This is a genomic window from Arcicella lustrica (assembly GCF_034930985.1).
Lineage (GTDB): Bacteria > Bacteroidota > Bacteroidia > Cytophagales > Spirosomataceae > Arcicella > Arcicella lustrica.
This window is the reverse complement of record NZ_JAYGIM010000012.1, coordinates 1-57,671: the sequence shown is the minus strand read 5'-3', so window position 1 is coordinate 57,671 and position 57,671 is coordinate 1. Positions and strand designations below refer to the sequence as shown.

41 protein-coding genes (1 of these 41 running past the window's edge) are annotated in these 57,671 nt (G+C 34.3%); 16 read left to right on the top strand and 25 right to left on the bottom strand.

What is annotated here, in order from left to right:
• The 3 genes from VB798_RS15735 to VB798_RS15725 form a co-directional block, all read left to right on the top strand.
• Nucleotides 1-106: the final stretch of a hypothetical protein gene (locus tag VB798_RS15735; RefSeq protein WP_323259999.1), read on the top strand. It extends 350 nt beyond the left edge of the window; only the last 106 of its 456 coding nucleotides appear in the window; its start codon lies off the left edge, out of view; its stop codon occupies nt 104-106.
• Nucleotides 107-347: 241 nt separating this feature from the next.
• Nucleotides 348-1,553 carry an ATP-binding protein gene (locus VB798_RS15730; protein ID WP_323259997.1) on the top strand — a complete coding sequence of 402 codons (1,206 nt, stop codon included), beginning with the start codon at nt 348-350 and terminating at the stop codon, nt 1,551-1,553.
• Nucleotides 1,554-1,646: 93 nt separating this feature from the next.
• Nucleotides 1,647-2,600 carry a two-component regulator propeller domain-containing protein gene (locus tag VB798_RS15725; protein ID WP_323259996.1) on the top strand — a complete coding sequence of 318 codons (954 nt, stop codon included), beginning with the start codon at nt 1,647-1,649 and terminating at the stop codon, nt 2,598-2,600.
• A gap of 912 nt (nt 2,601-3,512) precedes the next feature.
• On the opposite strand, the gene VB798_RS15720 is transcribed toward VB798_RS15725, so the two are convergent.
• The 3 genes from VB798_RS15720 to ahcY all read right to left on the bottom strand — a co-directional run bounded on the left by VB798_RS15720 (nt 3,513) and on the right by ahcY (nt 9,226).
• Entirely contained in the window at nt 3,513-6,338 is a 2,826-nt protein-coding gene (locus VB798_RS15720) for a PQQ-dependent sugar dehydrogenase (protein WP_323259994.1), read from the bottom strand.
• A gap of 171 nt (nt 6,339-6,509) precedes the next feature.
• A complete protein-coding gene (locus VB798_RS15715) occupies nt 6,510-7,460 on the bottom strand; it encodes a polysaccharide deacetylase family protein (RefSeq protein ID WP_323259992.1) in 951 nt (316 codons plus the stop codon).
• A gap of 449 nt (nt 7,461-7,909) precedes the next feature.
• Nucleotides 7,910-9,226: an adenosylhomocysteinase gene (gene ahcY, locus VB798_RS15710; RefSeq protein WP_323259990.1), complete on the bottom strand. Its 1,317-nt coding sequence runs from the start codon at nt 9,224-9,226 to the stop codon at nt 7,910-7,912.
• Nucleotides 9,227-9,547: 321 nt separating this feature from the next.
• On the opposite strand from ahcY, the gene VB798_RS15705 reads away from it, so the two are divergent.
• A complete protein-coding gene (locus tag VB798_RS15705) occupies nt 9,548-10,387 on the top strand; it encodes a hypothetical protein (RefSeq protein WP_323259988.1) in 840 nt (279 codons plus the stop codon).
• Nucleotides 10,388-10,422: 35 nt separating this feature from the next.
• Here the strand turns inward: VB798_RS15705 and VB798_RS15700 are convergent, their stop codons facing one another.
• Together VB798_RS15700 and VB798_RS15695 are read right to left on the bottom strand one after the other, a co-directional pair.
• A complete protein-coding gene (locus VB798_RS15700) occupies nt 10,423-11,382 on the bottom strand; it encodes a hypothetical protein (RefSeq protein WP_323259986.1) in 960 nt (319 codons plus the stop codon).
• A gap of 126 nt (nt 11,383-11,508) precedes the next feature.
• Nucleotides 11,509-12,822, bottom strand: coding sequence for a UDP-N-acetylmuramoyl-tripeptide--D-alanyl-D-alanine ligase (locus VB798_RS15695; protein WP_323259984.1), 1,314 nt, complete (start codon nt 12,820-12,822; stop codon nt 11,509-11,511).
• A gap of 58 nt (nt 12,823-12,880) precedes the next feature.
• Between VB798_RS15695 and VB798_RS15690 the strand changes: the two genes are divergently transcribed.
• Together VB798_RS15690 and VB798_RS15685 are read left to right on the top strand one after the other, a co-directional pair.
• Nucleotides 12,881-15,103 carry an FG-GAP-like repeat-containing protein gene (locus VB798_RS15690; RefSeq protein WP_323259982.1) on the top strand — a complete coding sequence of 741 codons (2,223 nt, stop codon included), beginning with the start codon at nt 12,881-12,883 and terminating at the stop codon, nt 15,101-15,103.
• A 217-nt stretch (nt 15,104-15,320) separates the two neighbouring features.
• A complete protein-coding gene (locus VB798_RS15685) occupies nt 15,321-17,825 on the top strand; it encodes an FtsK/SpoIIIE family DNA translocase (protein WP_323259980.1) in 2,505 nt (834 codons plus the stop codon).
• A 317-nt stretch (nt 17,826-18,142) separates the two neighbouring features.
• Here the strand turns inward: VB798_RS15685 and VB798_RS15680 are convergent, their stop codons facing one another.
• The 4 genes from VB798_RS15680 to VB798_RS15665 form a co-directional block, all read right to left on the bottom strand.
• Nucleotides 18,143-21,112, bottom strand: coding sequence for a glycosyltransferase family 117 protein (locus tag VB798_RS15680; RefSeq protein ID WP_323259978.1), 2,970 nt, complete (start codon nt 21,110-21,112; stop codon nt 18,143-18,145).
• Between the two features lie 240 nt (nt 21,113-21,352).
• A complete protein-coding gene (gene pheS, locus VB798_RS15675) occupies nt 21,353-22,390 on the bottom strand; it encodes a phenylalanine--tRNA ligase subunit alpha (protein WP_323260335.1) in 1,038 nt (345 codons plus the stop codon).
• 418 nt (nt 22,391-22,808) lie between these two features.
• A complete protein-coding gene (locus VB798_RS15670) occupies nt 22,809-23,204 on the bottom strand; it encodes a hypothetical protein (protein WP_323259976.1) in 396 nt (131 codons plus the stop codon).
• Between the two features lie 93 nt (nt 23,205-23,297).
• Nucleotides 23,298-24,293: a zinc metalloprotease gene (locus tag VB798_RS15665; protein WP_323259974.1), complete on the bottom strand. Its 996-nt coding sequence runs from the start codon at nt 24,291-24,293 to the stop codon at nt 23,298-23,300.
• 576 nt (nt 24,294-24,869) lie between these two features.
• Here VB798_RS15665 and VB798_RS15660 point away from each other — a divergent pair.
• Entirely contained in the window at nt 24,870-25,079 is a 210-nt protein-coding gene (locus VB798_RS15660; RefSeq protein WP_323259972.1) for a hypothetical protein, read from the top strand.
• A 344-nt stretch (nt 25,080-25,423) separates the two neighbouring features.
• Here VB798_RS15660 and VB798_RS15655 read toward each other — a convergent pair whose 3' ends face one another.
• From VB798_RS15655 to VB798_RS15630, 6 genes are all read right to left on the bottom strand, one after another.
• Nucleotides 25,424-27,037 (bottom strand): family 16 glycosylhydrolase, encoded by a 1,614-nt coding sequence (locus VB798_RS15655; RefSeq protein WP_323259970.1) that lies wholly within the window; start codon nt 27,035-27,037, stop codon nt 25,424-25,426.
• A gap of 18 nt (nt 27,038-27,055) precedes the next feature.
• The gene (locus VB798_RS15650; protein ID WP_323259968.1) at nt 27,056-29,137 is read right to left on the bottom strand and encodes a hypothetical protein; all 2,082 of its coding nucleotides are present in this window, start codon (nt 29,135-29,137) and stop codon (nt 27,056-27,058) included.
• A gap of 30 nt (nt 29,138-29,167) precedes the next feature.
• Nucleotides 29,168-30,667, bottom strand: a complete 1,500-nt coding sequence (locus VB798_RS15645; RefSeq protein WP_323259966.1) for a RagB/SusD family nutrient uptake outer membrane protein — start codon at nt 30,665-30,667, stop codon at nt 29,168-29,170.
• A 132-nt stretch (nt 30,668-30,799) separates the two neighbouring features.
• Nucleotides 30,800-34,231, bottom strand: a complete 3,432-nt coding sequence (locus VB798_RS15640) for a TonB-dependent receptor (RefSeq protein ID WP_323259964.1) — start codon at nt 34,229-34,231, stop codon at nt 30,800-30,802.
• Between the two features lie 325 nt (nt 34,232-34,556).
• Nucleotides 34,557-35,666 (bottom strand): FecR family protein, encoded by a 1,110-nt coding sequence (locus VB798_RS15635; protein WP_323259962.1) that lies wholly within the window; start codon nt 35,664-35,666, stop codon nt 34,557-34,559.
• Between the two features lie 128 nt (nt 35,667-35,794).
• Nucleotides 35,795-36,382 carry an RNA polymerase sigma factor gene (locus VB798_RS15630; protein WP_323259960.1) on the bottom strand — a complete coding sequence of 196 codons (588 nt, stop codon included), beginning with the start codon at nt 36,380-36,382 and terminating at the stop codon, nt 35,795-35,797.
• A gap of 218 nt (nt 36,383-36,600) precedes the next feature.
• Here VB798_RS15630 and VB798_RS15625 point away from each other — a divergent pair, with 218 nt between their 5' ends.
• From VB798_RS15625 to VB798_RS15600, 6 genes are read left to right on the top strand one after another with little or no spacing between them, the layout of a single operon-like run.
• Nucleotides 36,601-37,173, top strand: a complete 573-nt coding sequence (locus VB798_RS15625; RefSeq protein ID WP_323259958.1) for an RNA polymerase sigma factor — start codon at nt 36,601-36,603, stop codon at nt 37,171-37,173.
• Between the two features lie 7 nt (nt 37,174-37,180).
• Nucleotides 37,181-37,474 (top strand): hypothetical protein, encoded by a 294-nt coding sequence (locus tag VB798_RS15620; RefSeq protein WP_323259956.1) that lies wholly within the window; start codon nt 37,181-37,183, stop codon nt 37,472-37,474.
• Nucleotides 37,471-37,935: a periplasmic heavy metal sensor gene (locus tag VB798_RS15615; RefSeq protein ID WP_323259954.1), complete on the top strand. Its 465-nt coding sequence runs from the start codon at nt 37,471-37,473 to the stop codon at nt 37,933-37,935. The genes VB798_RS15620 and VB798_RS15615 overlap by 4 nt, the downstream gene beginning before the upstream one ends.
• 25 nt (nt 37,936-37,960) lie before the next feature.
• Nucleotides 37,961-38,707, top strand: a complete 747-nt coding sequence (locus tag VB798_RS15610) for a YHYH protein (protein ID WP_323259952.1) — start codon at nt 37,961-37,963, stop codon at nt 38,705-38,707.
• Nucleotides 38,708-38,745: 38 nt separating this feature from the next.
• Entirely contained in the window at nt 38,746-39,303 is a 558-nt protein-coding gene (locus VB798_RS15605; protein WP_323259950.1) for a toxin-antitoxin system YwqK family antitoxin, read from the top strand.
• On the top strand, nt 39,293-39,919 hold the full coding sequence (locus VB798_RS15600; RefSeq protein WP_323259949.1) for an SCO family protein: 627 nt from the start codon (nt 39,293-39,295) through the stop codon (nt 39,917-39,919). Before VB798_RS15605 ends, VB798_RS15600 begins: the two co-directional genes overlap by 11 nt.
• Nucleotides 39,920-39,955: 36 nt before the next feature.
• Here the strand turns inward: VB798_RS15600 and VB798_RS15595 are convergent, their stop codons facing one another.
• Together VB798_RS15595 and VB798_RS15590 are read right to left on the bottom strand one after the other, a co-directional pair.
• Entirely contained in the window at nt 39,956-40,627 is a 672-nt protein-coding gene (locus VB798_RS15595; protein ID WP_323259947.1) for a hypothetical protein, read from the bottom strand.
• 12 nt (nt 40,628-40,639) lie between these two features.
• Nucleotides 40,640-41,269: a hypothetical protein gene (locus VB798_RS15590; protein WP_323259945.1), complete on the bottom strand. Its 630-nt coding sequence runs from the start codon at nt 41,267-41,269 to the stop codon at nt 40,640-40,642.
• Nucleotides 41,270-41,528: 259 nt separating this feature from the next.
• On the opposite strand from VB798_RS15590, the gene VB798_RS15585 reads away from it, so the two are divergent.
• Nucleotides 41,529-42,557: a quinone-dependent dihydroorotate dehydrogenase gene (locus VB798_RS15585; RefSeq protein ID WP_323259943.1), complete on the top strand. Its 1,029-nt coding sequence runs from the start codon at nt 41,529-41,531 to the stop codon at nt 42,555-42,557.
• A 205-nt stretch (nt 42,558-42,762) separates the two neighbouring features.
• Here the strand turns inward: VB798_RS15585 and dnaJ are convergent, their stop codons facing one another.
• From dnaJ to VB798_RS15570, 3 genes are all read right to left on the bottom strand, one after another.
• On the bottom strand, nt 42,763-43,923 hold the full coding sequence (gene dnaJ, locus VB798_RS15580; RefSeq protein WP_323259941.1) for a molecular chaperone DnaJ: 1,161 nt from the start codon (nt 43,921-43,923) through the stop codon (nt 42,763-42,765).
• A 63-nt stretch (nt 43,924-43,986) separates the two neighbouring features.
• The gene (locus VB798_RS15575; RefSeq protein WP_323259939.1) at nt 43,987-44,529 is read right to left on the bottom strand and encodes a nucleotide exchange factor GrpE; all 543 of its coding nucleotides are present in this window, start codon (nt 44,527-44,529) and stop codon (nt 43,987-43,989) included.
• A gap of 123 nt (nt 44,530-44,652) precedes the next feature.
• A complete protein-coding gene (locus tag VB798_RS15570) occupies nt 44,653-45,549 on the bottom strand; it encodes a DNA-3-methyladenine glycosylase family protein (RefSeq protein WP_323259937.1) in 897 nt (298 codons plus the stop codon).
• Nucleotides 45,550-45,616: 67 nt separating this feature from the next.
• Here VB798_RS15570 and VB798_RS15565 point away from each other — a divergent pair, with 67 nt between their 5' ends.
• Nucleotides 45,617-46,129: a methylated-DNA--[protein]-cysteine S-methyltransferase gene (locus VB798_RS15565; protein ID WP_323259935.1), complete on the top strand. Its 513-nt coding sequence runs from the start codon at nt 45,617-45,619 to the stop codon at nt 46,127-46,129.
• Nucleotides 46,130-46,550: 421 nt separating this feature from the next.
• Here the strand turns inward: VB798_RS15565 and VB798_RS15560 are convergent, their stop codons facing one another.
• From VB798_RS15560 to VB798_RS15540, 5 genes are all read right to left on the bottom strand, one after another.
• Complete coding sequence (locus tag VB798_RS15560; protein WP_323259933.1) at nt 46,551-47,549, bottom strand: THUMP-like domain-containing protein; 999 nt, start codon at nt 47,547-47,549, stop codon at nt 46,551-46,553.
• Between the two features lie 455 nt (nt 47,550-48,004).
• Nucleotides 48,005-49,234, bottom strand: a complete 1,230-nt coding sequence (locus VB798_RS15555; protein WP_323259931.1) for a DEAD/DEAH box helicase — start codon at nt 49,232-49,234, stop codon at nt 48,005-48,007.
• A gap of 171 nt (nt 49,235-49,405) precedes the next feature.
• Nucleotides 49,406-50,869, bottom strand: a complete 1,464-nt coding sequence (locus VB798_RS15550) for a TolC family protein (RefSeq protein WP_323259929.1) — start codon at nt 50,867-50,869, stop codon at nt 49,406-49,408.
• A gap of 1 nt (nt 50,870) precedes the next feature.
• Entirely contained in the window at nt 50,871-52,238 is a 1,368-nt protein-coding gene (locus VB798_RS15545; RefSeq protein WP_323259927.1) for an HlyD family secretion protein, read from the bottom strand.
• Between the two features lie 3 nt (nt 52,239-52,241).
• Nucleotides 52,242-54,428: an ATP-binding cassette domain-containing protein gene (locus VB798_RS15540; RefSeq protein WP_323259925.1), complete on the bottom strand. Its 2,187-nt coding sequence runs from the start codon at nt 54,426-54,428 to the stop codon at nt 52,242-52,244.
• A gap of 325 nt (nt 54,429-54,753) precedes the next feature.
• Between VB798_RS15540 and VB798_RS15535 the strand changes: the two genes are divergently transcribed.
• Complete coding sequence (locus tag VB798_RS15535) at nt 54,754-57,174, top strand: DUF5686 family protein (protein WP_323259923.1); 2,421 nt, start codon at nt 54,754-54,756, stop codon at nt 57,172-57,174.
• Nucleotides 57,175-57,671 lie beyond the last annotated feature (497 nt).

Sequence of the window (57,671 nt, the reverse complement as noted above, 5' to 3'; positions counted from 1 at the left end):
AAGTTCTGTGATAAATGCACTATATGCCTCTCCAGAATGGTTTCCTGCTTCACAAGATGGAAAAAAACTAAGGTTTAAAAGAATATTAGCATTTAGATTTCCTTAGTTTGCTTTTACAAGATGAGCAAATGAAGGGTTGATGAGTTTGGATTGATAGCTCATTACCTTTAGATAAAAATTCATCAGCAAGGACGGTAAAAGCGAAAATTATTTGATAAATCAAGATTTAGACAAAGGATAAGTTTAAACTTTATTTTTAAAAAAAAAATATCTTAACTGTTAGTTTAGTCCTCTAGATAATAAAATATAGAAATGAATTGATATGTAAACCATATATATTATAAAATATGAAAGAGAAAGATTTTGACTACATTATAGAATTTGAAAATGAAAGTTCAGTTTTGGATTTTAAAGCTACGCAATATCGAAAAGAAAAACATGTCGATTTGATTAAAGACATAATTGCAATGGCAAATGTTAATAACAAAGAAGATAAATTTATTATTGTTGGAGTAAATTTAAAATCAAATGGAGAAAGAGATATTTTAGGTATTAGCGATGAGTTTGTTGATGATGCAATTTATCAACAATTAGTTAATAAGAATGTTGAACCTGAGATAAATTTCAGCTATTATCCTTATAAATATCAATCTGTAATGGTAGGGATATTTCATATTCATAATAATATTAATCCTCCTTACATGCTTAAAAAAAATCATAAAACATTAAATGAAGGTGATTCTTTTATTCGCAAAGGTTCTTCCCAAGAAAGAATAACAAGAAAAGATATAGATTTATTTTATTCGCAAAAATTTGCTCAAAAAGATTTTAGTAAAAATGTAAATTTAGTATTTAAAGATTCTGAAGATAAGAAAATATTTATACCTGTATTATCTGATTTAGAATACCCTTCGGATAATGCCAGAAATCAAATCCTTAAAATTATAAAAGAAAAAGAAGAAGTGTTAAAAAAAACAAAAGACGAAAACTTTCCTTCACTAGCTTTTTTATATTCAAATAGTTACAAACCCATATTAGGACTAGATTCTTATAAAAATAGAAGTATTTCTACATTAAATGAAAATTTACTCAATCTGAAAAAGGATTACAAGAACAGTGATTTATATTATCAATTTGAGACAAAGGCAAATCAAATCAATTTGACTATTATAAATAGCAGTAATGAATATATTGAGGATGCTTCTATAGAAGTATATATAAAAAAATCTGATGGTTTAATCGTAGCAAATACCATTTATTCAGCCCCGTCTGCGAGTAGTAGTTGGGGACAACTCCCTTATGATATGGATGTTGAACCATTATGGGACAAATTCAATTATCCCTCAGTTAAGGAAACAAATGAAAACTATATAATAGTTGAAGATTTAGATGTCATCAAACATCATGTACCAAAAGATGCCTTTAAAGTCCCTATTCGTCTTTTTGTAAGTGATGAATATACAAACGACAAGATTACATTAAAAGCTAAAATCTTTGGAAAAAATTTATATCAACCATTAGAATATGAATTAGATATAATTATAAGCAAATAAATTAGTTATCTAGTTCTTTGTAATTTTCTAAAAGACGTTACCAGTCAATCGTAAAAGAATTCTTTCCAAAGGTTCAAATAGTTGTAACACATAATGAAAATAATTTCAATAAATATAGTAACAATTATTCTTTTTAATATCTCTGCTTTTAGTCAAACTGCTGAACTTTTTGACACTTCTAACACGACTATTATTGATAATGATATTTGGGAAGTTTCAGTTGATAAAAACGGAACCAAATATTTGGGAACCATAAAGTTTGGTTTAGTTAAGTTTAAGAATGGTAAATTTACTAATCTAAATAAAAACAATTCAGTCATCAAAGGAGAAGCGGTAACACCAATATTTACAGATTCTAAGGGAAATATTTGGCTAAAATATTCAAATCCAGTTTCTGAAATTGCCAAATTTGATGGAAAGAAGTGGACAGTCTTCACAACAAAAGAAATCCCCACATCTAATATATCAGCAATAGCCTTTGCTGAAGATAAAAATGGTAATATTTATTTTGGGGGAGAAAATGGAGTCTTTTGTTACAATAAAGTTCTCTGGTCAAAAGTTCAAATTCCAGAAAAAGGAATTACAGTAAGGGCAATGGACATAAATAAAAATGGTGAAATTGCAATAGGACATAATTCAGGACTTATAATTTATTCAAATGGGAATTGGAAATCTTATTATGTTGAAAACTCTGAACTACAACTTTCTGTAGTAAGAGCCGTAAAATATAATAATAATAAATTATTTATTGGCTATGGGGGTGGAATTGGAAATGGGGGGTTCTCCATCTTAGAAAATGATAAATGGACTCATTTCAATAAATTGAATTCAAAAGTGCCTGATCATATGGTTAGAGATATTGAAGTTGATAAAAATGGTACTATATGGATGGCAACAAATAATGGATTGATTAAAATGTCCAATAATTTAATTGAACCTCTATTTTTTAGAGAAGGAATACATAATAACAATATTTGGGATATTGCAACCGAAGGAAATACTATTTGGATTGCAACAAATTTTGGACTAATTAAAATGACACAATAAGTTCTTAATTTGTAGTCGCTTTCTCGCTCTTTGTTATGTTCTGAAACACATATAGAACCAATGATAAAAAACCTAAATATTTTGCAAAACACAATCAAAAAAGTATTAATACAAAATCCCGAAGGGATGACAGGATTATAGAAAATACATTTATACAAAACAATAACTCCAAAGGAGTGATACAACTGAGATTTGTAGATTGTTTAATCTATTTGTTTACGTTCAAAATATTTTTTTATGTTATAGAATACATCATATCACGCTTTCAGGGTTCTGTTAAAGACGTTTCTATTATTGCTATAATAATGACATCCCTTCGGGATTTATGTTTTTAAAGTACATACTAATAGACATTCTTTTGAAGTACTCTTATTACTATTTCTATATAAACAAGAGTATAATAAAGACTTATACCAAAGAAAATAACGTTTATTTAAGTTCTAAATCCATTTAACGAATTCTATAATATATGATACACATTTTTATTACAACTCTTGTTGTACTCATCTGCTGGACTTTCTCATATTATAATTGGAAAAGCATCCAAAAGAGTAATCACTTCTGGATTTCATTTAGCTTCTATGTAGTTTTTGCTATTTGTTTTTTTTACACTATGTGGGGCATGTATTTTTATTTACAAAATGAAAATGGAAAATCTTTCACTGTAGGAGTTTTTGCTTTAGAACTTGCTCTATTAGAGCGGTCTATTGGCTTTGCATTATTTAGTTGGATACTTAAAAAAATAGCTTCAAAAAAGTTTAATTGAATTTCCCTTTCGTTTATGTTTTTGACAAGTTTTGCTTAGACCAACAAGGGCGAAAAAACAGTAAAACCCAAGCTTTATGATTTGTCATGCTGAACAAATCACAAAACTTGGGTTTATTTTTATGGGTTGGGAATTATAAAATAGTTCTACTCAGTACTTTTAAATTCAATCGCCGACACTGACATTACAATTTGTGAATCTTTTGCTTTATCATTTTTAAATACAAAATACACATCATGTTGTCCTGAGTTTGCTGGAACTGCAATTTTTAATGAATTAGGAGCTGGTCTCGCTGGTGGAGTTGTTGCTGCAACTTGTCCATTTGTAGAAGCTGTCGTTGTTGGAGGAGGTCCCATTCTCACTTCACGAGGTTCAATCGTTTCACTTTTACCGATTAAAGCACCTGTTGGTGAATCTAATCTCAATTCCACAAAACCACCTGATGCTCCTACTCTTGTTTGTGCTTGTGCGGTTAATTCTACCTGAGCAATTTCGTTTAAATCAATGTTTTTGTAGCCTAAGTAAGCATTATTTCCAACTAATGAAAATGAACGCATTGGTGTAATGGTCAATTGAGTTCCTTTAGCTTTATCTGCCAATTCAGGATTCAATTTGGCATTTCTCAATACAATAAGGTCTTCAGATGCCAAAGATTTCATTACTTTCGTGCCTTTATCTTTATAAGCTGCACGCAAGATATATGAACCATTTTCTTTTTTACCTTCTGGAATTTTAGTCATATATGAACCATTGGTAGGCAATGAAGTAGCCGTTTTAGGTTCGTTAATATTCAGAATGTATTCAACAATAATATTTGCTTCTGCCTGTGAAATCTGAGGGTGAGCCGCCATCATGTGGTCGCCCCAAACTCCGCCACCACCTGCAATTACTTTTTTAGAAAGATAATCTAATGCTTTTGTATCACCTTTATATTTCTTTGCTACATCTTGATAACTTGGACCAACAGATTTTTTATCAATCATGTGGCAAGATTTACAGTCGCTTTTATTCATCATTCTTTCGCCCATTGAAGCAAAAGCTGAGGCATCAACGCCACGATGATTTTGAGAAGCTTCGATTTTATCATAACCAATTGCTAAATAATCAATACTTACTGCTACTTGGTCGGGTTTGATTTTTCCATTTTTCAAATCTCCGTCTTCTTTGTCCGCTACTTTTACTTCGTACTCAATCGCTTTGTTCGGGAAGTAAAAAGTTTTGTTTCCTTTTTTAATATCAAAAGCCACCGCAGGCGATTCATTCCCTACTTTTACTTCTAAAGATTCACTGTTTTCTTCACCTTTAGTATCTTTTACCGTAAGTGTTACATTGTAAGTACCTGCTTTATCAAAAGTTACACTTGGGTTTTCTGTTCTTAGAACTCTTTTGCCAGCTTTGCTTTTAATTTCCCATAAATAAGTCAATTTATCACCGTCATAGTCGATTGTTCCTTTTGAAGAGAAATTTACTTTTAATGGAGCTGCTCCCGTCAAATTATTAGCCGAAGCTACAACTTTCGGCATACGATTTCCGCCATTGTATTCTACTTTTACTAAACGAGCATTATCGTTTCCTCTGAACCAAGCCGAACCATATTCTAAAACATACAAATCACCATCTGGAGCAAAATCCATATCAATCGCACTACCGAAATCAGTACTCGGCATAAAACGCTCCATAGATTTAAAATCTCCCTTTTCATCCATTGTCACAGACATAATCCAGCCACGCATGAAATCAGTAATCAACCATTTTCCTTCATAATAACTTGGAAAAACTCTTTGTCCATTCGGGAAATCAGCTTTACGAAATACTGGGCCACCAGTAGCACTTCTTCCTGAACTTCCAACCAAAGGAAAATCTTCAGAAATACCATAAGGATACCAAATAAAGGCTTTTTGTGCAGGAGGTAATTGTTTTAAACCTGTGTTGTTCGGAGAATCGTTGATTGGATTGGCAGGGTCATATTTTGAATTTGGACGAGCTTTTTTCGTTTCAAAATCCCAGTCTGTATAAACTTTATTATCCCCAATGAAGTATGGCCAACCAAAGTTGCTTGCTTTTTTAGCTTGGTTAAATTCATCATAACCTCTTGGGCCTTGCTCGCCATCGTTAGAAGCATCAGGACCTACTTCTCCCCAATATAAATAACCTGTTTTGCTATCAATGGTTGGTCTCCACGGATTACGATGTCCCATCGTATAAATTTCTTTTTTCACCAAACCATCACCATTGTTGGGCAAAGTTTCATATAAATTTCCTTTGGGAATCGTGTAAGAAGCATCAGGCTGTGGCGTAATTCTTAGGATTTTACCTGTTAAACTATTGGTATTTCCTGCACCACGTTGGTCATCCCAATACTCCCAGCCTTTACGTTCGTCAAGGTTGGCATAACCATCCGAACCACTGTTTGAAGTATTGTTTCCTACTGTCAAGAACAAGTTTCCTGATTTATCAAAAACCATTCCTCCACCTGTATGGCAACATTCTTCTCTTTGTGTTGGTACTTCTAAAATAACTTTTTTAGAACTTTCTACCAATTCTTCGCCTTTCAATTCCCAACGAGCTAATACATGTTGCGTTTTGTTTGGGTCGGCATAGTACATATAAATCCAATGATTTTTCTCAAAATTTGGGTCGTGAACTAAACCCATTAAGCCTTCTTCGGCTTCACGTTTTTGTCCTTTAGCATTGGTGTACTTGGTATTCACAGGAATCGTCGCTAAAGTTTTGATAGCTCCAGTATTGGGGTCAAATTGTTTTAAAGCACCTTTTCGCTCAACAAACAATACTCTTCCGTCTTTCAAGAGTGTCATTTCCATCGGTTCGTCAAGCTTATCTGCTAAAACGACTTTAGTAAATCTGTTTTCTTCTGGAGCATTTTGGGCGAAAGAAAGATGAGAGAAAAGCGAGCTAAAAAGCAAAGCCGATACGGTTATTTTTATGCTTTTGGATAATAAAGATATATTCATTATGCAATTTTTAAATAGTTAAATATGTCGGCAAATTGCAAAATAAACTTAGAATAATATTAGAAATTCGACAGATGGGGGTATTTGTTCGATTGCTTGCTTTATCTGTGGGATATATAGTAGGGGTAGTTTTGGCGACAGATGAAAAACACCTACAAGGGTTGGATTTTATCAAAGTCCTAATTTATCCATAAGAGGTTTTTCGTAATCTCCATCTTCTGCAGGATACCTTAGAACATTATTGAATTTCCCAGACTTTTTTGCTAAAGCCCAAATTAAGCTTTCACCTGCTGGAATATTGTCAATCTCTGTTTGAAAAATTGTGTCTTGATAAGCCTTATCTGCATCAATTACTTCCCAACCATTATCCTTAAAATGTTGAATTAGGTCATCCAGAAATAATGCACCTGCTAAATTATGGTGTAAGAGCATCACATGATTGATATGTCTATTAGTCATTTGATATGAAAGCGAATCATAAAAAATGGCTCTATTGAAGAGATGTTGTTTGTAAAACTCTCTAAAGCCTGTAATATCTGCCTTAGGATTTTCTTTAAGTCTTTTAACTAATCGGCTGTCAACATACCAATCAGAAGCATCAATTGTTACGTGTCCATTTTTATAGCCTTTTTCTTGTAAGAACTGCCTAAAGCCATTAACCTTTTCGGGTGTATTACCTTCTTTCAAGTAAGGGAATCTAAAATAAGGCAAGTAGTTTGAATACTTACTTATGATAGCATCATTTTGGGTAAGTTCTAGCTTAAAACTTGCGAGGCTAATGCTTTTACTGTTGAAATTTGGATGAGAAATGGTATGGTTAGCAATGAAATGCCCAGCATTGTTCCACGATGATAATACATATTTACCTTTAGTAGTAGATTTATTACCTCCTGCCGAAAACAGAATTGCTTTCAGCTTATGCTTTTTCAAATTATCAAGCAATTGTTGATTCCACACTTCTAATTTATATGAGCCGATATCATCGATAGAACCATCATCAAAAGTAAATGATATAGTTGGCTTAGCGTTAACTTGTCCAACAGCGTTCTTAGGGGAACATATTATTAATCCCAAAATCGTTAATACGCCAAAAGTTAGTTTTGTATAAATGTGTTTGTTCATGGATATTGGTAAAGTCTCATTCGCTTTTGATAATATTTTGAAAGACATCTCAAGGATGTCAAGTCAAAGTAAAGATAAAAAGTATTTGCAATTCTATGACAAATTTTCGACATGCTTAGCTGAACATAAACAAAAAGTATTAATATACAATTCCGAAGGAATGATAGGATTATAGAAAACACATTTGCACAAAACAACAAATCCAAAGGAGTGATACAACTGAGATTTGCAAATTGTTGAATCTATTTGTTTACGTTCAAAATAGTAATGTCACCCTTTCAGAGTTCTTTAAAAAACGTTTCTATGATTGCTATAATAATGACATCCCTTCGGGATTTATGCTTTTAAGAATGTCTTAGGAACATCTCAAAAAGCCCTTAAATCAAAAAAAAACTCCCCACCAGAGTAAACCTGATGGGGAGTTTTTATATTGACAAGAATCCAAAATCTTAATAACGATAATGTTCCGCTTTGTATGGTCCATCAACAGTTACGCCGATATATTCTGCTTGTTCTGTTTCTAAAGTTTCTAATCTTACACCGATATGTGATAAGTGTAAACGAGCTACTTTTTCATCCAAATGTTTAGGAAGAATGTATAATTTCTTCTCGTATTTATCTGTGTTAGTCCATAATTCTAACTGTGCCAATGTTTGGTTACAGAAAGAGTTAGACATTACAAATGATGGATGACCCATTGCACAACCTAAGTTTACTAAACGACCTTCAGCCAAAACGATTACGTCTTTACCGTCGATGTTGTATAAATCTACTTGTGGTTTGATTTGCTCTTTTGTATGTCCATAAGCTCCGTTCAACCAAGCCATATCGATTTCGTTATCGAAGTGACCGATGTTACAAACGATAGCTTTATCTTTCATTGCTTTGAAGTGACGTTCACGAATGATGCGTAAGTTACCAGTTGCTGTAACAAAAATGTTAGCACGAGTAGCAGCTTCGTCCATTGGAACAACTTCAAAGCCGTCCATTGCAGCTTGTAAAGCACAAATTGGGTCGATTTCAGTTACTAATACTCTACAACCTGCACCACGTAAAGATTCAGCAGAACCTTTTCCTACATCACCATAACCTGCTACAACCGCTACTTTACCAGCCAACATTAAGTCAGTAGCACGACGGATTGCATCAACCAATGATTCTTTACAACCGTATTTGTTATCAAATTTAGATTTAGTAACAGAATCGTTCACGTTGATAGCTGGTAAATATAAAGTACCATTTTTCAAACGCTCGTACAAACGGTGAACACCTGTAGTAGTTTCTTCTGATAAACCTTTGATGCCTTCAATCAATTCAGGATATTCATCGAATACCATGTTTGTTAAATCACCACCATCATCCAAAATCATGTTCAAAGGCTGACGGTCTTCTCCGAAGAAAAGTGTTTGTTCAATACACCAGTTGAATTCCTCTTCGTTCATACCTTTCCAAGCATAAACAGGAACTCCCGCAGCAGCAATAGCAGCAGCAGCGTGATCTTGTGTAGAGAAAATATTACAAGATGACCAAGTAACGTCTGCTCCTAAAGCCGTTAATGTTTCAATCAATACAGCCGTTTGGATAGTCATGTGCAAACATCCTGCGATTCTAGCACCTTTCAAAGGTTGAGATTCACCATATTCTGCACGAAGTGCCATCAAACCTGGCATTTCTGCTTCGGCCAAACGTATTTCTTTACGACCCCATTCTGCCAAAGCGATGTCTTTTACTTTGTAAGGCACGTACTGTTGTGTTCCAGTTGACATTTATTTTTTATGTTTTAAATTTCAATTTTCTTAGAATAACACAAAATTAACATCTTTCTCCTTGAATCTAAAAATGATTCAGAATAAGTTTTGCGATTTATCTGCTTATTCTGAAAAATCAGAGAATATATCTTTTAAAATTCAATATCAAGAAATATTATCTAGTAATTTAAACAGTTCTAGTGGATTACCGATTCTGAAAGCCTTCGTTAAAACAGATAAATTCTGCTTATTATTAATGGTTGAACAGATAATTCTTTGAAATAAACAGGGTAAAAAGCCTTTTGTTTGTCATTATTCCGAATCATCAAAATAAAGCTTATGTTCAAGAAAATATTAAATCTCTCTCTCCTCTCTTTAGTCGCCAATATGGGTTTGGCACAACAAATACCTGTAGATTCTATTTTTTCAAATGAAGGGCTAATTTTAGCAGAAGTAAAGGAAATTGCTCCTGATGTAATTAAATTCACTTATCCATCAGAGACTGTTCTTAATTCTATTTACAAAAATGCTGTTCAGAAAATCTCTTTCAAATCTGGTAGAGTTCAGTTCTTCAAAGAATCTTTGGCATTAGGTGAAATCAGAAATGTTTTTGATTTTGAAAGAGTAACACTTACGCACGTAGCATCAGAAACGAAAGGATTGTACAAATTGGATGAAGTGTTTTCAAAAGCAGTTGGTACAACCACTATTTCCAACATTACCACTGTAAAAGAAAGAGCTTTTAAAAAACTAAAAATTCAAGCTGCATTGTTGGGGGGCAATGTGATTTATATGCTAGATCAAAATACAGTAGGGAATCAGTTTGGTGGAGAATATCAATCTGGAAAAGCTACAGAGACAATCCTGACAGGAATTGTTTATTCAAACAGTATTCCAAAAGTTGAAGACATTACTGCTACACTTAATAACAAAAAGACCTTCACCGTAAACGCTAATTATTATGCAGGAAGAAATAGTACAGATGTAGAAGGAAATCCATATTTACCTGAAACATTTACCATCGAAGACTTCTATCAAGAAAATGGTTTTGTTTACGCAAGAGGCAAAGCCAAAGGCATTAAAAACACATTATTCAAAGTAATATCATTTAAAAATAACCAAATGACATTCTACTGGAAAGATAAAAAGAAAGCCTATAACTTATCTGTTGACCTCTAAAGCAAAAAGGCTGGAAGTGATTCCAGCCTTTAATTTTACTTTACTTCAAAACCACCTGTTCCGATTTTAAAGCCTTCGGCAAAAAGTTCTACCGTATATTTTCCTGCTCTGTAAGGAGCACCACGATCAAAGTAAAAATCAGCATGAGGATTTTCATTATCGAAAGTAAAATCTCTTTTAATGGTAAAAGCTAAGTCTTGCCCATTATGTTCAAAATTACCAGAACCTAAATCTGTATCGAAAAGCGTATAACCATCTGGGTCAAGTATTCTGACTAATACGGTTTTCTTGCCTTTTTCTGTAAGATCGTTTTTAGATAGTTGGATAGAAATCTTAATTTTCCCTAATTTCTTCGATCTGTAACGACTATCTTCAAACTCTTTTCCTTTATCAGTAACACCCAAAATCTTGATAGATTCTGCTTTTAGGGCTGCTGCACGAGTAACCTTTTCAGTCAGAATTCTATTGATAGAAGATACTTCACGGTTTTGAGCTCTTGCTTCTTCGATACTTTTTACCAAACCACTTTTCTCTGTTTTAAGCGTAGAGTTTTCATTGGTCAAATGAGAATTCTCTTCTCTTAATTGTACCAATTCAGCTTCTTTAGCAATAAGAATTAATTCGTAGTTTTTAATTCTTTCAGCATAATTATCCTTGATATTTTCCAAAGAAGCATAACGACTGTTTAACTCTTTTTTATCTTTTTCTAAAGCTAATTTTGCTTTTTCCAATTCAGCAACATCTCCGCCTAGTTTTGTAACTTCAGCAATTTGAGACTCCAATTGCGTCGTGATAGAATCTAACTTTACACGGGTATCAGCCAATTCTATGACTTTCGTCTCTATTACTTCTTGCTGATTTGCCGATGTTTGTTTTGATTCAAAAAGCATATAAGCCAAACAACCCGCAATCAAAGCCACTAATGCCAACACAGCTTTTAAAACATTATTTGAATTGGGCTTAGGATTTGATTCTTCGCTTGATAAATTATTCATGATGAAATGGATAAGTTTTAAAAATAACGTTTTGGTTTTTTAAAATCCCTCAAAGATAATACAACATTTTCACTCTATCTTGAATATTGATTAAACGGTAATGTTATCCTACAAAATGAGATTCTATTAACCCAAAAATTGCAACACACTTTCTAATCCCATACCTCTTGAACCTTTTACAAGAATGTGAGTATCATTAACGGGATAATCTTGTAGCCAATTGTGTAAACCAAATTTATCTGGGAAATAATGTACTTTCATTAAAGGCAAAACTCGCACAGCGCTTTCCATCAAATGACCAGCTAAAAGGATATAATCAAAATGACAGTTCAGCAATAATTTCCCGATGGCTTCATGTTCTGAGCTAGCTTCTTCACCAAGTTCAAACATATCACCCAGAATCACCATTTTCTTGCCTACTTTCAAATCGTTGAAATAAGTGATAGCGGCTGACATTGAAGAAGGATTAGCATTATAAGCATCCATCAAAACCATATTTGTTCCTTTTTGAATAAACTGTGAACGGTTATTATTGGGAACATAATCAGCAACAGCCTGACAAGCAATTGACGTTTCAATGCCAAAAAATTGACCAATTCTAATGGCTGCGCAAATATTCTGGAAATTGTAAATACCCGTTAAATGAGAAGTATATTGTTTTTCAGAAGCATCTTTAAAAACAACAAAAGGACTTTCTTCAACAATATTTACGACATTTTCAAAAGCTTGGTTTTCCAAAGAAGTGTAAACAACAGTTTCTTTGAAATTGTATGGCTGAATCATTTCGTAAGTTGGTTCAGAAGCTACATTGACAAAAACAGTTCCGTTGTGAGCTCCCAACCAATCATATAATTCGCCTTTGCCTTTTTTTACTCCTTCCATTCCACCGAAACCTTCTAAATGCGCTTTTCCGATATTGGTGATAAATCCATGTGTTGGTTCTGCAATTTCTACTAATTCTTTAATATCACCTTGTTTGTTCGCTCCCATTTCAATAATGGCTACTTCAATCGTTTCATCAATTGCCAAAATCGTTAAAGGAACACCAATGTGATTATTCAAATTTCCTAGTGTTGCGTAAGTACAATATTTTTTTGATAAAACACAATTGATTAGTTCTTTAGTAGTGGTTTTACCGTTAGAACCCGTCAAACCAATAAAGGGAATATTTAACTGTTTTCGATGAAAATTAGCTAATTGTTGTAAGGCTTTCAGTCCATCTTCTACCAAAAGGTATTGCTCGTTTTTTACATAAAGGGCATCATCAACAACAGCATACTTTGCTCCTTTTTCGATGGCTTGTTCGGCAAAAGCATTCGCATTAAAGTTGGGACCTTTCAAGGCAAAAAACATAGAAGCTTCTTCAATTTTACGGGTATCCGTAGAAACACCAGAACATTCTTTATACTTTTGATATAATTCAGTAAGCGAAATCATCATTTTATTCGTTATGTGTGTACCTCAAATGTGAGATTCAGGATTTTTCGACAAATATTACATGAAAAAATTAATTTTACTTTTATTACTGTCAAATCTTGGTAAAAGCTTTGCTCAAAACTTTACCTTTCAATACAATAATACTTTCAAAATTATCCAAAATGGACAAATTTTACCAAATGCTTTTGCAGGAGGTGTTAATGCTCCGCAATTTTCAAGATGCCATTTAGATAATGATAACGTTGAAGATTTAGTCGTTTTCGACAGAACCAATTCCAAACTTTCTACTTTTTTAGCCAAAAAAGATAATGCTGGAAAGTACTTTTGGCAATATGCCCCAGAATTTGAAAGTGCATTTCCAAGTATTCAACATTGGATTTTGATGGTTGATTATGATTCAGATGGCAAAAAAGACATTTTCACTTATACGCCAGCAGGAATCAAGGTTTATAGAAATATTTCTACTGATAAAATCGCTTGGCAACTCATTACTGACCCACTTTACAGTACTGGTTATTCAGGAAAAATCAATTTATACACGGCTTCAACTGATATTCCTGCCATTGTTGACATTGATAATGATGGAGATTTAGACATCATCGCTTTTGATTCTTCTGGAAATTTTTTACTCTTTCATAAAAACTTCAGCCAAGAAAATTATAAAGACAATACGCATTTAGAATTTAAAAGAGTTGGCGATTGTTGGGGAAATTTCTTCAAAGAACATTTTGAAGATGCACGTTTTAATCAAGATTGCGGAAGTAATACGCCAGTCGGTGGAAATGGAAATGCAAGTAGCCAAAAAGTAGAACATTCTGGGAATGCTTTATTGGTTATAGATTTAGATGGCGACGGTTTGAAAGATGCTCTTTACGGACATGTTACAGCCAACAGAGTGGCGGCTTTGAGCAATAATGGAAATTTGAATCAAACCATTTTCACCAAAGCAGATTATTATTTTCCAAATCAAAAACCCATAGATTTCTCTGTTTTCCCTGCGATTTATTATGAAGATTTAGATTTTGATGGAATTAAAGACGTTATCGCCGCACCAAATGGTTATGATAATGCGCTTCAAACAGTTGATTATCAAAATTCAGCTTGGTTTTTCAAAAATTCAGGTCAAAACAATAAACCAATACTAACCTACCAACAAAGCAATTTCTTACAAAACACAATGGTAGATTTGGGAGAAAATACTTCTCCAGTTTTAGTAGATATTGATGGTGATGGCGATAAAGATTTATTAGTTGGCAATGCAGGAAATCGTGGTGAGACAGGTTATAGAGCCAATATTACTCTTTATGAAAATAAAGGAAATAATACTTTTGAGTTAAAAACGGCTGATTTCTTAGACCTTTCAAAAGCACAGCAATTATTTGAAATCAAACCATTTGTGACTGATATGAATGGCGACGGCACTGAAGATTTTGGTTTTACTGCCAATACTTTTAATGGCATGACGATTCAGTACATTCCAAATCGTGCGCCTAGAAATCAGGCTTTTTCGCTGAAACTTTCTGAAATTGTCACTTTACCTAAAATCAATAATTTATCAAATGGAGATTCCCCTTTGTTTTTCGATTTAGATAATGATGGCAAAAAAGATTTACTCATCGGAAAAGGAAGTGGAAGAATTGAATTTCATAAAAATAACGGAAGTAACGAAAATCCAAATTATGTTTTAACGAAAGAAGAACTAGGCGGACTTACTTCTGATTATCTTTCAGGCAATGTTTCCTTGACCGTTGCCGATTTGAATGGCGATGGAAAAGTAGAACTTATCACAGGAAATCGTGATGGTACGTTTAAGATTTACAAAAATATTATTGAACAAAGCCAAGACCTTTTCAAAGAAGACACTTCTGGTATTTTAAATGATTTTACAGGGAAACATGAACATCTGAAACTAGGCGGAATGCTTTCAATTACTGTTGGAGATTTAGATGGCGATGTAATTCCAGACTTTGTTGTTGGTACAAATTCTGGAGGTTTAAGATTTTTGAAAGGAACAACAAAATTTACGGTTACAGGCAATGAAGAAAGTAAATCGGCGGTGATTTACCCAAATCCAGCCAACCATTATATTTATATTAAAAATACTTATCCCGCAACATTTCATTTAATAGATTTTACAGGAAAAGACCTTGGTAGAAAGTCAAGCACCAATCTCAACGAAGAAGTCTATTTTGATTTAAGTACTTATTCAAATGGCACTTATTTTATCAGAATAATGGCAGAAGGGAAAGCGCCAATTACAGAAAAAGTATTATTAAACAAGTAAAATACAAAATTTGGCTTCGCTGTTAAAAAGCCTTTATTGTGATTTTAAATAACATTTTTAATTTTTTTCGCAAAAAATACCTCAAAATTGCGAACTTTGGAATAATACAGTTGCTTGGCACAAGGCTAATGGTTAGAAAAAAATTGAGCTTCATCAACAAAAAGATTAATCCTCAAATCTTTAACCAATTGTAACTCGCCAAGAACCAATTTTTTATATGGCTAGAAATATTCCAAAAAATACAGAAAAAACCAAAGAACGAAATCCTTCCCAACCCATTTCGTTTGATTTCAATATAAAAAAAATACTTCAAAGCGAACAATTACACTTCGTTTTGGGCATCCTGTTTATACTCTTAGGTATATTCATGTTTTTTTCATTTTCGTCGCATCTTTTTACAGGTGATGCAGACCAAAGTGAGGTGGAAGATGATTTACAATCGTCTATTGAACCTTTGAAAAAACAGCCAAAAAATCCATTCGGTTTGTATGGAGCGAAGTTAGCGCATTTGTTACTTTTTAGGCTTTTCGGTTGGTCAGCCTTTTTACTTGTTCCCATTTTATTGATTGCGGGTTACAAACTATCTTTTAAGAAGGAAATTTTACCCCTTGAAAAACTTACTTGGCAATCATTATTTTACATGATTTGGCTAAGTACTTTCCTTGGCTTTTTCGTTTTCATGCTTGAAGCGGAGGAAAAATGGAGTAACCTTTGTGGAGGTATCGGCTATTTTATCAATGAGTATTTATATGGTTTTATCGGTTGGGCTTCTTTCTTTGTCATCTCTTTTGTACTGATTGTTTTTATCGTTTATTATTACAAAGTTGATACTTCAAGTTTTGCCACAAATGAAGGTGAGAATGACAATATTGCTGTAACTACACCTGAAAATGAAGCAACAGAAGACAATATTGCCGAAGCTAAAAATATCAAACGAGTACGAGAGAACTTTGAAACAATTTTAGCTGAAGAAGAACCGGAAGAGGAATTAGCCATCGACCATGAAGATAATTTTGACGAAGCCAATATTCGTCCTTTTCTTCCACCAGTTGTAGAAACGCCCATTACTAAAAGTAATAATGCAAACAAAGGTCCTGTTGCTTTGACGATTGAAAATAGCGATGATATTCCTGAAATTATTGAAGATTTTGAAGATGATGCTCCTTTGGAAATCAACGAATCTGTCAATGATGAATTGGTGAAAAAGTTTGGGTTATACGACCCAATGTTAGATTTGCCTCATTATAAGTACCCAACATTGGATTTGATGAAAGAGTATGACATGGGCAAACCAAATGTTTCGCAAGAAGAATTGAAAGCCAATTCGGATAAAATTGTGGAAACTTTGGCGAATTATGGCATCGGTATCGCTTCTATCAAAGCTACAATTGGACCAACTGTTACTTTGTATGAAATCATTCCTGATGCGGGAGTTAGGATTTCAAAAATCAAGAATTTAGAAGATGATATCGCCTTATCTTTAGCAGCTTTGGGCATTCGTATTATTGCTCCTATTCCTGGGAAAGGCACAATTGGTATTGAAGTACCAAACAAAAACCGTGAAATGGTTCCTGTAAAAATGGTTATTGGCTCTGAAAAATTTCAGAAATCAACTGCTGAATTACCAATTGTTTTAGGGAAAACCATTAGTAATGATATTTTTATCACAGATTTAGCTAAAATGCCTCACTTATTGATGGCGGGTGCTACTGGACAAGGGAAATCAGTTGGTTTGAATATGATTCTTACTTCACTGCTTTACAAAAAACATCCATCACAATTAAAATTTGTATTGGTTGACCCTAAAAAGGTTGAATTAACACTTTTCAATAAAATTGAGCGACACTTCTTGGCAATGTTACCAAATGCTGCCGAAGCCATTATTACGGATACCAAAAAGGTTGTACATACTTTAAATTCGCTTTGTATAGAAATGGATAATCGTTACAATTTGTTGAAAGATGCAGGTTGTAGAAATTTGAAAGAATACAATGTAAAGTTTGTTAATAGAAGGCTGAATCCAGACAAAGGACATTACTTTATGCCTTATATCGTATTGATTATAGATGAGTTGGCAGATTTAATGATGACGGCTGGAAAAGACGTAGAACAACCAATTGCTCGTTTGGCTCAGTTAGCCCGTGCTATCGGTATTCACTTGGTTGTAGCAACGCAACGACCATCGGTAAACGTTATTACTGGTACAATTAAAGCTAACTTTCCTGCTCGTCTTTCCTTTAAAGTTACTTCAAAAATTGACTCTAGGACAATTTTGGATACGGGCGGAGCAGAACAATTGGTTGGTCAAGGAGATATGTTACTTTCGATGGGTTCTGATATTATCCGTTTGCAATGTGCTTTTGTTGATACGCCAGAAGTAGAAGATGTTTGTGAATTTATCGGAAATCAACAAGGTTACGATTCTGCTTATATGTTACCAGAATTTGAAGGAGAAAGTGAAGGAGGGGGTTCTGAAAAAAGTGATTTCGACCCAAGTAACCGTGATCAGTTTTTTGATGAAGCAGCTCGCTTAATTGTTACCCATCAACAAGGCTCAACATCGTTGATTCAAAGAAGGTTAAAATTAGGATACAATCGTGCTGGTCGTTTAATTGACCAATTAGAAGCCGCAGGAATCGTCGGTCAATTCGAAGGCTCAAAAGCCAGAGAAGTATTGATAAAAGACATGGAAACGTTAGAAAGGCATTTGAAGAGTTTGTAGTTTTTGGAGGTGATTTAAGTCATAAACTATTTATTTTAGGTATTTTAAATTAAGCTTTGATGCTCCATAATAGATAAAAATATAAGAAACGGTAACCTTTGCTGGTTACCGTTTCTTATTTTGGATAACTACAAAGGTTACCACTACCTTAATAAGCAAACCATAATAGATTATACTTGATAATTTTGTTCATTTGCCTATGTAATCTTATGTTTTCAAAGGGTCATTAACAATAAAATCCACCCAAAAAATGGGTGGATTTTATTGTTAATGAATTTCAAAAAGAGTTTTCAAATAAAGTACTTCAGTCTTAAAAACTAAGAATTCGCTTTATTCATTTGCTTATCAAACATCGCTTGGTATTTAGCTGCTTCAGGAAGTTTTGCATTTTTTACGCCTTCAATGATGATTTGCATCTCATATAAATTCGTTTGTACTTCTCTGCCATCGCTACCTCTTCTATCGTTCAGATAATAATCTAAAGCTTTGTTGTTTCTGTTCATAATGGTTTCTGCCATTTCTAAGCCTGTTTTCTTATCGCCAGCAGCTAAATAAAGTGCTACGAAATTGGCAGAAAGTTGGTCGTAAGGAATGGTTTTGTCTGGCATTACTTTTAAGCAATAATCTAATGCAGCTTTCGCTTTGGCAAATTTGCCTTCACGAACTAATTGGTCTGCTAAACGTAAGAAAGCTAAACGAGCCGTTACTACTGGAACTTCTAAATAAAAATCTGAATGATAATATGTTTTCGGATTGTCCAAATCACGCCAGAACATTTTCGTAGTCAGGTTATTATACATTAATTCGCTGTTTACAAAACCGTCTTTTGCTTCTGGTACTTTGAAAGGCATCAATCTATAAGCATAACCTTCTAGTTGCATGTATTCTTTCAAGTTCAAATAACTTGCTGAAGGCAAAGTTGTAGCAAAGTAAATTGGACGTTTCCAACCTGTTGCTGCATTCTGAGCAATCAAATCTAATTGAATCAACTCTGGTTTCATGATACCATTTTTACCAGTTGACCAAGCCATTTGATTTGTCATGAATGGTTCTAAATCTTTTGGCACAAATCCTGCTTTTTTAACTGCTTCAACATCAATTGGTAAGAATAGATTTTCAGTTGGTAAAGTATTAATCATTGAGCCATCCGTTAAAGGTACTTTGATCGCTTGATTATCATCTTTTACCAATTTCAAGTATTCTAATAAATTGATACCCGTTTTAACATTTGGGTTTTCGTAATACATGATTTGCTCGTTCAAGCCTTCTAAGAAACGGTCTTTTGGTAAAGAAATTGGAAGTGCTTGCGAATCATAAGTCTTACGTTTCATTTGGTCGATATACCAGTCTGTTCCTAATAAAGAAAGGTTACAAACACGCACGTCTGTACGGTAGCCTTCTACTTCTTGTACATACCACAAAGGGAAAGTATCATTATCTCCACCTGTAAATAAAATAGCATTTGGCGCACATGAATTCAACATGTTTTTAGCAAAGTCTATTTGGTGATAACGGTGATTACGGTCGTGGTCATCCCAGTTTTGTTGAATCAAAATTACTGGAACTACCGCTGTTACTAAAGTTGCTACAGTACCTGAAACCATTGGGTTCTTCAAGAATTTGCCTAACCATTCCGCTAATTGAATTACGCCTAAACCAATCCAAATAGCAAAGAAATAGAACGAACCTACATAAATATAATCACGTTCACGAGGTTCAACTGGTGGTGAGTTCAAGAATACAACAAGTGCTAAACCTGTCAATAAGAACATTAAGGTTGTTACTAAGAAATCGTTTTCGTTTTTACGCACCAATAATACAAAACCACATAAGCCCAAAATCATTGGTAGCCAGAAGTAATTATTTCTAGCTTTATTCTGTGCTAACAATTCAGGGAGCTCACCTTTTCTGGTATAATCAATTACGCCAGCATCTTGAACGTCACTTTCACGACCCACAAAATTCCAAAGTAAATATCTCATATACATGTGTCCCATTTGGTGAGTAAACATGAATTTAAGGTTATCGCCAAAACTTGGTTTTTCACCAGCTGATAAACCTAACATTTCTTCATATAACTGAATGTGCTGCGGAGAACTGCTATATACACGTGGCAACAACATTTGTCCGTCTTTAGAGTATATCAGTTTTTGTTTGTAGTCATAAACTTCATACTTGCCATCTTTCATTTTATAAACTGGCGCACCCTTTTCAACACTTTCAACTGTACCTGTATAAATTGGACCGTACAATAAAGAGCGTTCTCCGTATTGTTCACGCTTCAAATACTTTACATAATTCAAGATATTACTTGGGTCGTTTTCGTTGATAGGAGTATTAAAAGTAGAACGAACAAAAGCCAAGTTATAAGAAAGGTATCCTATTAGTACAAAAACTAATGAAAGTAAAGAAATATTCAGGTTTACTTTTTCTTTTTTGATTGAATATAAAATTCCCCAAACAATTGCACCAACTAGCACAATTACAAAGAAAATTGCCCCAAAACCATAAGGTAATCCAAAACCATTAGTAAATAACAATTCGAATTTGAATGCCATTGAAGGAATACCCGGAATGATTGCCGAGTTGATTACTCCTAAAATAAATAAACCAGCCAATAAAGCAATGATTCCACCTTTGAAAGTAGGTTTGGGATATTTTTTGAAGTAGTATAACAATGCCAAAGCAGGTACAGTAACCAAGTTCAATAAGTGAACACCGATTGAAAGCCCAACGATATAAGCAATTAAAATCAACCAACGGTTTGCAGTAGCTTCATCTTCAATAACTTCCCATTTGAATGCCGCCCAAACTACCAAAGCAGTAAAGAATGATGACATGGCATAAACCTCTGCCTCAACAGCCGAGAACCAAAAAGTATCAGAGAAAGCATAAGCCAAAGAACCAACTACACCAGCACCTAATAAAGTAATGGCTTCGCCTTTTGAAAGCTCGTCAAATTTTTTGTTGTAAACTTTACGTCCAATCAAAACAATCGTCCAGTGCATAAACAATATCGTTAAAGCACTTGAAAGTACCGACATCATGTTTACCCAGTAAGCTACTTGAGTGGTGTCTGAACCAGCTAACAACGAGAACATTCTACCCAATAATAAAAATAGAGGTGCTCCTGGAGGGTGTGGAACTTGAAGTTTAAATGCACAAGCGATAAACTCACCACAATCCCAAAAAGATGCAGTACGTTCAACCGTTGCGGTGAAGACAAATAGTGAGATAGCAAATACAATCCAGCCTATGAGATTGTTGATTTTTTTAAAATTGTTCATTGAGGGGTACGTTATCAGTTATCGGTTGTTTGTTGATAATGGTCGTTTTTTAGCTAAAAACGCTTATCAACGTAAGCAAAAGACAAATTTGAACTCAAAAATACTAAATAAGATTGGCTTGAAGAGGATAGGGCTGTTAAAATGTGTTAATTCCGCTTAGAAGTATTTGAATTTTACAGCCTTATACAAAATAAAAAGACCTGAGTTTACAGGTCTTTTTATTAAACTTGATTCAAATTTTTATAATCCTTCAAACTGACGCAAGAATCTTACATCGTTTTCCGTAAATAATCGTAAATCTTTAATTTGATATTTTAACATCGTGATTCTTTCGATACCCATTCCAAAGGCGAAACCTGTGTATTCTTGAGAATCAATGCCGCATTGTTCTAAAACATTAGGGTCAACCATTCCAGAACCTGCAATTTCTACCCAGCCAGAATACTTACAAACATTACAGCCTTTACCTTTACAGATTAAACAAGTAATGTCGATTTCGGCAGAAGGTTCGGTAAATGGAAAATATGAAGGACGATAACGTACTTTAGTATCTTGCCCGAACATTTCTTTGGCAAAGTAATAAAGCGTATCTTTCAAATCTTTGAAACCTACATTTTTATCAACATACAAGCCTTCTACTTGGTGGAATAAACAGTGCGCTCTCGCAGAAATGGCTTCGTTACGATACACACGACCCGGCATAATTGAACGCAAAGGCGGTTTTTGGTTTTGCATCAAACGAATTTGTACGTTAGAAGTATGCGTTCTTAACAACATATCGTCGGCAACATTTCCACCTTTTTTCTCGATAAAGAAAGTATCTTGCATTTCACGAGCAGGGTGATTTTCAGCAAAATTCAATGCCGTGAAATTATAAAAATCAGATTCTATTTCAGGACCATCCGAAACATTGAAACCCATTTTAGCAAAGATTTCGATGATTCTAGCACGCACTAAAGTCAACGGATGAATACTTCCATTTTCGAAAGGAACGTTTGGAAGTGTTAAATCAAATTCAATCGCTACTGATTTCTCAGTACTTGCTTCCATCAAAGCTTGAAACTCATTGAATTTTACTTGAGCCGCCTCTTTTAATGAATTCAGGGATTGTCCAACGGCACGGCGTTCTTCTTGTGCAACATTTTTCAGTTCATCAAAAAGGTCACCAATCACGCCCTTACGTCCTACATAAGCAATACGGAAAGCCTCTAATTGTTCCTTGTTGGAAATAGTAAAATCAGCAATCTGCTGATGAATGTCGTTAATCTTATCTTGCATTGATTCAGTAATGAATTCAGTGAGCCAAAGTATTAGGTTTACGATGGCATCTTGAAGAATTTTAGATGATTGTTTCTTGAAGATGTGCAAAATTACACTATTCGCCATAAAGGGGCAAAAAAAAAGGCAAATTTAGAGGATTGGGTTTAGGATTGGGTTCAAATCCAATCCTATTGAGAATGAAATTGTTAAAAATAATCCGAAGGATTCAAATGTTTATAGCTTAAAAACGAAGCCTCATACTCAAACTTTCGGAGTCTCCTACAATTCTCAATCTTTTCTTTTTTCTATAATCATATCATCCCTTTGGGATTGAAGAAAACATTAACCCTGAAAAGGTGATATACATGGATATGCGTATGAAAACTATTTCTGACAACTTTTTATACTGTCAAAAATCAAAAACGCTACGAGTAATTTAAAACTCCACTTTCGGACTAGCATCCTTTAGAGATGCTTTCATCATAGCAATGGTTTTGGATAACATTAAAGGAGCTTGTGTGTGGTCAAAATCAATAGACACATAAGTTTTCTTTGAAGTAATTACTTCCATTTGTGCAGCCATTGCACCATCATAAAAAGATTTAGTACTGGGTCTTTTTAAACGAGAGATACTGTTTAATTTCACTTGCTCCATCGTTTTCAAGATTTTCTTCCACTGAATAGCTTTAGTTTTAAAGCTATGTCTTTCAGCATTGATAGTAACAACGGTACTATCAGCCGTTATGAGCAAATGCTTCTGCATTCCTCTTGTCTGATAATGAAGTGCTAGTAAATGAATCGTTTCTTTGGGTGAAACATTGATTCCTAACATGAAAAATATAAAGATGAATTGGTTCATAAAAAAAAGCCTTCTCTCCGTGCTTAGAGAAGGCTTAAATGTATTACTTTTTATTGATTATTCCATTTATGGATTAAAACTAGCTCTAGCTCCTCCAACTGCAAAAATGGCTCTTGTTCTAGTTTTTTGTCCTGCCGAGAACATGTACATACAAGCGTCGTCGGTATAATCCATATAATTCATAAACATATCACCGTTTGGACCATTACTACAAGTAACTTTTGGAAACGATGGACAACCATAATTAGCCGTTTGTTGTGTAGGAGTGTCTGTTACCATATCATTACCACAAGAAGCATCACCCCAAATATGACGTAGATTTAACCAGTGACCAATTTCATGAGTAGCTGTTCTACCTTTATCAAATGGCGCTGAGACGTAACCTGTAGTACCAAAATACTGAGGTGAAATAACCACACCATCAGTTGAAGCAGCACCTCCTGGAAATTGAGCATAGCCTAAAATATTACTTCCAATATTACAAATCCAAATATTGAGCGTAGTTGTAGGAGACGTTGGGTCAATTCCTCCTTTTTTAGCACTTTTCATCGCATCTCTAGTTCCCCACGAAGTTTTATTACTTTGTTTACGCACAACATTCGAAAGCGTAAATTGTAATTCTAAATTAGAGAATCTTGAAGTAAAAGCACTTGGTACTAAACTTGCATCGGTATTAGTACCGCTAAAATCTTTGTTAAGTACATCAATTTGTGATTGAATCTGTTCAATGCTAATGTTTTGAGCAGCAGTGTTATAAATGACATTTACAACTACAGGAATTACCAAAGTACCTGTTTCTCCTACCCTACTTGCTTTCATTTTTTGTTGAAATGCCAATGTTTGTTGTTCAACAGCATTCATTTTATCAATCAAACTTGGGTCTTCTTTCATGTTTGCTTCAAGTACTTCCATCGAAGCACATTGACGCCCCATCCTAACATTTCTTGAAGATTCGTTTAAATCATTTAAAGCCTCATCTGAATTTTCTAATGATACATCATTGCAGGATACAATAGCTAAAGAACTAGCTACGAAAGCTAGTAAATGGAGAATTTTTTTCATCGCTTTTAGTTTTTTGAAGTAAAAAAGGTAATACGAAGAACACATAAATGAAGTGCACGAAAATGTGTTCATCTTAACCTAAATTAATCGTTTTTATTATAAAAATACAAAGAAATCATGAATATTTATCACTTAACTTTCATTTTCTTCACATAAGTTAATAAAAATATTTGTTTATACTTTATTTTATTTACTATTATCAACAAAAAATGGCACTAGCTTTAGGTCAATGCCATTCCGATGACTGATTTTCAGTAGCGTGAGAATAAAAACAAGACTTCGATGACCAATTTGTAGTGGCGTGTGAATAAAAATAAAGCTTCGATGACTAATTTGCAGTGGCGAGAGAATAAAAACAAGGCTTCGATGACCAATTTGTAGTGGTGTGAGAATAAAAACAAGGCTTCGATGACCAATTTGCAGTGGTGTGAGAATAAAAATAAGACTTCGATGACCAATTTGCAGTGGCGTGTGAATAAAAATAAGACTTCGATAACCGATTTACAGTGGCGTGAGAATAAAAACAAGACTTCGATGACCAATTTGTAGTGGCATGAGAATAAAAACAAGACTTCGATGACCAATTTGCAGTGGCGTGAGAATAAAAACAAGGCTTTGATGACTGATTTGCAGTGGTGTGAGAATAAAAACAATGCTTCGATGACCGATTTTCATTGGCATGAGAATAAAAACAAGGCTTCGATGACTCTGCAGTTGTTGTTTATCATTGGGTCGCCAAGACCAACAATACCAGCGTTAGCAATACACCAATTATCGAAACCATAATTTTGAGTTGTAGGAAAGCCTAGTACTAATTGGCGTATTAAAACAAAACTGCTGATTAAGTCAGCATTTTTAAAGTATTGTAAATAGCCCTTTTCCCAAATCCCGAAGGTATGAAAGGATTATAGAACAGAGCAAGATATTATTTCTAAAACCCCGAAGGGGTGATATAAATGTATCCAATTATCAAAACCATATTTTTATTCTCCCTCGTTGTAAGTATCTCCAACATAGACAAAAGAGATTGTCATTCCGCTAAATAAATAGCGGTCAAAAAACTAATTTTGACCGCTATTTATGCTTTTAACATTCGGGATTACTAATATTTATCCATATTCAATGCTAGGCTATTTATAAACCCTAATATAATCTACTTCAAACGTTGAGGTAACAAAATTTGGATCAATCGCCCCACCAAATGTTCCGCCCATTGCAAAGTTGACGATTAAAAAGAAATCTTTATTAAATGGCAAACTATTAGTGTTGTTGAAAGTATAATAAAGCTTATTGTCAACATACATTTTGATAGTACTTGCCGACCAATCTACTGAATAAACATGAAATTCAGTAGAAGCATTTGTGATGGTGGTATTACCACTATCACCGTTTCCTCCCGAATGATTTGGGTGGTGCATCGTTCCGTAAATTTTATTAGGCTCGTTGCCTTTGTACTCCATAATATCTATTTCTCCACAAGCAGGCCAACCAACAGTTTGTATATTACTTCCTAACATCCATAAAGCTGGCCAAGTACCTCCGCCTGTAGGAAGTTTAGCACGAATATCTACTCTACCATAAGTAAAAGAGAATTTATTCATGGTTTGAATTCTTGAAGAAGTATAAGCAAAACCACTATAATTCTCTTTTTGAGCCGTGATTTTTAAGATACCATCTTTCACTTGAATGTTTTCTGTACGGTTCGTGTAAAATTGTTTTTCAGCATTTCCCCAACCATTATCTCCATTGCCTAAATCATAACCCCAAACAGCAGGATTGGGCGCACCGTCTTTATCAAATTCTTCTGCCCAAAACAATTTCTTTTCTGTTACGGGTTCTTCGGCTTGTTTTACTTTCAATTTGGTAAACCAAGCATTTCCATCTGCACCGATTGTTCTTAAAGTCATGCTGTTGGCAGAAAGTGCTAATATTTCATAAGTATTACTTCCCGTTGCAAAATTTACAATACCATTTCCCGGCACAGTAAATTGTACTCTAGTAGAGTTTGCAGTTGTTGATGAAGAAGTAGCTCCTGAAAAAATTAAATTTTTAGCACCAGTAGTACTTATATCATAACAACCATCGCCACCTGCCAAACCATAATATGAAGTAGCTGCACCAATTAATGAAGATTGCCCTTTGTTATCGACAGTCATTGCTACGTTGTTGTTAGCATCTTTTGTAAAAGTAATTTCATCATCATACAAACAAGCAGGACGAGTATTTGGGTCTGCTGCATACCAAATTGGAGAAAAGGCATCTGCTGGACCAACACCTACGTGTCCAGAAGCATCTTTATCAGTCACCCAAACTTTTGAAGTATTGTTTGTCATTGCTGCAAGAATATCCGTAGGGATTTCAAATGCGACAAATACTTTTACTTTTTTACTCAAGGTAGAAGCTGCTCCACCCGTTCCGACAGCACTTACCGTAATGGTATAATCTTTAGTACCGGGAATACTGTACTTATATGTGATTTTTCCTGAAGGAACCATTTGCGTAGTTCCATCACCAAAATCAACTTTATAAGTTAAAGCCTTATCGGCAAGGGTTGAAATTACCACATTTCCAGAACCATTTCCGTTCGGATTGTTAGCATCAACTCCTTGTATCTCAGTCGTTATTGCGAGGTTTGAAGGCGCAACAATATCTCCAAAAGCATATTCTGCTTGTTTACAAGCACTAAAACTTATTGCCGATGCAAACAAAATGAGTATGAATGATTTTATATTATTAGTTATCATGATTACCTGAATATTAGATTAATAAAGAATGATGTCATCAAATAAATAAGTGAAGTTCGCAGAGCCATCTCCTTTGGTACCATTATCAAAAATCAAGACTACTTTTTGATAGCTTTTGCTTACATCAATTCCGCCGAAATCAAAAGTTAGTTCTTCCCAAGCATTGGCTTTTGTCGTACTTAATTCTTTTTCAAAACTGACACCCCCATCCGTCAGATTTTCTACTTTCAATAAAACTTTAGTGCCTACTTTCGGAGCATATACTTTCATTTTAAAAGTTTTACCAACAGAAAAATCTACCGTTTTCTCTAAAGTTATAAAAGCACCACCCCAAGCTTGACCACCATTTTTGATCATTTGAGCCACTTTCCCACTCGTATTGATTCCACTTGAATGCGGATTTGCAATGACTGTAGCATTTCCTCCGTCGAAATTCAAGAAGTCATATTTCAAAGAAGTAGATTCAAAAGTTAATGGAATAGTAAGCGTATTATTGGTTTCAGTAGTTGTAGCGATTTTTACGTCATCCCAATAAAAAACTTTACCATTACCCGCTGTTCCAAAATCAAAGAATAAGGAAGCTTTGTGATAAGTATTCGATAAATTAAGGGCAGAAGTACCTGTTACTTGTTTGGTAAAATCAAAGGTTAATTCTTCCCAAGCTTTAGCAGATTTAGTCAATACTTCTGTTTCTACTGAAATATTGGCATTATTACGGTCTTCAATTTTTAATCGGATTGGAATACCCGCCGCAGGAGAATATACTCTCACACTCATTTTAGGATTAGAAGCTGTCAACTTAATAGCAGAAGCAAAACCTGTTGGTGTTCCGATGGTAGTTCCTGCCCAAGTTTCAGCACCAGCAGGTTTAGTTGTAATTTTCACTTTGTTGCTTGCATTCGTTGGGTCAATGCCGTCAATAGTACTATTATTTCCGAAATCTGTTACGGTATAATTCGTATTAGCTACATCAAAAGTGACAGGTAAATTAATTGGTGCAATCACAACAGGGTTCATCAATTTAATGTCATCAAACAAGTAAGTAAAATTAGCTGAACCATCGCCACGAGTACCATTATCAAAAATCAACACGATGTTTTGATATGAATTAGCCGTGTTGATAGCACTGAAATCAAAGATTAATTCTTCCCAAACATTGGCTTTGCTTGTGGTAAGTTCTTTCTCAAAACTTTGTGAACCGTTTGAAGCATTTTCTACTTTCAATAAAACCTTTGCACCTACTCTTGGAGAAAACACTTTCATTGAGAAGTATTTATTCACAGAAAAGTCCATCGAAGCACCCAAAGTAATTAAACTTCCACCATAAGTTTGTCCCGGATTTTTTACCATCTTAGCCACTTTTGAAGAAGTATTAATACCACTAACTTGTGGATTGGCAATTACAGAAACATCTCCACCTTCAAAATTGCTGAATTTATAGGTTTGTCCAGCCGTTTCAAAGTCAAGTGGTAAAACCACAGGACTTACAATGCTTATCGTCTTTTTCACTTCGGTTGTTGCTTTTCCACCACTCAAAGCCACGACTTTCATCTCATAAGTTCCTACTGCTGTATAAGTATGGCTAACGGTTGCACCTTCTAAAAAAGACATCGGTACTTCATTAGCAACATCTCCAAAATACACTTTAAACAAAGTTTCGTTTGTCGCTTTTGCTGAAACATTTACTTTAAAAGGATTTGCAGGGTCGATAGTTGAATTTACTTCTACATTTTCTGGTGCTTTAAAAGAAACTGTAAGTTCTTGCGTACTTTCTGATACTTTTCCTGTTACTCCTTTACCAACAAGTTTTACGCTATAAATACCTTCTGCATATTTATGTTGTATGCTTTTTCCTGCATCGACAGTTGCAGTAGAAGCAGTACCATCACCAAAATTTACCGAGAAAGTGGCAACGCCTTCGCCATTGGGTGTGATGGTTACTAAACCCGTATTGTCTTGGGTGATGTCAAAAAGAGCCGACATTTTTGCGGGTGATGAGGCAGTTTCAAGAAAAGAAATATCATCAAAAAACTTTTCATTACATGCCGTCATGATAGCAATAAAGGCTAACATGGATAAAATTTTATGTATATTTTTCATCGAAATTCATTTAGAAAATATGAGTCTGAATTAATAACCAGCATTTTGTACCAAGCCAGAAACATCAATTTCAGCTTGTGGAATTGGAAATACTTCGTTCTTTCCAACAACAAAATTTTTGATTTTCGTAGCCGCTTGTCCAGTACGAACCAAGTCGAAAAAGCGGTCGCCTTCCATGCCTAATTCTAATCTGCGTTCAGTCCAGATTGCTTCTTTCAATGTATTTCCAGTAGCCGAAATGTTATGTGCATTGTCTCCGAAAGCTCTTTGACGAACTTTATTCAAGTACAATTGCGCATTGATATCATCTGGAGAAGCTTTACGATTCAGAGCCTCAGCATACATCAAATAGACATCCGAAAGACGGATAATACGTTGATTATTCAAATAATTCAGTTCGATTTGCCCACTGGTTTCTCCTTTTCTTGGCAGATATTTTTGATTATACAAACCAGTATTTTTATAAGGAGCTACTTGATAAGTAATGCCTAAATTTGGATTAGCATTTTTATAGGCTTCGATGTCCAAACAAGTAACCTCTTTTCTTTTATCACCCGCTTGATAAGCATTGGCTAAATCTTGCGTTGGTAAATTGGTACTCCAACCTGCTGCATACGGGCTATTCCCTGTGATGCCACGAATACCACATTGCTGAACTGCTAAATTTCCTTGTCCACGAGTAACACCACCCCAGTTGTAGTAAGGAGAAAGGTTTGAATATTGAATTTCAAAGACAGCCTCAGCACCATTTTCACCAGATTGCAAGAAAATATCGCCAAAATTTGGCACTAAAGAATAAGGTCCATCAATTACACTTTTTAATACTCCTGCGGCTAAATCAAACTTATTTTGATAGAGATATACTTTTCCTAAAAGTGCTTGAGCTGCAAATTTGGTGATTCTACCATTTTTAGGGTCGGTACTTGGTAAAGCAGCAATTGCATTGGTCAAATCTTTTTCAATTTGCGCATAAACATCTGCTTTAGGCGCTTGTTTCAAAGTTCTTGAATCTGCAATTCCCAATTTTTTATCCACAAACAAAGGCACATTTCCGAAGACTTTTACCAAAGTGAAATAATAGTAAGCTCTTAAAAATGCTACTTCACCATACATGGCTTCTTTTTCAGGAAAAGCGATTACTTCGCCTGCTGGATTTTTGTCTTTGTATTGATACAGATAATTCGCACGATTGATACCTTCGTAGGAAGCCTTCCAGATTTCGGCTAAAGTTCCATTTTGTGCAGTAAGTGTGAGGTCATCAATATTCTGTAAATCTAGTACGTCAGAGGCATTTTCGCCTCCTGCTACTGCATTGTCAGAAGCAATATCACCCACTGGCACTAACTGATTCAACCATTGTATTGGTGTATAAACACTTACACCCATGCTTTGATAATCAGCAGAAGATTTCAAATAATCTTGGTCGGTTACTCTATAATCATCTTTTGGACTATAGTCAACCCATTCACTACAGCTAGTAAAAGCCATTGTAATGAATAGAAAATAGAGAATATTTTTTATGTTTTTCATTGTCTTTATTTTTTGCAAAATGCTGTGAAGCAGTAGGCTGTAAGCTTTAAGCATTTTAATATTTTTTAGTTTCCTGTAAGCAGTAGGCAGACAAAAAGCTTACCGCTTAAAGCCTATCGCTTACAGCTATTTTTAAAATCTCACATCAACACCAATAGACCAAGTTCTTGCTTGCGGATAAGTACCACGGTCAACACCAGTATCTAATACACCACCGGGTACTTCTGGGTCATAACCTGAATATTTCGTGAAAGTGAAAGCATTTTTTACTTGCGCATAAATGCGGATTTTATTCACTACTTTCTTAGGCACTAAAGAGTATGGTAATGTATAACCAACTTGAACATTTTTGATTTTCACGAAAGAACCATCTTCCACATAGCGGTCCGAAACCCTGATATTACTGTTGGCATCAACAAATGAAAAACGAGGATTATTGGCATCGTTAGTTGAACCTTCGCCCGTCCATCTTCCTAAAACAGATCTGAATTTGTTAGAGTAAATCGCATTTCTTTCATAGGCTCTGTAAATATCATTTCCCACAGACGCATAAGTAAATACGTTTACATCAAGATTTTTATAAGTAATGCCAACGTTCCAACCCAAAGTAAAATCAGGGAAAGGATTACCGATTTGCGTTTTATCTAAACCTGTGATTTGTCCATCACCATTGACATCTACGAAACGAATATCACCTGGAACTGCACCAGTTTGTTTTGGAGCTTCGGCGATTTGTGAAGTATTTTGAAAAAGTCCATTGGTTTTAAATCCATAGAAATAACCCGGAGCAAAACCTTGTTGGAAACGAGTAGCCGTTTGTGATTGTCCGTTGAAATAAGAACCACCCGGAATAATAGCCGTTCCATCTGAATTAGTAGCGGTTACTAAATTTTTAGAAGTAGTAAAAGTAACGTTTGTATTCAATTTTAAATCTTTCAGGATTTCTGCATTATAACCAAGGTTCAAGTCAACACCGCTACTTTTGGTTGAACCAATATTCGCAGTTGGTGCAGCAGCAGCACCCAAATACAGTGAAATAGAAGGCGTAAATAATAAACCATCAACCGATTTATCAAAATAATCTGCAGAAAGCGACCATTTATTATTGCCAAAACGAACATCAAAACCAACGTTGCTTTGTAACTGTTTCTCCCAACGCAAAGTGGTATTGGCATAAGAACCCACCGTAGAACCAGTCGTAAAAGTATTGCCAAAAGTATAACCATTACTGTTGGCATCGCCTGCATAGCTTGGTCCTCCAGAAATAATACCTACATATTGCGGGTTAACGTTTTCGTTACCAATTGAGCCATAACTACCTCTGATTTTCAAGTAATTCAAGAAATCAACACTAAAGAAATCTTCATTTGAAATTACCCAGCCCAAAGAACCAGCATAGAAATTGGCAAATTTATTATCAATCCCAAAAGCATAAGAACCATCACGACGAGCAGAAAACGATACTAAATATTTGTCTTTATAATCATAGTTTACTCTACCGAAGTAAGAAAGATTTTTTCTAAAATATTGTCCGTTTCCAACTGTTTGCGCATTGGTATTAGTAGCGGTATTGATACCCGTTGCCGAAGTAAGGTCTGCAAAAGTCCATGAATTAAAAGGAACGTCTTGTCTTGAACCATTGATTTCATCACCAGCTATTTTAGCAAATGAAATCCCTAATACTGTTTCAAAATTATGGTCATTATTAATTTTGAAATTATAAGTACCAAAAGTTTCAAAAGTATAAGTATTGTCGGTTCGCTTAGATTCGTAAACGCTGTTATGTCTGCCAGTAACGGTTGAGCCATCGGCATTCATAGAGTTTTCTACATTCAAAGGACCATAAAAAACGAGTGGCGTAAACGATTTGTAAGTGTTATTAAAATTGGTATAACCAAAACGAGAAGAAAGCGTCAAGTTTTTGATTACTTCATATTGTAGCTCTAATTTTCCGTATAATTTATTGCCGTTACTTTCATTGTAATTGTTATCCAATTTTGTCAAAGGATTAAAAATCTCTGAAAGTAATAAATTACTAAAGCCATATTTCCCTACAGTATTTGGTACGGTATTCAATACAGAAACAGTTGGGTCAAAGTTCAAGGCACTTCCAATTACTGAATTGAAAGAGTTTTCTTGGACACCAACACTTTTAATATTTACATAACTGGTATTTGCCAAGAATTTTAATTTGGGAGCAATCTGAAAAGTAAGGTTCGTTGTAAAATTCAAACGGTTAAAATTTGAATTTTCACCACCGCCAACAATACCATCTTGCCCTAAATATCCACCAGAAAGAAAGTACTGAACTTTGTCACTTCCTCCTTTTACCGAAACATTGTGCGATTGCAAAGGAGCATCTTTGAAAATTTGTTTTTGCCAATCTGTTCCAACACCCAAAGTTGATAAATCTTTAAAAATCAATCCTCCGCCAGCAACCAAACTTCCTTCATTCAAAATAGCAGCGTATTCAGTTGCATTTAATACGCCAATGGTTTGCATTACTTGCTGAACACCATAATTGCTACTGTAAGAAATTTCAGCTTTCTGATTCTTTCCACCACTTTTTGTGGTTACGACAATCACACCATTTCCACCTTTCACACCATAAATAGCCGTAGTTGCCGCATCTTTCAATACGTTCATTGATTCAATATCGGCAGAATTGATAGAATTAAAATCATTCAAAGTTTGTGGTACGCCATCAATAATTACGACTGGATCTGTTCCCGAAAAAGAAGGAATACCTCTAATCAAAACTGTTGGTTTTGAACCCGGCGAACCATTTGAAATAACCGTTACACCTGAAGCTCTACCCTGAAGTGCATCTTCTGGACGAACTGGGCGAAGTTTTTCAATATCAGCCCCTTTTACCGTAGCAATTGCTCCAGAAACATTGGTTACTTTTTGCGTTCCATAACCTACCACAACTACTTCATTCAGTTTTTTGCTATCAGGGACTAAACTGATGTTAATCGAAAAGCGATTTCCAACTGTTATTTCTTGTGGGTCATATCCAACCGAAGTGATGACCAACACAGCTTTTTCGTTGGGAACCACCAATGAAAAATTTCCATTAGCATCGGTTGTAGTACCTTGCGTTGTACCTTTTATGGCAATACTTACGCCTGCAATGGTTTCATTGTTTTCGGCATCCGTGATTTTTCCTTTGATGGTTTGCTCTATGCTACTTTCTAAAAAACCTAAATTGTCTTCTCCATCAATTTTAGAAGTGGTTTTGGCATTCAATCTTTTGAGCAAGATTTTTCTACCGACTACTTCATAATTGATTTTCAAAGGCTTTAACAATTCTTCTAAAACCGTTGAAAGTTTCTCTTTCTTTACGACAAGACTTACTTTTCTATTAGCCATAATCAACTGAGGACTATACATAAACTTGATATTCGCCTCGGTTTCTATCTTTTCAAGAATTTTCTCAACTTCTTGCTGACTAACGTTGATACTTACCTTTTGGTCAAGTATTTCCTGAGCATGCGTAGTCCTCGCATTTGCGAACGACATACACAGAAAGGTAATAATGGTTTGGAATAAACTGATTCGCATGATCTTAATCGGAATCTTGTTAAATTGTCGATTTTTTGACATAATTTTGAATTGTTAGTTTTGAACGACTGACACAAAAGAATCCCTGCATCAAATGAATAGTTGATGTTGAAAAGCTTGAGCACTTTTAGGGATATTTAAGTCGGTGATGTTGGTAGCATCATCGGCTTTTTTTACACGAAATTTGATTGATTTGTTACTTCACGTTGATTTGAATGACTGTTTGATGATTGTTTATGTTTTGAAATTGTTTAAATAGATTCTATTAAAATTTTAAAGAGCTACTTTACAGTTTTTATCTTAAAAAACTTATAACTCATAACGATCATTTACATCCTTTTCCCTCAATTACAATTTTTCCATCTTTCATTTCATATTTGGCTTCCAATACTTCACAAATAAGATTTATTTTTTCAGCGAGTGGCTCATCGCCCAATTCTGCGGTTAATTCGCAAGAAGCCATTAATGTTTTATCGTACTCAATCTCAATTCCGTAGGCTTTTTCTAAAATATCAAACACTTCAAGTACTGATTTGTTCTTAAAAACAAAACTCTGACTTTGAATTGCTGGTAGTGAGACGATTTGCGGAGCAGTCAATTCAGCTCTTTTAAATTGCCATTTCGGACGAATAAACGTGGCTTGCTGATTTGGTAAAACCAATAAACCCGTTAATACTTTGCTTACTTGCTGTTCTTTGAGCGCTACATTTTTCTGAGAGAAAACCGAAACTTTACCCGTTTTTACAAATACTTGTACTTGTTTGTCGTCTTCAAAAGCTTTGATGGTAAAACTTGTTCCTAATACTTTTGCCACTACTTCATTAGCATAAACAAAAAATGGCTTATTAGGATTTTTAGCAATCTCGAAAAAAGCTTCTCCAGAAAGTACTACTTCACGAGTATTACCCGTGAATTTTTCAGGATAACTTAGTTTACTATCGGCTTGTAAAACCACAGAACTTCCGTCGGATAAAGTAATTAATTTGCTTGTTGATGAAGTGTTTTTTATTTCAATGAATTTCGTTTTCTGTGCAACTTTGGCTACTGAATTACTGTAAGTTGGTGTTTCTTTTTCGGATAATTTATCAAAAACTACATAGGAAACTAAAGTCACTAACAACACAGAAGCCGCTAAGCTTAACTTGCGGAAAGTATAATGTTGCCAGAAATTTACCTTTTTGATGTTTCTTTGTTCGGCTATATCTACAATTTTAGCAATTGCTGCTGCGATTTCTTCTTCTCCGATTTCCTCCTGAACATTTCTAAGTGCAAGAATGATTGCTTTCGCTTGCTCGATAGTTTCATACTTTTCAGGATGTTGAGCAAGCCAATTTTCCCAGAAAGTGCTTTCTGTTGGCGTGTTTTTCAAAACCCATTTTCTGAAACTCGCATCCAAAGCGAATTCATTAGCTGTATATTGGCTGTAATCTAACATAGAATAATTTGTATTATTTTGCTCTATACTTGAAATAGCCGATACCTAATACTCCATACTCAGTTGAAATGAAATATTTTTTAATTTTTTTTGAAAAAGAAAAATGAAGAGACAAAAAGCCGAAGAAATTAGGCTTTCAGATAAAGTACATAAAACAATTGTCCAGCAAGAAACCAATTGCTTTTAAGATTCAAAATAGCTCGATGCAACAAATTAGAAACCGATTGGCGGTTCATATCCATAATTTCAGCAATTTCTTCAATGCTCAAGCCTTCATAAAATTTCAAGAAAATTACTTCTTGTTGGCGTTTGGGCAATGAAGTAAGAAGTGATTTTAGTTTAGATTCATTTTCATAAAACATTTCTAATTCAATCAATTCCGACTCTGGACTGATACCTTCGGTAAAAGGTAAATCAATGTCTAAATCATCCGAAGCGTTTCTTTTTTCTTGATTGAGTTTTTTGAAAAGATTATTTCTGAGCGATTTTAACAAATAAATCGTCACAAAAGGAGAAGATTGTAGTTTTTCACGATGGTCCCACAAGAACAAAAACAAATCTTGAATACAGTCTTTAATCAGTTCTCTGTCTTTCGTAAACTTGGTGGCGTAGTTAAAAAGTACCTTGTAATGATTGTTTGCAAGATGCCCAAGTGCTTTACTATCACCTTCTTGGAAGGATTTCCATAGTGCTATGTAATCGTTTTTAGGCTCCATTTGATGAAAATAATGATGCAAAATACTGCAAAACATTCAATAAATACTAGAAACTCTTGATTTCGTTATGAGTATTAGCACATAAGCAATTGTAGCAGAAAACAATTTTTCGATACAGATTTTAATATTTTTAGCTTCTATTGAAAAAAAATCAAAAAGCTCCGCAAGTTTTTTAAATTAATAACATCTAAAGCGTAAATGAACCTCAATTGTTGTCAATGCTTGAAAAAGAACTCTTAGAAAAGTTAAAAAATGCTGATGAAGCGGCTTTTCGATTTTTGGTGGAAAAGTACCAAGACAAAGTTTTTAATACTTGTCTGGGCTTTCTGCGGAATGTCGAGGAAGCTGAAGATTTAACACAAGAGGTTTTTATTGAGTTGTATGAATCAATTGTTTCGTTCAGAGGCGACGCTAAAGTATCTACTTTTTTGTACAGAATTGCCGTCAATAAATCATTGGATTATTTAAGAAAAAAGAAGCGAAAAAAGCGATTCAGCTTTGTCTTATCCATTTTTGGTTTAGAAGAACAACTCAATTCTAGTAGTGTAGTTGAAGATCATCCGGGAATTTTACTTGAAAACAAAGAGCGCACACACTTACTTTTTAGCAAAATGGATGAATTACCCGAACGCCAAAGAGTAGCGTTTTCATTGCATAAAATTGATGGATTGAGTTATCAAGAAATTGCAGAAGTGATGGAATTGAGTATTTCGGCTATTGAATCTTTACTATTCAGAGCCAAACAAAATTTACAATCGAAATTGAAAAATTATTACGAATCCGAAAAATAATTTGAACATGAAAAATATCGAAGAAGAAATAGCCAAAACGCTGGAAAGTATTGAAAAAATTCAGCCAGTTACTTCTAATCCCTTTTTGTATGCCAAAATTAAACATCGCATGAATGAGCTCAGTCGCCCAACGATTTCGTGGATGACTTATGCAAAGCTTGCTATTTGTATGTTGATTATTGGTTTCAACATTGTTACACTTGGTAAAATATATTTGAATAATCAGCATTCAGACATGAGTAAAGAGGAATTTGGCGCTTATTTAGGAATAACAACCACCCAAAATTTATATGAACCATGAAAAATAAATCTGCTTGGTTAATCGGTTTACTGGTGCTACTCAATGTTTTTTTGTTAGGGACTATTTGGTTTACTCATAACAAACCACCTCATCCTGACAGACAAGAAGTACGCAAATTTGTTGAAAGAGAATTACAATTCACAGAAAAGCAAATAGCACAATACGATGTACTCATCAAAGAACATCAACAAGAAATGCGTTCAATTCATCAGCAAATGCGTCCTCTGAAAAATGAATTGTTTCAAATGATTGCTTTCCCTGAAGATTCTCTCAAAACGAAAATTGTGAGTGAACAAATTGCGAAACTGGTAATTCAGCAAGATTTAGCAACCTTGAAACATTTTAGAAAAGTAAGAAATACCATTTGTACTGATAAACAAAAAGCTTTACTTGATAGTCTTCTGTCGGACATCTTAGCAAAAATGGGAAGACAAGGTGGTCCTCCACCGCCAAGACCATAATATATCACTATTTAACCCTGAAAACATGAAATATTCATCATTATTATTGCTCATGATTATCTTCCTTGCTTGTAAGCAAAGCGATGATACGACCCTAACACCAAGTACTAATACTTCAACCATTGATATTTCTGTACTGAAAACTAAATTCTCTGGAACAAGTGTTACTGCAACGGTTGAAGGTGATTATTTAGTGATTAGAAGTAACGGCATTCCCGACCACAAAAGTCCATATTTTGCTAAAACGGATGCTCGTTACGAAGCTTATAATGGCATTAATAGCAAGTTTTCAATCAATCCGAATAGTATTTTGGAGCAAACTTTGGTCTTTAAAATTCCTTTGCATCCTAGTAAAGCAAGTAATACTTCAGCTACTCAGCTTGGACCAATTGGTGTTTCTTTGAATGGCATTCCTTTTTTCAATCAATATGCAGGACCAAACCAACCTTTGACAAATGAAATTAATTCATTCGACCAATATTTGGGACACCCGCAACAAACTGGTCAATATCATTATCATCAAGAACCCGCTTATCTAACCACCAAAAATGGCAAGGCAGCTTTTCTAGGATTACTTTTAGATGGATTTCCAGTTTATGGCCCACTAGAAAATGGGAAAGCTGTCACCAATGCCGATTTAGATAATTTGCATGGACACTCGCATGCTACTACAGAATTTCCAGAGGGCATTTATCATTATCACATTACTGATGCCGACCCTTACATCAATGGTTCTGGTTTCTATGGAACGGCGGGAACGGTGAGTAAATAGCTTTTTTGATTTATATTTTTTTAGAATAATCTTTCCTAATGTTGAAATTCATCCCCTTTTTGCTTTTGATAATTGTAGCTTGTAATTCGTCCCAAGTAGAAATAACTTGGGATGAAAAGCTTTTCTCTCAAAACAATGATGTTTTACATTATCAGCAAAAAGCTTTTTCTGGAACTCTTGTAAAGTATTACTCTAATAAAAAGCTAGCGTCAAAACAAAATTTCACTGAAGGAAAGCTAGAGGGTTTAACTGAAAAATGGTTTGAAAACGGACAAATTCAAGAACGAAGATTTTACAGTCAAAACCACAAAACAGGCAAACACGAAGCTTGGTGGGAAAACGGTCAAAAACGCTTTGAATATGAATTTGAAAATGATGCTCCCATTAAAAATCACAAAGAATGGTATCCGAATGGACAACTTTTTTCGGTGAGTAATTATGATGAAAATAGTCAGCCAACAGGCGTGCAACAAATATGGTTTGATGATGGCAAAATCAAGGCAAATTATGAAGTAAAAAATGGTAGAAGATTCGGCTTATTAGGTGCAAAAGGCTGTATGGGCAATAATGAAAAAACTCTCTTGAATGAAAACTAAAGCCATTTTCGCCCTTATCTGTTTACTCTTTTGTCAATGCGAAACAAAGCAAGAAAGTAATAAAATTCCCTTTTATAATACACCTGATTTTACGGCTGTTTGGAAAGCTGAGGAAGTATCTCATACCATCGCAACTTTTCAATTTAAAAATCAGGATAATAAAAGTATTACTGAAAAAGATGTTTTAGGCAAAATTCATGTCGCAAATTTCTTTTTTACAATTTGCCCAAGCCTTTGTCCGAGATTGATGGAAGCGATGCAAAAAGTGTCAAAAGCATTTCCTAATGATAGCACCGTCAGCATTATGTCTTACAGCGTAATGCCTAATCGAGATAGTGTAAGTGTTTTAAAACGTTATGCCTTAACGCACAAGCTTAATACTTCTAATTGGAATTTATTGACGGGAGACAAAAAAGCAATTTATCAACTAGTGAGAAACTCATATTTTGCAGATGAAAATTTAGGAGTACAGAAAAAAGAAAATGATTTCTTGCATACCGAAAATTTTATTTTAGTCGATAAAAAGCTTAGAATCAGAGGAATTTATAATGGAACAATTCCTTTAGACATAGAAAATCTTATTGAAGATATTAAAGCTTTGAAAGCTGAGAAATAAAAATCCCTTCGAAAATTTTCCGAAGGGATTTTTACTTTATTTAATAATATACCTAATTCCGATACCAAATGAGAATGAAACATTGGGGCTGAAATTATAGCTAAACTGATTTCTTGTAGAAGTTGCTGTAGCACCTTGAGTGGGAATTTTTTGTTCATCTTTCCAAGTATAACCTAAACTAGCAACATTTAGATTAAATAATTGTCCTGAAAAAGCCCATCTATCATTTAATCTATACATTAATCCACCGCTTCCAAATAAATTGACACCTATTGTATGTTCTGTACTTTCATTACTTTTTACTACTCCTCCATTACCATAATTAATACCATTGACTGCATTGCTATAATTTACACCGCCCATTATGCGTCCGTACATACCAAATTTCCCAAAAATAGGTTTGTAGTATTCATGTCCTTTTGCTAAGCCAACCCTAAAAACGTTATTCTTGTACACTTGTGAATCAAAATTTACGCCTTCGTAAGACATTGTCAATGAAAGAATATTAGCTGAGTTTTTAGAGACATATTTACCCCAATCAATGCTGCCAGAGTATCGTCCATTATTAAATCCTAAATCATTGAATGATTTATTAGCATTTAATGAACCCTGCAAAAAAGTTTCACCTGCATTAACTTGTGCTTTCGAATAAGTACTTGCTAACAAGATAATAGCAAAGATGTATAATAATTTTATGTTTGATTTCATGTTCTTAGAGGTTTAGAATGATTTACCGATAGAAATTGACAAAGAACTTACATTCATAATGGTATTGAAATACACATTTGTCTGTTTAATTGGCGACGTGCTATGAGAAACATTTAAGTTCAATAATGACGTTTCTCCATTAATAAATAGGTTTTTCTTTAAAAAATAACGAACACCAAAATTTACTCCCGCACCGATATTATAACTATCACTTCCATGGGTACTACTGCCATCAACACTAGTATAAGTTGGACTTCCATTTACAAAACTATATCCTATTTTTCCGTTCACTTCACCATAAATGGCTAATGATTTACTGAGTGGTTTAAACTTATCCACAAAGTAACCTACGCCAATGTTGTGGATATAAGTTTGGCTTTCATTCTTAGGGCTTGACACTGAACTTTTACCAGAAAATAAATTGTAATCGACCGACCAACCTTTCGCAAGATAATCTTCCTTAAAAACTGCTCTTTTGAAAGATAGTCCGATGCTATGGCTATTACTTTCTGCATCATAGAAATTGAAGTCTTTGTTTTTAATAGAGCTTGATACTCCACTAAAAGTACCTTCAACTTGCCAAAATTTTGAGCCTTTTTCATACTGGGCTTTAGAGAGGAAACTGATCATGACAAACATCATGACGAGCAAGGGGATTTTTTTGTTTAACATAGTGTAAGAGTTGTTTTAATTATTTAAGTGTTATTTATTTGATGACGAAAGTACTGGCTTATGCCATCCCAAACAAGTAAACGTATAGCATTGGTGTGATATTTAAGATTTATTAACAATTTTTTAAGTGGGTGGCTTAAATAAAAAACCTCTCAAATATTGAATCCTTGAGAGGATTTTATTGGGGCTTTTAGTAATTTTGTCATTATTTTCATGAAAAGCTCAATCCATGTACAAATTTCTCCTCCAGCCTCTATTGTTTCAATTTGATGCTGAAAAAGCCCATCATATTACTTTTAGTTTAGTAAAATTTCTGTTTAAAATTCCATTTGTTCCTGCCATTTTCAAGGCGATTTATCATTACGAAAATCCAGTCTTAGAAAGAGAAGTATTCGGATTGAAATTCAAGAATCCAGTAGGTTTAGCCGCAGGTTTTGATAAAAATGCTGTTTTAGTAGATGAATTATCGACAATGGGTTTTGGTTTTATCGAAATCGGAACGCTTACTCCAAAAGGACAGCCAGGAAATGATAAACCACGTTTGTTTCGTTTAAAAGAAGATGAAGCCTTGATTAACAGAATGGGTTTTAATAACGAAGGGGTAAAAGAAGCCGTTTTGAAATTAAAACAACGTAAATCTGATATTCTAATTGGTGGAAACATCGGTAAAAATAAAGTAACGCCCAACGAAAATGCAGTGGATGATTACTTAATCTGTTTTAATGAACTTTTTGATGTAGTAGATTATTTTGTAGTAAATGTTAGCTCGCCTAATACTCCAAATCTAAGAGCATTACAAGAAAAAGAGCCATTGAAAAATCTCTTACAAACACTACAAGTAGAAAACGAGAAACGTCCGAAATCAAAACCAATTTTATTAAAGATTGCACCAGATTTAACTGATTCGCAATTGGATGATATTATTGAAATTGTTCAAGAAACACATATTGCAGGCGTAATTGCGACAAACACTACGATTTCAAGAGAAGGATTACGTTCATCTGCTTCATTGACATCAGAAATGGGAGGATTAAGCGGAAAACCTGTTGAGAAGCGTTCGACAGAAGTAATTCGTTATTTATCTGAAAAGTCAAATAAAGCATTTCCTATTATTGGAGTTGGTGGAATTCATTCTCCAGAAGATGCCATCGAAAAATTAAATGCAGGAGCCAGTTTAGTACAAATCTATACAGGCTTTATTTATGAAGGTCCAGCTTTAGCAAGTGAAATTAATAAGGAAATTGCTGGCAAAAACTAAATATAATTACTGCTTTTCTTTAGGTAAATAGCTCAAATATTAGGCAAATTCTACTACCTAAAATTTTATATTTCAACAAAATATAGAAAATCCCAAGGAATGTCAAATAAGACAATTTCTTGGGATTTTTATTTACAATGTATTGACAATCAAACTATTACTTTATTCAAAAACCAATACACATTTTGTGTTTCACTTCTAAATTCTAATTAAAAAAATCCTTCATTTTCTCAAAGAAGTTTTTATCACTTTTACTTGGCTTTGGCTGGAAGTTTGGCGAAGTTCTGAATTTCTCTAATTGTTCAGTTTCTTCACGACTTAACGTTTTAGGCGTCCAAATATTTACGTGAATTAATTCATCACCCACACCGTATCCATTCAATTCTTTGATACCTTTTCCTTTTAAACGAAGGATTTTACCTGCTTGCGTTCCAGCTTCAATGGTAATACGAGCTTTCCCACCAATGGTTGGTACTTCTACAGAAGTACCCAATGCAGCATCAGCGAAATTCAAGTATAAATCATATACTACATTCGTTCCGTCACGGTGTAATACTTCATCTGCTTCTTCTTCAATCACAATTAATAAATCGCCAGCTACACCACCACGAGGAGGAACATTTCCTTTGCCCGTCATAGATAATTGCATTCCTTCTGCAACACCTGCTGGAATTTTAATTGGAATGATTTCTTCTTCTAACACTCTACCCTCTCCAAAACAAACTTCACAACGAGTTTTAATCATCTTGCCTTCTCCATTACAAGTAGGACAAGTAGAAGTTGTTACCATTTGCCCAAGCATCGTTTGCTGAACACGACGAACCTGACCAGAACCACCACAAGTCTGACATGACTGTAGTTCTGTTCCGTTTTTCGCACCGCTTCCACTACAAGGCTTACAAGTAACGTGACGTTTTACTTTGATTTTCTTTTCGACACCGTTGGCAACTTCTTCTAAGTTCAATTTAAGTTTAATTCTTAAATCAGAACCTTTTCTAGTTCTACGTCCTTGCTGTTGTCCTCCTCCATTGAAGAATCCACCAAAAGGATTGTTATCACCGAAAATATCACCGAACTGGCTGAAAATATCATCCATATTCATGCCTCCGCCGTTGAAACCGCCACCACCGCCAGCAGCACCACTCATGCCTGCATGACCGAAACGATCATACTGCGCTTTTTTCTGTGCATTCGATAATACTTCGTAGGCTTCGGCTGCCTCTTTAAATTTATCTTCAGCAGCTTTATCACCTGGATTTTTATCTGGGTGATATTTAATTGCCATCTTACGATATGCTTTCTTTATTTCGTCTTCCGAAGCTGACTTAGAAATTTCTAATACTTCGTAATAATCTCTTTTTGCCATTTTTTCTGAACAATGAATAGAGTAATGAATAAAACTTAGCAATAAGCATTACTCTTAATATTTTTAGTTTGCTACAACAACTTTCGCAAAGCGAATTACTTTTTCATTCAAATAATATCCTTTTTCAACTACATCAAATACTTTTCCTTTATCATCTTCTGTAGGAGCTGGGAATTGAGTAATCGCTTCATGAACATCTGGATTAAATACTTGTCCTTTCGCATCCATTGGCTTTAAACCTTTAGTTGCCAAAGTATTAATCAATTTATTGAAAATTAATTGAATTCCTTCTGAAATCTCTCCTTCTTGTGCATTTGCTGTAGCTCTTTCAATATCATCAATCACAGGAATAACATCTACAATTACTTTTTCTGAAGCTGATTGAATCATTTCTAATTTCTCTTTCGCCGTGCGTTTACGGAAATTATCAAAATCAGAATACAGGCGTAAATATTTATCTTTTAACTCCGCTATTTCTCCTTGAAGTTTTTCAGTTTCAGAAATTTCTACTGTTTCTTCAATTACTGCTTCTATATTTTCAGAAACATTGTCAGTTTCTTGGGTCAACACTTGTTCTTCTGTCTGTAATTCTTCCTTATTTTCCATTTTCAATATACTTTTCGCTTTATTTTTATATTTGCTTAATACTCTCAAAAGTTTTGCCATTTGTTTTTTCTGTCAGATTGACAGATTTTGAATTGACAAAGTTACGGTTTTTTATGCTCAGATTTATTGAATTGCTGTATTCTTCACCGCTAAACTTCGCCATAAATAAAAAACAGTATAAGCTTCCCAATCTTTAAAAGCTTCAAAAAAAGTATCTAAGTCTTTTCTTAAAGGTTTTTTAGGGAAATTTTTCAAGGAATTCAGCGCATTATACAAACCAACATCTCCATAAGTAACACATTCTAAACGTTTTAAAGATTTCATCAAAGCATAATTAGCTGTCCATTCGCCAATTCCACGAATAGCCACTAATTTCCTAATAGCTTCTTCTGTAGAAAGACTTTCCAACATCTTTTTTGAAAGAAACCCATTAGAGAAATGTCGAGCGATTTCAATTAAATACTCTGCTTTTCTGGTTGAAAATTGCATATTTTTAAGGTCTTCAATCGTTAAAGAAGCGATAATTTCAGCTTTTGGAAACAAGTAAAAATCCGTATTTTGATAAGTTTGTTTGACGCCATACGTTTCTGTCAATCTACGTTTGAGCTTATACGCAAAACTAAGATTAATTTGCTGACCAATAATCGACCAGCAAAGAGCTTCAAATAAATCTGGAATTCCCAATAAACGTAATCCATGATAATCTGAAACCATGTATTTTAAATCTTCATCAAGTGCTAATAATTGATAAAATGGCATTAAATCACGTTCTAAATCAAACCATTCGCTTACAAAATGGCAGATTTTTTCTTCGTCAATCTCACCAAGAATTACTTCAATTTGCAAGTTTTCTTCAAGCTGTTTAATTTCAACTAAAGTTGGTTTTTCATTTACTGAAAGCAATTTTAACACAGAATTTTCCCGAACTTCGTGCAGACAATCATCATAGTTTCTATCTAAAAACCATAAACATTCTTGAAAAGAAAACTGTGGAGGAATGGGAAGGAGAATTGGATTCATGTTTTTTACGCAAAATACTGAATTGTTTTCTTCCATAAAAACCGAAACTTGCTAATCTGACCGTAAAATGACTATCGAAATTTTCACAAAATACATTGATTCGCCTTTGGGTATGATTGAAGTATCAGCTACCGAAAGCTATTTGACTTCCATTCTTTTTGTGGAAACACAGAAAAAGCCAAGTCCACGCAAAGAAGTAACGGCATACATCCCTCCTATCATTGATGAATTTGAGCAACAAATGAAAGAGTATTTTGAAGGAACTCGCAAAGATTTTGAACTCGCTATCAAACACGAAGGCACAGATTTCCAGAAATCTGTTTGGGAAAAATTAGAAACGATTCCTTATGGAAAAACGATTTCATACTTAGAACTTTCAAGAAGGATTGGTAACGAAAAAGCCATTCGTGCCGTTGGAACAACGAATGGTTCAAATAAATTTACAATTGTTGTGCCATGCCACAGAGTAATCGGTGCAAATGGCTCATTGGTTGGTTATGGTGGAGATTTATGGAGAAAAAAATGGCTTTTAGACCACGAAGCTAAACATTCTGGAAATTATCAGACGAGTATGTTTTGATGAATTCACTTACTCGTAAGGTCTTATATGAGGCTGATTTGGAGACTGATTAAGGAAAGTATCATATTACAAGATTTAAGTCTTATGTATGAAGATGGAATTGCCATATCACTAAATTAAAGCATCATGTATAAAGATGGAATTGCCATATCACTAGATTAAAGCCTCATGTATAAAGATGAAATTGCCATATCACTAAATTAAAGCCTCATGTATAAAGATGGAATCACCATATCACTAGATTAAAGCCTCATGTATAAAGATGGAATTGCCATATTACTAAATTAAATACTCATGTATAAAGATGGAATCGTCTTATCACTAAATTAAAGTCTCATGTATAAAGATGGAATCGTCATATCCAAGGAAATAGATATATCCAAATACTTTGTTTTTACGAGTTGGAAACTCGTTCTATGGGTTATTTGCTGCAAACAATTACAATCTTTTGATTTTGGGTATCGGTTGTTGCGAAAAGATAATCGTCTCCACCTTCATTTAGTTTTAATTTTTCTCTGATTTGCTTCACTGTCAAAGGGAAATTTCTGATGGTAATATTGGCTTTATTACCTGAAATATGTTTGGCTATTTCCTTTTTATCCAATTTACAAACAGCTTTTATTTTAAAAGTTCTTCCCTGAAAATGTTCAACCAATTGTTCAGAAGTATAAAGATGACTATGCGGTGCAATTTTTTCTAATCCAAATACCTGAGCTGTCATTCTAAAAGCACCTGATTTTAAGATGGAGGCGTTGGGTTCATACAAAAATTGTTTTGGTGAACTAAAGCTTATGACAGCCGTTTTCTCTTCCGATTTCTGAAAAGTAAAAACGTGTTTTTCAGGTAAATCTCTTCCAGCAACAAGTACTTGTTTTGGAAAATTGATGGCTTGAATCATGGCTTCTCCTTCAAAATCTTTTTCAAGCTTAAATAAGATTTCTTTTACTTCATTCTCTACCGCAACAATATATACTTCAGATACATTTTTCAAGCCTAAAATTGCTAAATCAATATCCAACATTGGTGATACTTTCAATAAAACTTTCTCCGTTTTCTCAAAAATTAAATCTTTAATTTTCAACACATTAGGCTCACAATCTTCTAGTTTTACTACTTTATTTCCAGTATCATCTCGTCGGTGCGGGTCAAGATAAATCCATGAGAATGTTGTTTGACTTTCCTTTAAAAAAACTTCAGAATTTCCTCCTACAAATTTCACATTTTTAACACCCAACACTTGGTAATTATGCTGTGTAATTGTCAATAGTTCACTATTTTGTTCGGCATAAAAAGCTTTTTTAAAATCTTTACTCAGATAAGCAAGGTCTATTCCCATTCCTCCCGTAAGGTCTAAAATACTTTCTCCTTGCACTAAACTAGCTTTAAATTTTGCAGTAATTTCTGAGGAAGATTGTTCCAAAGAAAGCATTTTAGGAAAGAAAACATCAAGGTTTTCAGTCCACTCAGGAAGTTTATTTTTAGCTTTTTGTCTGGCTTGAATTTGCGCAACTAAATAGGGAATATTGAGATTGGGGAAACGCTTTGCTTGTAAAAGTAACTGATTGACATCATCGTTAAGATGATTTTTGACAAAGGTTTTTTCTTCTTCTGAAAGTAAATATGTTGGAGACGATTCGATAATTTTAGCTTTTAAGCTACAAAATTAAGCGGTAGAAATGACATTCTTGTTACTCACATTCATTTAAGGGTTAAACAATGTTTGAGTTTAGGCTGTTGCTTCAATTTTAACAAAACAGAAACAGCCTATAGACAAGTAGTGATTAGTAATTAGAGATTGGCGATTATCATTTCACCAACCTAATTATCAACTATTTACAAAAACAAAAATGTCAATTAAAATATATTTACTACTTATTATTGCTCTTTTTTTACGAACTTTTTCTTTTTCTTAAATGGTTTTTTCTTGAACCCATCCGCATTTACTCTTTTATTAGGTTGATAAACGGGAGCTTCTCCCATTCCATCTGGAAGCGGTGTTTTTGGGATTTCTCTTCCAATTAAGGTTTCAATTGCAGCAAATTTCTTTTGATCTTTATCATTGATAAAAGTAATTGCTACGCCTTTTGTCTCAGCACGAGCAGTTCTCCCGATTCTATGAATATAATCTTCGGGGTCGTGGGGCGTATTAAAATTAACCACTAAGTTAATTCCTTCTACATCAATTCCTCTTGAAAGAATATCTGTTCCAATCAAAATTGGCAATGATTTACTTCTGAATTCACGAAGGATGTCTTCTCTTTCTTTCTGTTCTAAATCAGAGTGAAACGCTTTGGCTTTTAATCCAGCATGACGAAGTTCTTTATCTAGCTGTTTTACGTTCTCTTTGGTTGAAGCAAAAATAATTACGCTACTATACTTACCTTCTTCTAAAAGATGTGTCAACAATTTAATTTTCTGCGTGTCAAACACCAAATAGGCTTGTTGAGAAATTCCCTCTGAAGGTTTTGAAATAGAAATATTTACTTCTTCAGGATTTTTCAGAATAGTATTTGCCAATAATCTAATTTTGGGAGGCATCGTCGCCGAGAAAAGAATCGTTTGGCGATTAACAGGTAAATACTTGATAATTTTGATAATATCATCGTAAAAACCCATATCCAACATTCTGTCGGCTTCGTCTAAAATCAAATGTTTTAAATGCGAAAAGTTGATTTTCCCCATTTGTAGCAAAGCAATAAGTCTTCCTGGCGTAGCAATGATAATTTCAGCGCCATCTTCTAAAGCCTTTTTCTGCTGATTCCAAGCAGCGCCATCACCACCACCATAAATAGAAATGGAACTTACTCCTGTGAAATAACCCAATCCTTCAACTTGTTGGTCGATTTGCGTAGCGAGTTCACGGGTGGGAGAAATAATCAGCGTGTTGAGATGTCTTTGTTTTTCAGGCGTGTTGATAATTTTATGCAAAGTCGGCAATAAAAAGGCGGCAGTTTTACCTGTTCCAGTCTGAGCACAGGCAATTAAATCTTTATTTTGCAGAATCAGCGGAATAGCCTGTTCCTGTATCGCAGTTGGTTTGTTGTAACCCATTGAATCAAGGCCGTCTAATAGCTTTGAATCAAAGTTGAAATCTTGAAATGTCAATTTGTATTTGTTTAAAATTTGCTCGTCTAACAAGTATTGTCTTGAACTTGTTGGCTCTCGGTAAGTATTTCAGCACGAAGAACGAACAAACGTTGATGTTCAATTTTGAAAAGATAGCTAAAATTTACGACAAATACAAATTAACAGTCCATTCTACTTGATAGAAAAAAATCATAAAAGTTCTGTCAAACCTGCTGTATATGCCAAATTTGCCAATGCTTTCTCGTATTTACTCTTTAATGATTCTACTTTTATTTTCATATCAATCAACTTACTTTCACGGGTGTTGATTAAAAATAAAGTACTTTCACCAATATCAAATTTGCGTTGTTCAGCTTTTGTAAGAAGTTCTTGATTTCTAGCGGCATCTTGCTGTATTCGTAGCTGACGCTCATAGTTTTTCACTTCGTTGTAAGCCGAATATACTTCATTCATGATTTCACGACGAGCTAAATTCAGTTCAAAACCTGTACTTTGCTGTTTGATTCTGATTTGCTGTAATTTACCTCTTTCTTTTCTTAGAAAAAGTGGCATTACAAACTCAAAACCTAGTTTATGATTATTTGCTGAAAATGAATTTTCGTAAGAATAAGTAGGATTTGAGCTAAAACTATCGGCAATTAAATTGAAATTAGCGTTGAAAGTAGGCTTTAACATTTCCTTTCTGAACTTTTCTTCAATACCCAATTGCTGAATTTTCAAATCATATTTTTGAATTTCAGGATGTTGTACTTTCGCCTGAGTAATCAAACTTTGAAGTGTCGTTTCATCTACTTTACGAACAGCTGATAATGGAGGAAAAGCATTTTCTGGTAATTCTAGCGGCGTTTCCTTTTCATCCCACAAATAATTCGACAATGCTAAACGAGCATTTTGCAAATCTACTTGTGCTTGTTCAAGGGCTACTTCACGATCTTGTAAAGTAATTTTTGCTTCTACAGAATCAATCGTAGCTTGTTCTCCTACTCTCGAACGTTCACGAGTTGCCACAAATCTTTGATTCGCCAAATCATAACCTTCACGTACAAATTGTAATTGCTGATAGCTAAACCACCATTCCCAATAACTTTTTGCGGCGTATAAAATGGTTTTGTTGATAAGTTTCTGACGTTCTGCCTCAGCAATATTTTTGGCTAAATTGGCTTGTTTTAAAGTATTTCTTCTGGCATCAATCACTAACCCTTGTCCGATTGGAACACTCAATCCTGCCACCATCAAACGAGAAGATTCTTCCGACAAAAGCTTTTTACCGGTACTTTGTTCATAACCAACTTTAAAATCTACACCAGTCCAAGTCGGAATTTTCAAGGCATTTTTCCAACGATTATAATAATCATCTCCTTTAAAAGCCTTTCTGTCAAAATCTGATGACAGCTTTGGGTCGAAAGCACCTTTTGCTTGCATGATTTCAGCATCAGCATCCGATAAATACAAATTGGCTTGTTTTACGGTTGGATGATTTTTCAAGACTAAACTTTTGAAATCTTCATAACTAAAAGCTGACTGTGCATTCGCTTTAGGAATACACAGTACAAAAAGTAGGAAGAAATATATGTTGTAAAATCGTGGCGTGGAAAAACCTTTACTTGTAAAAAATCCAGTTTGATAAACGTCACTCACTTTTGTTTGTTTCATTTTACTTGGCTTTTTCAGATTTTAAAGTGGCTTCAGGTTCATTTTTCAATGATGGAGGGAAAGCATTTAGCTGACGCCAGATTTCATACCAAACTGGTACATCATCAAGCATTACCCAGCCTACTACTCCAGAACCCATTCTTAATTGTTTTGGCCAATCTTGTTCGCCTTTATGAATTTTTGGGATGACCAATAAACGATATTCACCTTTCGCATTATCAATTCTATCAATTACTTTCACCACGCCACCAAAAGTACCGACTGATGTTGATGGCCAACCTGAAAATACTAAAGAAGGCCAACCTTCAAATTGTAAACGAACTTCACGTCCTTCTGTAATTAAAGGAACATCCATCGCTCTTACATACAATTCTACAGCCATTTCAGGCGCAAAAGGTTGAAGCGTACAAATAGATTCACCTTCTTTGATGGTTTCGCCGATACCTGCTTTTAACGCACGAACGACATAACCTTCTTGGGGTGCTTTGATATAATATTGATTTCTACGAATATCAACATTAGTAATTTTATTACTCAACTGTGAAATTTCATACTGACCAGCCGCCAAAGCAGACAATGCCGAACTTTTATCTGACTGAGCTTTCGCAATTTTTTCAGCATATTCAGCTCCAATAGAATTCAATTCAATTTGTGCATTTGTAAGTTCTTGACGAGAAATAGCTAATTTATTTTGCGTAGAAACCAATTTGGCTCTTGTTTCTTGCAATTTCAATTTACGTGATTCAAACTCACTCAAGGAAACCAAACCGCCATTTTTGTACTGGTCTTCTCCCCTGTCGTATCGAGTTTGAGCAATATTAAATTGTACTTGTTCGGCAATAACGTCGGTACTATCAGAAGTTACTTTTAGTACTCCTTGCTTTACTTTATTTTTAGCTTTTTGCAAACTAAATTTTTGATTTTGTTCTAAAGCAGCAATTTGCTGTTCTAAGGCTACAATTTTTGCTTGGTAACTATCCAGCCCAGCTTTTTTGGCTGTTAATTGGTCTTGTAAACGAGCAGGAAGGTTTGGATCAAAGTAATCATCTTTTGTTTCAGAAATCACCAAAAGCGTATCTCCTTTTTGTACTAAATCACCTTCTTTAACTAGCCATTTTTCAATTCTTCCCGAAATAATATTCTGGATATTTTGTGGTCTATCTTTGGGTGTAAAGGCAGAAATATCACCTTTCCCTGTTACGTTTTGTTGCCAAGGTAAAAACATCACCATTAGTAAAATCACCACGATAGCCATCAGCCAACGTTTTAGCACTACCGCCGAACGTGGTGTATGAAGCGTATTGAGCGAATGTAATTCAAACTGCTCGTTTACTCGCTTACTGACACTTTGTTTTGATAAATTTAACATATCTTAGTCTATAGCTTCTTGAAAGTGAATGTCTTTGATTAAATCTTGATATTTTCCTTGTAACACAATTTCGCCTTCGTTCAAAACGATTACTTTGTCGCATGCTGCCATTACCATTGGGTCATTTGAAATCGTGAGGAGCGTCCAAGGATTAGATTTATCAGTTAAAAAAGCAATTGTTTTTAGGCGTTCTGCTTTGTGTAATTCACGATAAATATCAGTAATCATCAATAATTTTGGTTTTTCAACCACACATCTAGCCACCGAAATTTTAGCGATAAAACTTTCTGAAAAACGTTTTCCTCCTGCAATCATCGAAGTATTTAAGCCTTCTGGAAGTTCAGCAATAAAGTCGCTTAAGTTCAAACTATCTAATGCCCATTTCACGTCAGTGTATTTTACTCCTGAACGTCCCATAGCAATATTATCCAATAATGTTCCATCAAAAATGGCATCTAATGCAAGATTTCTTTCAATGCTATCACGTATTGAATCTAATTTCACATCTCTGATTGACATGCCATTGTAATTAATCGCTCCTTCAAAATCAGTAAAAATCGCTGAAAGTATTTTCAATAAAGTTTCTTTCCCAGAACCATTCGTTCCTGTAATACAAATACTTTCTTTAGGTGTTATATCGACATTGAGTTTTTTCAATACATATTTAGTTTCGCCCGGATAACGATAACTTAAATCTTTCAATTTAATTTCAAGTCCCTCGTTTTTCTCGTGAAAATTAATATTTAATCCTGATTGGCGTTCTAAAGGTAAATCGGTAACATGACCCATTTTCTCTACTGCCGTCAGCAAATCAAAAACAGTATCTGCTCCAGAAATAAGTTTTTCAACAGAGTTCACCACTAATACAATAATAATTTCAGAAGCAACAAATTGTCCTAGAGAAATTTGTCGGTCGATAACCAATGAAGTACCCAAAATCAATAAAACTGCTGTCACGAAAGTCTTGAAGAACACTGCATTTCCGTACAAAATCAACAATACTTTAAAGTGTTTCTTTCTGTATTTCAAATAGTTATTCACCAAGTAATCCATTCTTTGCATTGGCAAATTTGTAGAACCTGCCGACTTGAAAGCATATAAAGTACGAGCAATATCTTCTAGCCACTGCGCAACTTTATACTTGTATTTAGATTCTGCCAGACTTGTTTCCATCCCTTTTGCTGCATTTAAATACACCACAAAAGTGACGATGGCGATGGTTAACAAACCAAATGCAATAAAGTAAGGATGATACAATGACAATAAAATAATACCGAAGAGAATCTGAATGAGGGCGGCTGTAATATCAATTAATACTTTAGGAAGAGCTTTTTGAACATTGAGAATATCAAAAAAGCGGTTCATTAATTCGGGAGCATAAGAGCCTAAAAGGGCTTCGGACTTTACTCTTGGAATACGATAGGTGAATTCAAAAGCGGCTTTTGCAAATACTCTTCTTTGTAATACTTCTACTAAGGTTTGTTGGTAAATTTGCAAAACCCCTGAAATGGTAACTCCAAGTATAACGATGGTAATTAAAACATAAACTGAGCTAAAAGCTAAACCTCCAGACACTAACCCGATAATTGCCTGAATTCCTAATGGTAAGGTTAAGCTGATAATTCCGACGACGATGGCATAAATGTAAATATAACCAATGTCTTTTCGTTCTGCACCCAGCATTCTGAACAAACGCTTCATCGGGCTGATGTCTTCTACAATTGGTGTATCGTCTATATTTTCTAAAGGATATACAACCAGAAACCTTACTTTCCCATCTTTGGTGCTATCGGCTTGATTACTGACTGTGGCTGGATGAAACAATTGGTTTTCATCAATTTCTTCTACGCCTTTGTCATCGACAAACTGATAAAAAAATGGCTTGCTGTTTTTTAATTGTCTGGCAGCAAAAATGGTTTTAATGCCATCCTTACTTTCATCAAAAAAAATTACAGGGTGGTTGTTGGCTTGAATGAGCTCTTTAAAACCTTGCTCATCTGCATAATTTTCTACTACTAAGAATTTTTGTTTTCGGGCTGCTTGCGTAAGTGCGTTTACAAAATCATCAATTTCGTTTACTTTGAAAGTAGTCTGTTTCGAAAGTGGTGATTGATACGCAAAGTTGTCAAAATCAGTACCGTAAAACTCGGTTAGTTTCTTAACAATAAGGCTTAACTGAGTGGATTGCATATTTTTTTTGTTTGAATGTGTAATATTAATTTGATTAATTAATGAAATTAATGCCATTTAATTGTTCTAACAACTAAAATATTACTTGTGTTTAGCAAAAATCTCAATAATTGATAAGCGGTTAAATATTATCAATAAAACTAAGATTTATCAATAACAAATAATTGTACCAAAGTTTGTTTGTAAATTTACTCCTCAATTTTTTAATAACTCTTAACATTGGTTTAATCAATAATTTTTATTTGATTTTCAACGTTTAAGTCTTTAATCGCTAAACCCTAAAACTTTATAAGCTTATGCTAGATTCAGAAACAAAACAAACAATATGTTCGTAAAAAAAATAATTGCTTTATTTATATTTTTGACCATCAATTTATATAATAATTCGTACGCTTTTCAAAAAAATAATGCTGATTCAAACTTAGATGCCAATAGCATTATTCAAAAAGCTATTGAGCTTGCTCCGCTTCATGATAAAGCTTTTGTTAACTATCAAGCAGAAGTATTTATCCAAAATTCTGCAAAGTGGACGCAAATTCCGGGCTTATGGAAACCCATCTTGATGAATGAAGGTGTTGAAGAAAATCTTCTTTACCAGTCTGAGTCTTTTGCGCAGTTTTCAGTAAGTGCTGATAATACTTATCATTTTATCAACAAAGCCATTAGAAATAATTATCATACTGAGGCTCGTCCTGATAAATACATTAACCCCAACTTTTATAAAGCTACTTTAGGAACAAATGCCATTTCGCCACTTTCGCCAAAGGCTTTCCAATATTATGATTTTGAGTACTTAGGCACTGAAATCATTAATCAAGTAAAAATTCATCAAATAAAAGTTATCCCCAAAAACAATAACGACGAAAAAGTATTTAGTGGTATTATTTCCCTAACCGATGTGGACTTTTTTCTACAAAGTGTGGAATTAAAGGTCAAAAACTATAATATTACTTATCAAATACAAGTAAGATATGTGCCATTTAATACCCAGTGGGTACCTGAGCATTTTCAAATCACTGCCACTGGTGCTTTGATGGGTTTTGAAGGTGAATATACTTACAAAGCTAAAGTTTGGAATTACCAGAGTATTATTCATAAAATAATTCCTGAATTAATTCGCCCCAATGAAGATGAATTCAAGGAAATCGTCAATATCCAAGAACGAAATTTTGAGGTTCAGCAATTTAAACAAGTAATGTCGGCTTTGAGTACCAACCTTAAAAACCAATGGAGTGATGCTAACATTGCTTCTGGTTTAAGACGTTACGATAAAATTGAAATCGCTCCTGAAGCAGATATTCAAAACGATAATGTTTGGTATCAATTAAAACTCAATTCAGATTTCAAAGCTTTCACTCCCGACTTACCAATTAGTTCATACAACAAAAACTCGCTCCCTTTACAACCTGATGAGTTTTCAACTTACCGACAAGCCAATCAAAAGTTTGGAATAGGAAGTGTCTTGTTCAGTCGTTCATACTTTTGGGGCAATACCAAACGTGGATACTATCCTTATGAAATCTATTATAAATCTCCTGTTTTAGATTTCAATTTTAATACCGTCGAAGGTTTTGTTTATAATACAGGTGCATTGTTTCGCTATCGTAGAAACCGCTATGATTGGTGGGAAATTGACCCTACTTGGCGCTATTCAGTAACACAGAATCGTTCGATGGGAATGGTCAAGATTCGTTGGAAAACACAAAGAGAAGATTTTAGTGTTTCTGGTGGTTCGTTCATTTCACAGTACAATGTTGATACGCCCGTTGCGCTCGACTTGAACTCTCTTTCAACGCTTTTATTAAAAAAGAACTTCGTAAAAATCTATGAAAAAGATTTTGTCAATCTTTCTTATAACGACCGTTTCTCGAATACTTTCGGTATCAAAACTTCTTTGGAGTGGGCAAGACGTTATCCTTTAGAAAACACCACTAATTATTACTGGATTAACTTTGCCGGCGACCCTTATTCTCCGAACTTTCCTCAAAACAAGGAAATTACGAATACAAAATTCCAAAGCAACGATGCTTTCTTAGCAAGTTTCCAGATTAATTACCGTCCTACACTCAAGAAACAATATCGTAATAGTATTCGCTATGTAGATTTTTCTTCATCGCCCTTGATTACCTTTAAATACCGTGGAGCTATTCCAAAAGTATTTGGCACAGAGATAGATTTTCATACCATAGAATTAGGAATCACCCATAATTTCCCATTAAGTATCAATACCAATTTTAATTATATTGCCCAAGCAGGTACTTTTTTAAGTGCGAACAAAATGACCTTCGCAGATTATAAGCACTTCAACGGAAACAATAACATGATTTCTATTGGCGATGCCCTTACAACGCATCGCTTAGTAGGTTTTTACGATAATTATATTTGGGGAGTAAGTAAAAAGCTGATTGACCCTTTTTATTTTTCAACCAATGGCTCATACATCGACATCATGACGATGGTCGGGCTTAGAAAATTCGCTCTAACACAATCTACCACAATTCGTAATAAGGGCATTCGTGAAGAACTTTTCGCTAATTATCTTTATACTGCCAACAACGATATTCATAATGTTGAAATTGGTTATGGAATTGATGGAATTCTGAGAATACTAAGAGTTGAAGCTGTTTTTGCTTATAATAATAGAGGTTTACCCAACAAAGATTTCACCAAGTTTCAAAATACACAATTCGGTATTAGAATTTCATTGAATGCAAGAGTTCGTGGTGGAGTAACGCCTGATTGGTGATAAAAATGAATCATTTTTTCCTTAGCGGAAATACATCAAATCTTATAGAGATGGATGTATTTCAGCTATTTTTTTGTCCTTGCGGAAAATAAAAATGCTTCAGCGGAAAATTATTTTTGAATTGCGGAAAATGAAATCACCTCTGAGGAAAATTATTTTTGAATTGAGGAAAATGAAATCGCCTCTGAGGAAAATTATTTATCAATTGAGGAAAATGAAATCGCCTCTGAGGAAAATTATTTATCAATTGTGGAAAATGAAATCGCCTCTGAGGAAGATTATTTATGTATTGTGTAATTCTTAAAGGGCTTTGTACAAAGTGTCTCATCCTAAAAAAGCTTGACAGTATTAGGGGTTAAAAACTGAATTGATTGTCAATTTTTTTTATTGTATTACCAAGATTACACCATTTATTTTTTATTTCTAAATGTATTTTAATCTTTTGTGTTAATACTGGTTTTTGTGCTAAGTTGGGCTTCTATTCCTGTTCATTTCTT

Excerpts from the sequence above, each read along its gene's own strand:
- VB798_RS15730 (WP_323259997.1), top strand. The coding sequence starts at position 348 with ATGAAAGAGAAAGATTTTGACTACATTATAGAATTTGAAAATGAAAGT.
- VB798_RS15725 (WP_323259996.1), top strand. The coding sequence starts at position 1,647 with ATGAAAATAATTTCAATAAATATAGTAACAATTATTCTTTTTAATATC.
- VB798_RS15720 (WP_323259994.1), bottom strand. The coding sequence starts at position 6,338 with ATGAATATATCTTTATTATCCAAAAGCATAAAAATAACCGTATCGGCT.
- VB798_RS15715 (WP_323259992.1), bottom strand. The coding sequence starts at position 7,460 with ATGAACAAACACATTTATACAAAACTAACTTTTGGCGTATTAACGATT.
- ahcY (WP_323259990.1), bottom strand. The coding sequence starts at position 9,226 with ATGTCAACTGGAACACAACAGTACGTGCCTTACAAAGTAAAAGACATC.
- VB798_RS15705 (WP_323259988.1), top strand. The coding sequence starts at position 9,548 with ATGTTCAAGAAAATATTAAATCTCTCTCTCCTCTCTTTAGTCGCCAAT.
- VB798_RS15700 (WP_323259986.1), bottom strand. The coding sequence starts at position 11,382 with ATGAATAATTTATCAAGCGAAGAATCAAATCCTAAGCCCAATTCAAAT.
- VB798_RS15695 (WP_323259984.1), bottom strand. The coding sequence starts at position 12,822 with ATGATGATTTCGCTTACTGAATTATATCAAAAGTATAAAGAATGTTCT.
- VB798_RS15690 (WP_323259982.1), top strand. The coding sequence starts at position 12,881 with ATGAAAAAATTAATTTTACTTTTATTACTGTCAAATCTTGGTAAAAGC.
- VB798_RS15685 (WP_323259980.1), top strand. The coding sequence starts at position 15,321 with ATGGCTAGAAATATTCCAAAAAATACAGAAAAAACCAAAGAACGAAAT.
- VB798_RS15680 (WP_323259978.1), bottom strand. The coding sequence starts at position 21,112 with ATGAACAATTTTAAAAAAATCAACAATCTCATAGGCTGGATTGTATTT.
- pheS (WP_323260335.1), bottom strand. The coding sequence starts at position 22,390 with ATGCAAGATAAGATTAACGACATTCATCAGCAGATTGCTGATTTTACT.
- VB798_RS15670 (WP_323259976.1), bottom strand. The coding sequence starts at position 23,204 with ATGTTAGGAATCAATGTTTCACCCAAAGAAACGATTCATTTACTAGCA.
- VB798_RS15665 (WP_323259974.1), bottom strand. The coding sequence starts at position 24,293 with ATGAAAAAAATTCTCCATTTACTAGCTTTCGTAGCTAGTTCTTTAGCT.
- VB798_RS15660 (WP_323259972.1), top strand. The coding sequence starts at position 24,870 with ATGACCAATTTGCAGTGGCGTGAGAATAAAAACAAGGCTTTGATGACT.
- VB798_RS15655 (WP_323259970.1), bottom strand. The coding sequence starts at position 27,037 with ATGATAACTAATAATATAAAATCATTCATACTCATTTTGTTTGCATCG.
- VB798_RS15650 (WP_323259968.1), bottom strand. The coding sequence starts at position 29,137 with ATGAAAAATATACATAAAATTTTATCCATGTTAGCCTTTATTGCTATC.
- VB798_RS15645 (WP_323259966.1), bottom strand. The coding sequence starts at position 30,667 with ATGAAAAACATAAAAAATATTCTCTATTTTCTATTCATTACAATGGCT.
- VB798_RS15640 (WP_323259964.1), bottom strand. The coding sequence starts at position 34,231 with ATGCGAATCAGTTTATTCCAAACCATTATTACCTTTCTGTGTATGTCG.
- VB798_RS15635 (WP_323259962.1), bottom strand. The coding sequence starts at position 35,666 with ATGTTAGATTACAGCCAATATACAGCTAATGAATTCGCTTTGGATGCG.
- VB798_RS15630 (WP_323259960.1), bottom strand. The coding sequence starts at position 36,382 with ATGGAGCCTAAAAACGATTACATAGCACTATGGAAATCCTTCCAAGAA.
- VB798_RS15625 (WP_323259958.1), top strand. The coding sequence starts at position 36,601 with ATGCTTGAAAAAGAACTCTTAGAAAAGTTAAAAAATGCTGATGAAGCG.
- VB798_RS15620 (WP_323259956.1), top strand. The coding sequence starts at position 37,181 with ATGAAAAATATCGAAGAAGAAATAGCCAAAACGCTGGAAAGTATTGAA.
- VB798_RS15615 (WP_323259954.1), top strand. The coding sequence starts at position 37,471 with ATGAAAAATAAATCTGCTTGGTTAATCGGTTTACTGGTGCTACTCAAT.
- VB798_RS15610 (WP_323259952.1), top strand. The coding sequence starts at position 37,961 with ATGAAATATTCATCATTATTATTGCTCATGATTATCTTCCTTGCTTGT.
- VB798_RS15605 (WP_323259950.1), top strand. The coding sequence starts at position 38,746 with ATGTTGAAATTCATCCCCTTTTTGCTTTTGATAATTGTAGCTTGTAAT.
- VB798_RS15600 (WP_323259949.1), top strand. The coding sequence starts at position 39,293 with ATGAAAACTAAAGCCATTTTCGCCCTTATCTGTTTACTCTTTTGTCAA.
- VB798_RS15595 (WP_323259947.1), bottom strand. The coding sequence starts at position 40,627 with ATGAAATCAAACATAAAATTATTATACATCTTTGCTATTATCTTGTTA.
- VB798_RS15590 (WP_323259945.1), bottom strand. The coding sequence starts at position 41,269 with ATGATGTTTGTCATGATCAGTTTCCTCTCTAAAGCCCAGTATGAAAAA.
- VB798_RS15585 (WP_323259943.1), top strand. The coding sequence starts at position 41,529 with ATGTACAAATTTCTCCTCCAGCCTCTATTGTTTCAATTTGATGCTGAA.
- dnaJ (WP_323259941.1), bottom strand. The coding sequence starts at position 43,923 with ATGGCAAAAAGAGATTATTACGAAGTATTAGAAATTTCTAAGTCAGCT.
- VB798_RS15575 (WP_323259939.1), bottom strand. The coding sequence starts at position 44,529 with ATGGAAAATAAGGAAGAATTACAGACAGAAGAACAAGTGTTGACCCAA.
- VB798_RS15570 (WP_323259937.1), bottom strand. The coding sequence starts at position 45,549 with ATGAATCCAATTCTCCTTCCCATTCCTCCACAGTTTTCTTTTCAAGAA.
- VB798_RS15565 (WP_323259935.1), top strand. The coding sequence starts at position 45,617 with ATGACTATCGAAATTTTCACAAAATACATTGATTCGCCTTTGGGTATG.
- VB798_RS15550 (WP_323259929.1), bottom strand. The coding sequence starts at position 50,869 with ATGAAACAAACAAAAGTGAGTGACGTTTATCAAACTGGATTTTTTACA.
- VB798_RS15545 (WP_323259927.1), bottom strand. The coding sequence starts at position 52,238 with ATGTTAAATTTATCAAAACAAAGTGTCAGTAAGCGAGTAAACGAGCAG.
- VB798_RS15540 (WP_323259925.1), bottom strand. The coding sequence starts at position 54,428 with ATGCAATCCACTCAGTTAAGCCTTATTGTTAAGAAACTAACCGAGTTT.
- VB798_RS15535 (WP_323259923.1), top strand. The coding sequence starts at position 54,754 with ATGTTCGTAAAAAAAATAATTGCTTTATTTATATTTTTGACCATCAAT.